The following is a 56036-nucleotide window of genomic DNA, read 5'->3' on the forward strand; positions in this document are numbered from 1 at the left end:
GCGCGGCTGCGGCCGCGGAATTCGGCGACGACCTCGGGCCCGCCGGGGGTCTCCCGGTGCACGGTGACGTCGTAGATGCCGTTGCGGCCGTAGCGGGTGCGCTCGGTGGCCGTCGCGACCAGGTGGTCGCCGAGCCGGCCGGCCGCGACGAACGAGATTTCGGCGCCCGCGGCGACGGTCACCGGGCCGTGGGTGTTGCACGCGCAGGCGAACGCGGTGTCGGCGAGCAGGAAGACGTACCCGCCGTGCGCGATGTCGTGGCCGTTGACCATCGCGGGGGTGATCGTCATGGTGGCGACGGCCCGGCCTTCGCTCGCTTCGACGAGTTCGATGCCCAAGGCGCGTGACGCCTCGTCGGCGGCGAACATGGTGTGCGCGGCGTTGGTCATGCGCTCTCCGTCCTCACTGACCGAATGGACGGTCACCTCACGGTGTCGCTCAGTAAAGGCAGTGGCCGGGACCGTGTCAAGCGTCGCCCCTTCCGATCTTCGGGTCCGGCGGCTACCATGCAATTACTGAACGTCCGGTAGGTAATTCGGTGGAGGTCGGGACCTGATGGCACTGCTGCGCAGCTACGTCTCCGGGAGCTGGCACACGGCGGCGGACGAGGGCGTCCCGCTGCACGACGCGGCCACGGGCGAGGAGGTCGCCCGGATCTCGTCGAAGGGCGTCGACTTCGCGGGCGCGCTGGAGTACGGCCGCCGCGTCGGCGGCCCGGCGCTGCGCGAGCTGACGTTCCACCAGCGCGCGGCCCTGCTGAAGGCGCTGGCCTCGCACCTGCGCGAGCACCGCGAAGAGCTGTACGCGCTCTCCGCGCGCACCGGGGCCACGCTCGGTGACTCGAAGTTCGACATCGACGGCGGCATCGGCGTCCTGTTCAGCTACGCCTCGAAGGGCAAGCGGGAGCTGCCCAACGACACCGTCTACGTCGAGGGCAACGTCGAGCCGCTGTCGCGCGGCGGCACGTTCGTCGCCCAGCACATCGCGACCCCGCTGCGGGGCGTCGCCGTCCAGATCAACGCGTTCAACTTCCCGGTGTGGGGGCCGCTGGAGAAGTTCGCGCCCGCCTTCCTCGCCGGCGTCCCGAGCCTGGTCAAGCCGGCCAGCTCGACGGCCTACCTGACCGCGCGGCTGGTCGAGCTGATCATCGAGTCCGGCATCCTGCCCGAGGGCTCGCTGCAGTTCGTCGCCGGCAGCGTCGGCGACCTGCTCGACCACGTCACCGCGCAGGACCTGGTGTCCTTCACCGGCTCGGCGTCGACGGCGCAAAAGCTGCGCGCGCACCCGGCGATCATCCGAAACGCCGTCCGGTTCAACGCCGAGGCCGACTCGCTGAACTGCTCGATCCTCGGCCCGGACGCCGTGCGCGGGACCACCGAGTTCGACCTGTTCGTCAAGCAGCTGACCACCGAGATGACGGTCAAGGCGGGCCAGAAGTGCACCGCCATCCGCCGCGCGTTCGTCCCGGCGTCGCTGCTCGACGACGTCGCCGCGGCCGCTTCCGAGCGGCTCGCGAAGGTGACCGTCGGCAACCCCACCGCCGAGGGCGTCCGGATGGGCGCACTGGCCAGCCTCGAGCAGCGCGAGGAGGTCCGGCGGTCGCTGAAGGCGCTGCTGGACGCCGGCAGCGTCGTCTTCGGGGACCCGGAAAAGGTCGAGGTCGTCGACGCCGACGCCGAGCGCGGCGCGTTCATCTCGCCGGTGCTGCTCAAGGCCGACCCCGAGCGCACCGAGCCGCACGAGGTCGAGGCGTTCGGCCCGGTCTCGACGCTGATGCCGTACACGTCCACCGAGCAGGTCGTCGACTTCGCCGCACGCGGCGGCGGGAGCCTGGCCGGGTCGATCGTCAGCGCGGACAAGGAGTTCGTCCGCGAGGTCGTGCTGGGCGCGGCGCCGTTCCACGGCCGCCTGCTCGTCCTGGATGCCGAGGACGCGAAGGAGTCCACCGGCCACGGTTCGCCGATGCCGCAGCTGGTCCACGGCGGCCCCGGGCGCGCCGGTGGCGGCGAGGAGATGGGCGGCGTCCGCGGCGTCCTGCACCACATGCAGCGCACGGCGGTCCAGGGTTCCCCGGCGGTGCTCACGTCGGTGACGGGTCGCTGGGTGACCGGCTCGCCGCGTGCGGAAGGTGACGTCCACCCGTTCCGGAAGTCCCTGGCCGAGCTGAAGATCGGCGACTCCGTCGTCGCCGGGCCGCGCACGGTCAGCCAGGAGGACGTCGACCACTTCGCCGAGTTCACCGGCGACACGTTCTACGCCCACACCGACCCCGAGGCGGCGGCCGCGAACCCGCTGTTCGGCGGGATCGTCGCGCACGGCTACCTGGTCGTCTCGTTCGCCGCGGGCCTGTTCGTCTCGCCCGAGCCGGGCCCGGTGCTGGCCAACTACGGCCTGGAGAACCTGCGCTTCCTGACACCGGTCAAGGTCGGCGACTCGCTGACCGTGACGTTGACCGCCAAGCAGATCACCCCGCGGATCGACCAGGAGTACGGCGAGGTCCGCTGGGACGCCGACGTCACCAACGCCGAGGGCGAGTCCGTCGCCAAGTACGACGTCCTGACCCTGGTTTCGAAGGAGCAGCCGTGACCGCTGTGGCCTCGCTCGAAGAACACTTCGAGCACACTATCGAGCGTGATCAGCGCATCGAGCCGCGCGATTGGGTGCCCGAGGGCTACCGCAAGACGATGATCCGGCAGATCGCGCAGCACGCGCACTCGGAGATCATCGGCATGCAGCCCGAGGGCAACTGGATCACGCGCGCGCCGTCGCTGCGGCGCAAGGCGATCCTGCTGGCCAAGGTCCAGGACGAGGCCGGCCACGGGCTCTACCTGTACTCGGCGGCGGCCACGCTGGGCGCGGACCGCGCGGACCTGACCGACAAGCTCATCACCGGCAAGCAGAAGTACTCGTCGATCTTCAACTACCCGACGCTGACCTTCGCCGACGTCGGCGTGATCGGCTGGCTGGTGGACGGCGCGGCGATCTGCAACCAGGTGCCGCTGTGCCGGTCGTCGTACGGGCCGTACGCGCGGGCGATGATCCGGATCTGCAAGGAGGAGTCCTTCCACCAGCGGCAGGGCTACGAGCTGCTGATGACGATGATGCGCGGGACTCCGCAGCAGCGTGAGATGGTCCAGGAGGCCGTGAACCGCTGGTGGTGGCCGTCGCTGATGATGTTCGGCCCGCCGGACGCCGATTCGCCGAACACCGCGCAGTCGATGGCGTGGAAGATCAAGCGCCACACCAACGACGAGTTGCGGCAGCGGTTCGTGGACATGTCGTTGCCGCAGGCCGAAGCGCTGGGGGTCACCTTCCCGGACCCCGACTTGAAGTGGAACGCCGAGCGCGGGCACTACGACTTCGGCGCGGTGGACTGGGACGAGTTCAAGAACGTGTTGAAGGGCAACGGCCCGTGCAACGCCTCGCGCGTCGAGCACCGGCGTCGCGCGCACGAAGACGGCGCCTGGGTCCGCGAAGCCGCGGTGGCGCACGCTGGAAAGAAGGAGCGCAAGTGAGCGACCTGACTGCCGAAGGCGGCCACGGCGCCGTCCCGCTGGAGGGCGTCCCGGCCGCGCCCGGTCCGGTCAAGCACGACTGGCCGCTGTACGAGGTGTTCGTGCGCGGGAAGCGCGGGCTGAACCACGTGCACGTCGGCTCGCTGCACGCGGCCGACGACCAGATGGCGCTGCACCACGCGCGTGACCTCTACACCCGCCGCAACGAGGGCGTGTCGATCTGGGTCGTGCGGGCGTCGGACATCACGGCGTCGTCGCCGGACGAGAAGGACCCGTTCTTCGCGCCGAGCGGCGACAAGGTCTACCGCCACCCGACGTTCTACGACATCCCCGAGGAGGTGCCGCACATATGAGCTTCGACAACGTCTACGAGTCGCTGACCGAGGAGAACGACGCCCGCTGGGCGTTCGGCACCGGCTTCGAGGACCCACTGTCCGGAGTGGACACTTCGGTGCCGTCCGGTGTGGACGGTGCCGCGTTGGCGGCCTACTGCCTGATGCTGGGCGACGACGCGCTGATCTTCTCCCACCGGCTGCAGGAGTGGTGCACGAACGCGCCCGAGCTGGAGGACGAGGTCGCGCTCGCGAACATCGCCCTCGACCTGCTCGGCCAGGCGCGGCTGCTGCTCGCGCGGGCCGGCAAGGCCGACGGCTCGTCACGCACCGAGGACTCGCTCGCCTTCCTCCGCGCGGAAAACGAGTTCCGCAACGTCCGGCTCGCGGAGCTGGGCGGCGGGCACTTCGGGCACCTGATCGCGCGGCTGTTCGTGTTCTCGACGTGGCGGCTGGCGCTGCTGCAGCGGCTGGTGTCGTCGGTCGACCCGGTGCTGGCGGCCATCGCGGACAAGGGCGTCAAGGAGGTGACCTACCACCGCGACTACGCGGCGCAGTGGCTGGTCCGCCTCGGCGACGGGACGCCGCTGTCGCGTTCGCGGATGCAGGAGGGGCTGGACGCGGTCTGGCCGTACGTCGGGGAGCTGTTCCGCACGCACCCGCTCGAGCTGGTGGACGCGGCTTCGCTGCGGCCGGAGTTCGACGCGGTGCTGGACCAGGCGCTGGCCGCGGCAACGCTTGTCTTGCCCACCGCCGGTGAGCTGGCGGGCGTCTCGGGCCGGACGGGCCGCGACGGCGTCCACACCGAGCAGATGGGGTTCCTGCTGGCGGAGCTGCAGAGCGTCGCCCGCGCGATGCCGGACGCGAAATGGTGACGGCGGAGGCGGTCGCGGCGACGGTCACCGACCCCGAGCTGCCGATGCTGACCCTGGCCGACCTGGGCGTGCTGCGTTCGGTGTCCGAAGAGGACGGTCGCGTCGTCGTGGCGATCACGCCGACGTACACGGGCTGCCCGGCGATGGACACCATGCGCGACGACCTGGAGCACGCGCTGGTCTCGGCGGGCTACGCCGACGTCGAGATCCGGACGCAGCTGACGCCGGCGTGGACGTCGGACTGGATTTCGGCCGCGGGGCGGCACAAGCTCGCCGAGGCGGGCATCGCGCCCCCGGGCGCGGCGCCGCGGCGGTCGGGGCCGATCCCGCTGACGTTGTCGGCGCCGGTTTCGCGGGTTTCTTGTCCGTTGTGCGGCTCTTTCGATACGGAGGAGCAGTCCCGCTTCGGCGCGACGGCGTGCAAGGCGCTGCGGCGTTGCCGTTCGTGCTCCGAGCCGTTCGAACACGTCAAGGAGATCTGAGGTGGCGTTCCATCCCCTGAAGGTCGCGGGCGTCGCGCGGTTGTGCGACGACGCGGTCGCGGTGACGTTCGACGTGCCTTCGTCGTTGGCATCGGAGTTCGCCTTCAAACCGGGCCAGTCGCTGACGTTGCGGCGGTCGATCGAGGGCCGCGACGAGCGCCGGTCGTACTCGATCTGCGCCCCGGCGGGAGCGGCGCCCCGGGTCGGCGTCCGCCTGGTCCCGGACGGCTTGTTCTCGTCGTGGCTGGTCAACGAGGTCCGTCCCGGCGACACGATCGAGGTGGCGACGCCGACGGGATCGTTCACCCCGGACTTGGCTTCGGGTGGTCACCACGTGCTGATCGCGGCGGGCTCGGGCATCACGCCGGTGCTGTCGATCGTGGCGTCGTTGCTGCGTTTTTCCGAGGCCACAGTTACGGTTTTGTACGGCAACCGCCGCACGGACACGGTGATGTTCGCGGACGAGCTGGCGGACCTGAAGGACCGCGCGCCCGAGCGCTTGGAGCTGATCCACGTGCTGTCGCGCGAGCCGCGCGAGGCGGAGCTGTTCACGGGGCGCTTGGACGTGCCGAAGCTGCGTTCGTTGTTCTCGTCGTTGGTGCCGGTGTCCTCGGTGGACCATTGGTGGCTGTGCGGCCCGTTCGAGATGGTTTCCGGCGCCCAGGAGCTGTTGACGTCGCTGGAGGTACCGCGGTCGCGGATCCACCAGGAGCTGTTCTACGTGGACACGCCCCCGGCCCCGGTGGAGCACATCGATCCGGGCGTGGCGGGGGAGTCGTCCGAGGTACGCGTGGTCCTGGACGGCCGTTCGTCGACGATGACGTTGCCGCGGTCATCGTCGGTGCTGGACGGGGCCCAGAAGTTCCGGCCGGATTTGCCGTTCGCGTGCAAGGGCGGGGTGTGCGGAACCTGCCGGGCGCGGGTGACGGAGGGCAAGGTGGACTTGCGGAGGAACTTCGCGCTGGAGGAGTCGGAGGTGGAGGCGGGGTTCGTGCTGACGTGCCAGTCGTACCCGGTCTCGGAGGAAATCACCGTCGACTTCGACGCCTGAGGCGGTCAGCGCCGACCCGACACCGGTCGACGGCGAAGCCGATGACTCCGGCAACGGCCGCGCCGGCGAGCCGACGGAGAGCGCCGCGGCGGCCGGCGCAACGCCGTACCCGGGCGCAGCAGGTCGAGATGAACGGCCGGCCGTCGCCCACGCGGTCCAGCCTGCGCGCGAAGAGCGAGCCGACAAGGTGCGGCAGGGTGAGGCAGACGGCGAACAGGCCGGCGCCGGCTTCGCGTCAGAGGATGCGGCGGCGGCGTCGGCGGCGGGGCGTGGGCGGCTCGGTGACCTCGTCCTCCGGTGGGGTCTCGGCCGGCACCCGAGCCGCCGGGTCGGTCAACCCCAGCATCTCCGCCGCCAGTTGCTGGGAGCTCGCGAACATCCCCGTCGGTGCCTCACTCGCCCGTCGCAGCGCTGCCGGGCGGAGGCGGTTGTAGCCCCGGACCGTCACCGGGCGGCGCATGCGGAGCTCGTACGCCTTCTCCTCCGCCAGCTCCGACGCCAGCTCCCGGTCCACCAGGATCGTCCCCGGGCGGGCCACCGACGTCAGGCGGGCCGCCAAGTTGACCACCGAGCCGTACACGTCGCCGAAGCGCGACAGGATCCGGCCCGAGGCCATTCCCGCCCGGACCGCCGGGAGGCTGTCGTCCGCCGAGGTCCGCTCGGTCAGCGTCAACGCGATCTCCGCCGCGTCGACCGGTGAGTCCGCGACGAACAGGACCTCGTCGCCGATCATCTTCACCACGCGGCCGTGGTGCTCGGCGATCACCTCCGTCGCCAGGGTCTCGAACGCGTCCAGGACCCGGCTCAGCTCTTCCTCGTCGATCTGGCGCGTCAGGCGCGTGTAGCCCACCATGTCGACGAACCCGACCACCTCGGTGCGCGTCTCCACGTTGTCACCCGCGGCCGCGAACGCCCGGCCCGCGTACGCCGCCAGGTGGCGGCGCCAGACGAAGTTCTGGACCCGCTCCAGCTCCGGGAGCAGCCGATCGACCAAGCGCGCGACCTGACGCTCGTTGCGGCCCAGCTCCGGCTGCTCCTCGATCAGCTGCCACAGCATGTCGACCTGCCACTCGGCCAGCCGCGACAGGTGCTGGCCGAGCGCGCGCGTCACCGACACCTCGATGCTCGGGTCGATCAGGCCCGACTGGACCAGCTGGTCCGCCGTGCGCATCGCCTCGACGTCGGCGTCGGTGAAGACCACCTCGTCGTCGCGGACCGTCGCGAACCCCAGCGCGCGCCAGAGCCGGCGTGACCGTTCGTCGGGCACGCCGGCCTTTTCGGCCACTTCGAGCCGGGTGTACTTCCGCCTGCCGCCGAGCAGGACGCGTTCGAGCCGCTGCTGGAGCTCCTCGCTCGGGTCGGTCACCGGCTCAGGTCGTGTGGACGATCAGCACGTCCACGCCGGACTTGCGCGCCACCTCCGACGGCACCGAGCCCAGGATCCGGCCGGCGATCGTGTTCAGCCCGCGGTTGCCGACCACCAGCAGGTCGGCCTCGCGCTCGTGCACGACCTTGCGCAGCGAGTCGACCGGGTCACCCTTGACGGCGATCGTGTCGATCTTCTGCGCGCCCGCCTTGGTCGCCCGGTCCCGCGCCGACTGCAGCGTGTCCTCGGCCGGCGCCGAGCCGACGACCTGGTACGCCTCGTCACCGAGGACGTCCTGGGCCTTGTCGACGTCGGTCTTGCTGGCCGGGTAGTACGCACACGCGATGACGAGCGTGGCGCCCGCGTCGCCGGCCACCGCCGCCGCGCGGTCCACCGCCGCGAACGAGGACTCCGAGCCGTCCGTGCCCACCACCACGGTCCGATATGCCGCACCCATGCGCAAAACCTCCACGTGATCCCGCGTGAGCAGGGACGATAACCGGTCGGCACCGACCGCGCAGGCTCGTCCGCGCCCGTGTCGGGTGGAAGGTTACTCGCCAGTCGCTTTCTGCGCTCCGCTCGCCCGCGGAGCCGGCTTCGGCGCGGGCTTGGGAGCCGGTTTGGGGGCCACCTTGGGCTTCGGGACGTCGGACGCCTTGATCCGGATCGTCTCCTCGACGTCGCCCACCGGCGCCGTCTTCCCGGTGTCGGCCGGCTTCAGGTCGTCGGCCTTCAGGTCGGCCGTGACGTCCGCGGGGACCTTGACGTCGTCGCCGAGGACGGTGTGCGCCTCGGCCAGCACCGCCCGCGCCGCGCGGACCTGCTCGGCCAGCCCGCCGCGCACCTTGCGCAGGGCGTCGACGCGCTCGTTGGCCTGGGTGATCCGCCGGTTCGACTCCTCGGTCGCCGTCGTGACGCGGCGCCGCGCCTCGTCGGCGGCCTCCGCGAGCCGGGCGTTGGCCTCGGTGATCGAGTCCTGACGGCGCTTGTTCGCCTCCGCGACGGACTCGCGCTGACGGCGTTCGATGTCCGCCTTCGCGGCCTTCTCCTCTTCGAGGACCTTCGTGCGGATGTCGGCGGCGTCCTGCGTCGCCTCCTGGACGCGGCGGGCGGCCTCGGCCTTGCTCGCGGCCTCCTGCTCGGCCAGCACGCGCATCGCCTCGGTGCGCCGCGAGGCCATCGCGATCTCGAAGTCCTCTTCGACCTTCGTGCGGCGGTCCGACGACTCGGTGTCGAGCCGCTTGCGCTCCGCCTCGGCCTCGTCGGTGATCTTCTTGGCTTCCGCGCGGGCGTCCTCGAGCACCTTGCGGTGCTCCGCCTCCATCTCCTTGCGGCGCAGGTCGAGCTCGGTGAGCAGCTGCTCGTAGCGGGCGCGCATGGCGCTCGCGTCCGTCTCGGCCTTGGCCCGGATGTGGCCGGCCTCGGCCTCGGCGCGGGCCCGCGTGTCGGCGGACTCGTCCTGCGCGAGGCGCAGCATGCGCTGGAGTCGTTCGGAGAGGCCTTCGACGCTCGTCGGCGGCTGGGCGAGCCGGTCTACCTGCCCACGCAGGTCCGCGATCTCGCCGCGCGCGATCTCCAGCTGCCGGGCCAGGTCGCCGGCCTGCGCGATGGCCGCGTCCCGGTCGGCGGTGAGCATCTTGAGGTCGCCGTCCAGCCGCTCGAGGTGCTCGTCGACCTGCGCTCGGCTGTACCCGCGCTTCGCCACGTCGAAGCCGGCTCCCAGCGGCACAAGCTCCCGTTCATCGCCAAGGCTCATGCGCCTACCGTAGTCGCAGCCGGGTCACGGAAGGGTGAGCACCCGTGCGGTGCGCCGAACGTGCCGCGTGGTGCGGCGAGAGGATCTTGCCGCACGCAGGCGACCCGCGACCCGGGGATCGCCTGCGTACGGCCGGTGTCAGGCGCCGCGGAACGCGTTGATCCCCTCGATGTGCTTCGCGCGCTTCTCCTCGTCGCGGACGCCGAGGCCCTCCTGCGGGGCGAGCGCGAGCACACCGACCTTGCCCTGGTGGGCGTTGCGGTGCACGTCGAGGGCGGCCTGCCCGGTGTCTTCCAGCGAGTACGTCTTCGACAGCGTCGGGTGGATCAGGCCCTTCGCGATCAGCCGGTTGGCCTCCCACGACTCGCGGTAGTTCGCGAAGTGCGAGCCGATGATCCGCTTGAGGTTCATCCACAGGTAGCGGTTGTCGTACTGGTGCATGTACCCCGAGGTCGACGCGCACGTGACGATCGTGCCGCCCTTGCGCGCGGCGTAGACGGACGCGCCGAACGTCTCGCGGCCCGGGTGCTCGAAGACGATGTCCGGGTCGTCGCCGCCGGTCAGCTCGCGGATCTTCGCGCCGAAGCGCTGCCACTCCTTCGGGTCCTGCTCGGTGTCGCTCTTCCAGAACTTGTAGTCCTCGGCGCTGCGGTCGATGATTAGCTCGGCGCCGAGCTTGCGGCAGATCGCCGCCTTCTCCGGGCTGGAAACGACGCAGACCGGGATCGCGCCGCCGTTGAGTGCGTACTGCGTCGCGTAGGAGCCGAGGCCGCCGGACGCGCCCCAGATCAGGACGACGTCACCCTGCTTCATGTCCGCGCCGTTGCGCGAGACGAGCTGGCGGTAGGCGGTGGAGTTGACCAGGCCGGGGGAGGCGGCTTCCTCCCAGGTCAGGTGGTCCGGCTTCGGCATCAGCTGGTTGGCCTTGACCAGCGCGACCTCGGCGAGGCCGCCGAAGTTCGTCTCGAAGCCCCAGATCCGCTGCTCGGTGTCGAGCATCGTGTCGTTGTGCCCGTCCGGGCCTTCGAGCTCGACGTTCAGGCAGTGCGCGACGACCTCGTCGCCCGGCTTCCAGTTGTGCACGCCGACGCCGGTCCGGAGCACGACGCCGGACAGGTCCGAGCCGACCACGTGGTAGGGCAGGTCGTGCCGCTTGGCCAGCGGCGAGAGCTTCCCGTACTTCTTGAGGAACTTGAACGTGGGGATCGGCTCGAAGATCGACGTCCACACGGTGTTGTAGTTGATGGCGCTCGCCATCACGGCGACCAGCGCCTCGCCCGGGCCCAGCTCGGGGACCGGGACGTCGTCGACGTGCAGCGACTTGCGCGGGTCCTTGTCCCGGCTCTCGAGGCCCTCGAACATGTCGACCTCGTCGGCGTGCACGGTCACCCCGCGGTAGCTCTCGGGCACGGGCAAGGACCCGACCGCGGCGGACTCGCCGTTCAGGATGGCCTGCTGGATCTCGCCGAGCTGCGTCATCGGTTCCTCCGCGGAGATGGGGGTCAACGGCGTTGGCGGCAGAAATTACTCGCCGGTAACACGCGGACACAACTGTACGAGACGGAGGGCACGATTACACGTCGAACTGTGACCGATCAGTCTTGACCGGCCGGCCAGTCAAGCGGATCATCGGCCGTGGGAACACCCACCCGGCCAGCAGTTTCACCGACGGAGGTGAGCACGAATGAGTGAAGTCTCTACGCGCGCCTGGGCCCGGCCGCACGATTGGGCCGAGGTCGTCATCGGGGTGGTCGCCGCTCTTTCACCCCTTTGGCTGAGCACGGACACGACCGCGATGTGGACGATGGTCGTCCTGGGTGCCTTGATCGCACTCGACGGCCTGGTCTCGCTGGCGATGCCGGGCATGGTCTACGGCGAAGGCATCCAGATCGCGCTCGGCGTGCTGCTGTTCATCGCGCCGTGGGTGATGAGCTACACCGAGTTCAACGGCGCTTCCTGGACGTCCTGGATCGCCGGGGTGCTGACGGTCATCGCCGGCGCGGCAGCCATGCCGGTCGCGAACGCCGCGCACCGCACCGCCGGCCAGCACTGACGCCGCAGGAGGCACGCATGACCGAGGACTCGGCGAAGGAACGCATCCTCCGCGCCGCCGAGGCGCTCTTCGCCGAGTCCGGCTTCGACGCCACCCCGACCTCCCGCATCGCGGAGCGGGCCGGGGTGCCGAAGGGGCTGGTGCACTACTACTTCCGGCACAAGGCGGACCTGCTCACCGCGCTCGTCGAGCGGCTGCCCGACGAGCGCATCGAGCCGGCCGTGGTCGTCGTCCCCGGCGACCTGGCGGGCAGCCTGCGCCGGCTCGTCCACGAGCTCGACCACCGCTTCAGCCGGTCGCTCGGGCTCTCGCACCTGCTGTGGCGCGAGGCCGACACCCACCGCGTCGTCCGCGACGCCCTCCACGAGCGCTTCCAGGTGCTCGTGCGGCAGGTCCGCGCGGTGATCCTGGCGGCCACGGGCGGCGTCCTGCCCACGGCGGACGTCGAGCGGGCGTCGGGCCTGCTGGCGCGCGCGGTCAGCCACCGCCACGCGACGGCCCGCCACTCGGACGACGACTTGCCCGCCGAGTTCGACGGCGAGCTGACGTTCATCGCCGACGCCCTCGTCGCGAAGACGGCGTCGGCTTAGCCGCGCGCCTTATCACCGGCGTGCGGTTCGCGCGGGCCGGAGTTGTTGCGCCCGAACGGGTTCGCGTCAGTGCGCGGCGCCGTCCTTCGCCGGCTCCACCAGCTCCACCAGGACGCCGCCCGCGTCCTTCGGGTGGACGAAGTTCACCCGGCTGTTGGAGGTGCCGCGCTTCGCCGCGTCGTACAGCAGGCGCAGGCCCTGCTCGCGCAAGGCGGCCGCCGCCGCGTCCACATCGGACACGCGGTACGCCAGCTGCTGCAGGCCCGGGCCGCTCTTGGCCAGGAACTTGCCGATCGCCGAGTCGTCGCGCAGCGGGGCCAGCAGCTGGATCTGCGTCTCCGTGCCCGCCGTGCCGGGCGCGCGCAGCATCGCCTCGCGCACCCCCTGTTCCTCGTTCACCTCCTCGTGCGCCACTTCCAGGCCGAAGTGCGTGCGGTGGAACTCGATGGCCGCGTCCAGGTCCGGGACCGCGATGCCGACGTGGTCGATGGCCGTCACGAACGGCCGCAGGGCGTCATTCATGGAGGCAGGATAGGGCGCTCCCGACCGGCGTCGACCCCGATTCTTCGCGTGCCCCGCCTCACACTGGCTCCATCAAGAAGGCCGCCCTCCGGGTATGGTCGGAAAAACTGCCCATGCGCCGAAGCTTGGAGGACGCCGTGTCCGGTTCCGTGATCCTGGGTGCCGCCCGTACACCGATCGGGCGTCTGCTCGGATCCCTCAAGGACTTCACGGGGGCACAGCTGGGCGGGGTCGCGATCAAGGCGGCCCTCGAACGCGCCGGGGTCTCCCCGGACGCGGTGCAGTACACGATCATGGGCCAGGTGCTGACCGCCGGCGCCGGCCAGATCCCCGCGCGCCAGGCCGCGGTCGCCGCGGGCATCCCGATGAGCGTGCCGGCCCTGACGATCAACAAGGTCTGCCTTTCCGGCCTCGACGCCATCGCGCTCGCCGACCAGCTCATCCGGGCCGGCGAGTTCGACCTCGTCGTCGCCGGCGGCCAGGAGTCGATGACCCAGGCGCCGCACCTGCTGCCGAAGTCCCGCTCCGGCTTCAAGTACGGCGACACCACGCTCGTCGACCACATGGCCTACGACGGCCTCTTCTGCGCCTTCGACCAGGTCGCCATGGGCGCCTCGACGGAGAAGTACAACTCCCGCTACGGGGTCACCCGCGAGCAGCAGGACGCGTTCTCCGCGCGTTCGCACCAGCGCGCGGCCGAGGCGATCAAGAACGGCTACTTCGCCGACGAGATCGCGCCGGTCTCCATCCCGCAACGCAAGGGCGACCCGGTCGTCTTCGACACCGACGAGGGTGTGCGCGCCGACACCACCGCCGAAGGCCTCGCGAAGCTGCGCCCCGCCTTCGCCTCGGACGGCACCATCACCGCCGGCTCGGCGTCGCAGATCTCCGACGGCGCCGCCGCGGTCGTGGTGGCCAGCAAGGCGAAGGCCGAGGAGCTCGGCCTGACGCCGATCGCCGAGATCGGTGCGCACGGCGTCGTCGCCGGGCCGGACGCGAGCCTGCACGAGCAGCCGTCGAACGCCATCCTCGCCGCGCTGGCGAAGGCGAACCTCGGCGCCGACGCGCTCGACCTCGTCGAGATCAACGAAGCCTTCGCCGCCGTCGGGCTGGTGTCGACCGAGAAGCTCGGCCTCGACCCGGAGAAGGTCAACGTCAACGGCGGGGCCATCGCCCTCGGCCACCCGATCGGCGCCTCCGGTGCCCGGCTCGCCGTGCACCTGATCCACGAGCTGCGCCGCCGCGGCGGCGGGCTCGGCGCGGCCGCGCTGTGCGGTGGCGGCGGCCAGGGCGACGCCCTGCTGCTGCGGGTGCCGTCCGCGTAAGTGGCCGGTGCACTCGACCTCGACGACCTGGTCGGCCGCGCGCGGGACGGGCAGCCCCGTGCCGTCGCGCGGCTGCTGTCGCTCGTCGAGGACGCCCACCCCCGCGTCGCCGAGATCGCGCGGGCGCTGACCCCGCACACCGGACGGGCCCGGGTCGTCGGGCTCACCGGTCCGCCGGGCGTCGGCAAGTCGACCTCGACGTCGGCCCTGCTCACCGCGTTGCGAGCGGAGGGCAAGCGGGTCGGCGTGCTCGCGATCGACCCGTCTTCGCCGTTTTCGGGCGGCGCGCTGCTCGGCGACCGGATCCGGATGACCGAGCACGCCACCGACCCCGGCGTGTTCATCCGCTCGATGGCCACGCGCGGGCACCTCGGCGGGCTGTCGTGGGCGACCCCGCAGGCGGTGCGCGTGCTCGACGCCGCCGGCTTCGACGTGGTGCTGATCGAGACGGTCGGCGTCGGACAGTCCGAAGTGGACGTCGTGAAGCTGGCCGACACCACGGTGGTGCTGCTCGCGCCGGGGATGGGCGACGGGATCCAGGCCGCGAAGGCCGGGGTGCTGGAGATCGCCGACGTCTTCGTCGTGAACAAGGCCGACCGCGAGGGCGCCGACGCGACGGTGCACGACCTCAAGCAGATGATTTCGCTGGCGCGCCGCGAGATCCGGGGCGCGAGCTGGCGCCAGCCGATCGTGCGGACGGTCGCGGCGAAGGGCGAGGGTGTCGACGAGGTGGTGGCGGCGCTGACCGCGCACCACGACTGGCTGGTGGCGCACGACGAGCTGGCCCGCCGCCGGATCGCGCGGGCGCGCGACGAGGTCGAGGCCATCGCGGTCCGGCGGCTGCGGGCCGAGCTGGCCGACCTGCGCGGTGGCGGGCGGCTGGCCGGGGTGGCCGAGCGGGTGGTGGCGCGGGAGCTCGACCCGTTCGCGGCCGCGGATGAGCTGATCGCCGACCTGCGGGGCTGAGGTTTCGCTGCGCGGGGGCTGGTGGGTGGGGCGGGTCGGTGCTTCGGCGTGTGGGGGCTGGTGGGTGGGGCGGATCTGCGCCTCGGCATGTGGGAGCTGATCGGTCGGGTGGATCGGCGGCTCGGCGTGTGGGGGCTGATCGGTGGGGCGGGTCGGTACTTCGGCGTGTGGGGCCTGATCGGTGGAGCGGATCGGTGCCTCGGCGTGCGGGAGCCGATGGGTGGTGGGGATCTGCAGTGTCGGCGCCCCGCTGTGTGGGAGCTTGTGTGTGGGGTGGCTTTGCGGTGTCGGCGCCTCGGCGTGGGGGAGACGGGCGGGGCGGATCTGCGGTGTCGGCGCTCCGCCGCGCGGGAGCTGTTGGGTGGGGCGGGCCCGGGCCTGCGGCGCTGATGCCTCGCCGTCTGGAGACTGTCGGCCGTGGATTCGCGGGGCGGGCGGGAAGAGCCTGCGCCGGCGGGCAGGCTGCGGAGGCTGTCGGCGCTTCCGGGTGGCCAGCGCTATCCCGATCAACAGCGAAAACGCAGTCGCCGCAACGGTTCTTCGGCGGTGTGCCATGACTTCCCCCTTCTCGGTGCGGCGGGTTTGCCGCGTGATCGACATCGTGCGCCGGGGGTCCGACAATTTCCGGGGTGTCGCCCTCCCGATTCACCCGATGGGCTGACAGGGGCGACTTTCGCCGGTTATTCCTGTCGGTGCCGGGCCCTAGACTGCGGGGCGCTCCGGAACCGGGCGATCACTGGGAGGGCGTGCAGGATGAAGAAGACACTCGTCACCGCGCTGGCGGCCGGCGCGTTGTTCGTGGCGGGCAATGGTGTCGCCGCCGCGGCCGATGCGCCGCCGCCGAAGACGACGCACGGGCCGTGCCAGTACACCGAGACGCCGGACGAGCCGGCCGCGCGGCCGGTGCCGTTGCCACCCGACCCGCGGCACACGCCGAGCCGCGGGAAGGTGGACGTCGCGGTCCCGACCAGCCAGGGCGCGCTGCCGCTGACGCTCGACCGCGCGAAGGCGCCGTGCACGGTGCAGAGCTTCCTGCACCTGGCGCGGCACCGGTTCTACGACCACACGGTGTGCCACCGGCTGACCGCCTACCCGACGCTGAAGGTCCTGCAGTGCGGCGACCCGACCGCGACCGGCGAGGGCGGGCCGGGGTACAAGTACAAGGACGAGCTGCCGGTGGACCTGCCGCCGGCGCCGACCGACCCGACCGGCGCGCGCCGGGTCTACGCGCGCGGGTTGCTGGCGATGGCCAACGCGGGCCCGGACACGAACGGTTCGCAGTTCTTCGTGGTGTACGGCGATTCCGCGCTGCGGCCGAACTACACGGTGTTCGGCACGGTCGGGGCCGAGGGGCTGCGGACGCTCGACAAGGTCGCGGCTGGGGGGATCCAGCCGACGGCCGACGATCCCGCGCCGGTCGATGGGACGCCGGTGCTGCGGACGGAACTGCTTCGGGTCCGGCCCGGCTGCTGGTTCTGACGGTGACCGCGGGCCGCTCCGGTGGGGTGGCCCGCGGATGGCCGGGCGGCGGCTCGGTGAGGAGGTGGCCGGGCTGCAGGAATGCCACGTGCGGTCACGGCGGTGGTGTGGTGGCCTGCGGCGGAAGTGGGGGTGCCGGCCGGGCGGTGGCGCGCGGGGCGGGACGGGGTCAAGCGGTGATCTCCCACAACGCCTCCACCAGCGTCTGGGTCGCACCGGCGAACGCGTGCTTCGGTGTTGCCGCGTAGCCGACCAGTAAGCCTCCCTGGCGCTCCTCGCCCATCCAATACCCGTGCAGACCCTCGATGCCGATCGCTCGGCGGCGGCACGCCGCCAGGGCCGTTGCCTCCGACGGGCCGTCCGGCGGCAGCATCAACAGCAAGTGCAAGCCCGCCGCTATGCCCTGGGGGCGGACCGTGTCCGGCAGCGCCGCCAATAGCCGGGTGCGGCGGGAGCGGTACTCCGCCCTGCTGCGGCGGATGTGCTGGTCGTACGCTCCCGAGTCGATCAGCTCGGCCAGCGCCAGCTGGTTCAGCAGCGCCGGCCGGGAACCGCTGTCGGCCATCGCGGCTCGGACCGGTTCGACCAACGACCTGGGCAGCACCAGCCACGCCAGCCGCAGCGCTGGTGCCAGGGTCTTGCTCGCCGTTCCCGCGTACACCACCCGCTCCGGCGCCAATGCCTGAAGCGCCCCGACCTGCTGGCGGTCGAAGCGGAACTCGCCGTCGTAGTCGTCCTCCAGCACTACCGCGCCGGAGCGGGTCAGGGCCGCTCGGCGGTGCGGGGCCAGCGTCACCCCGGTGGGGTACTGGTGCGCCGCCGTCACCACCACCGCCGGACTGTCCAAAGCGGACACATCCAAGCCGTCCTCGTCGACCGGCACGCCGACCACCCGAGGGCCCTGCGCCGCCGCGATCGAGCGGTACATGCCCAGCGACGGGTTCTCGAACGCCATTTCGCCGACACCCAACGAGAACAACGCCCGGGACAGCACCGCGATCGCGTGCGAATACCCGTGGCACACCACGATCCGCGCCGGGTCCGCGACCACGCCACGGGCGCGGGCGAGGTACCCCGCCAGGGTGTCGCGCAGCTCGGGCGCGCCCAGTTCCGACTCGTAGCCGAACGCCGACGCCGGCGTCCGCAGCAACGCCCGCCGGGTCGCGGTGATCCACGCCTGGCGCGGGAACGCCGTCAGGTCCGGACGCCCCGGACGCAGGTCCCAGCGCGGCGCCGGGTCGCGCGGTGCCTGCCTCGGCGCGGACTGGGGGAGCGAGCCCGCCGTCGCCACGCGGGTCGGCGCGCCCTGGGCCGTGCGCAGGTACCCCTCCGCGGCCAGGTCGGCGTACACCCGGGTGACCGTGCCGCGCGCGATGCCCAGGTCGGACGCCAGCGCGCGGGTCGACGGGACCGTCGCGTCCGGCTGCCAGCGGCCCGCGCGGATCGCCGCCCGGATCGCGTCGGCGAGGCCGCTCCGGCCGGTCGACGGCTCCCAGCCGAGGTGGACGTCGAGGCCGGAACTGGACCACGAATCTGCCATGTCACTGGACCATACCCGTGGACCAGTTCGGACTAGCGTGGACACCATGACGAAGCGAATCGGACTCGGGCAGTCGCCCGAGCTCTACCAGGCGATGGCCAACCTGCAGGCCGAGGTCAACAAGGCCGGGGCGAACGCCGGCCTCGACCCGAAGCTCCTCGAACTGGTCAAGACCCGCGCGTCCCAGATCAACGGCTGCGCGTACTGCCTCGACATGCACTCCCGCGACGCTCTCGAGCTGGGGGAGTCGCCGCGGCGTCTGTTCGTGCTCGACGGCTGGCGCGAGACGGACCTCTTCACCGAGCAGGAGCAGGCCGCCCTCGCCCTCACCGAGGCGATGACCAAGCTGTCCGCGACCCAGACCGTTCCCGACGACGTCTACGAAGAGGCGGCGCGGGTGTTCACCGAGGACCAGTACCGCGCGGTCGCGTGGGAGGTCATCGCGATCAACAGCTGGAACCGGATGACCATCACCAGCCACACGCCGCTCCCGAAGCGCGACGCGTGAGCGCCGCCGCGCTCAAGGCGCTGCACGTCCCGGGCAGGCCCCTGGTCCTGCCGAACGCGTGGGACGCCGACACGGCCAAGCTCGTCGAGGCCGCCGGGTTCCCGGCCGTCGCGACCAGCTCGGTCGCCGTGGCCGCCGCGCTCGGGTTCGCCGACGGCGAGCAGGCGCCCGCGGACGAAATGTTCGCCGCGGCGAGACGCATCGCGAACGCCGTGAGCGTGCCGGTGACCGTCGACGCCGAATCGGGCTACGGCCTGTCCGGCGCCGAGCTGGCCGGACGCCTGTCCGACGCCGGCGCCGTCGGCTGCAACTTCGAGGACACCGACCACGCGACCGGCGGGGTCCGGCCGGTCGCCGAGCAGGCCGAGCGGATCGCCGCCCTGCGCGACGCGGCCGGCGACGGCCTGGTGATCAACGCTCGCGTCGACTCCTTCCGCGGCGTCGACCCGAAGGACCACCTCGTCGACGGCATCGCCCGGGCACGGGCGTACCTCGAGGCGGGCGCGGACTGCGTCTACCCGATCCACCTGCGCACACCCGAGGTGCTCGCCGTGTTCGTGGAGGGCGTCGGCGGCGCCGTCAACGCGCCGGCCTGGCCGGGCAGCCCGGGTCTCGGCGGCCTCGCCGAACTGGGCGTGGCGAGGATTTCACTGGGTGGTGGGCTCTGGCAGTACGTCCGCAAGCAGCTCGAAGCGACGCTCGCGGGTGTCGCCGAAGGAAAACTGCCGTACTGAGAAATGGCCGAAGGCCGCCGCGAGGATGACTCACGACGGCCTTCGGTGTCTCGGGGTGTCAGTGGGCGACGGCCTTCTCGGCGCCCGCGCCGGTCAGGGAGCGGACCTCCATCTCGGCGTACTTCTTCTCGTCGTGCTCCTTCGACAGGACCGTGCCCAGCCAGCCCAGGATGAACGCGGCCGGGATCGAGACGATGCCGGGGTTGCTCAGCGGGAACCAGGCGAAGTCCGCGGTCTTGATCATCGACGTGCTCTTGCCGGACACCGCCGGCGAGAACACGATCAGCACGATCGTGATGGCCAGGCCGCCGTAGATCGACCACAGCGCGCCCTGGGTGTTGAACCGCTTCCAGAACAGCGAGTAGAGGATCGTCGGCAGGTTGGCCGACGCCGCCACCGCGAAGGCCAGCGCCACCAGGAACGCGACGTTCTGCCCGTTGGCCAGGATGCCGCCGCCGATGGCGAGGGCGCCGATGACCACCGCGGTGATCCGGGCGACCTTGACCTCGGAGTCCGGCGACGTCTTGCCGCGCTTGACGACGTTCGCGTAGACGTCGTGGGCGAAGGACGCCGACGCCGTGATCGTCAGGCCGGCGACCACCGCGAGGATCGTCGCGAAGGCGACCGCGGAGATCAGGCCCAGCAGCACCGGCCCGCCCAGTTCGAGCGCGAGCAGCGGCGCCGCGGAGTTGACCCCACCCGGTGCCTTCTTGATCGTGTCCGGCCCGACCAGCGCGCCCGCGCCGTAGCCGAGCACCAGCGTGAACAGGTAGAACACGCCGATCAGCACGATCGCCCAGACCACCGAGCGACGCGCGTCGCGGGCCGTCGGCACCGTGTAGAAGCGCATCAGGACGTGCGGGAGGCCGGCGGTGCCCAGCACCAGCGCGATGCCGAGGGAGAAGAAGTCCAGTTTGGACGTTCCGGTGGCGCCGTACTGCTTGCCCGGGCCGAGCAGCGTCTCCCCGGCCTTGCCCGCCTTGTCGACGGCGGCCTGCAGCAGGCTGGAGAAGTTGAAGTTGTACTTGCCGAGCACCCACAGGGTGATCACGAGCGCGCCGACGATCAGCAGCGCGGCCTTGATGATCTGCACCCAGGTGGTGCCCTTCATGCCGCCGATCAGGACGTAGGCGATCATGATCACGCCGACGACCGCGATGACCAGGGCCTGCGCCCCGCTGCCTTCGACGCCGAGCAGCAGCGCGACGAGACCGCCGGCGCCGGCCATCTGGGCGAGCAGGTAGAAGAACGACACGGCCAGCGTCGACGTCGCGGCCGCGGCCCGCACCGGGCGCTGCTTCATGCGGAACGCCAGCACGTCGCCCATCGTGAACTTGCCGGTGTTGCGCAGCAGTTCCGCGACCAGCAGCAGCGCGACGAGCCACGCCACGAGGAAGCCGATGGAGTAGAGGAAGCCGTCGTAGCCGTTGATGGCGATCGCGCCCGCGATGCCGAGGAACGACGCCGCCGACAGGTAGTCACCCGAGATCGCGATGCCGTTCTGGGGACCGGTGAACGCGCGCCCGGCGGCGTAGTAGTCCGACGCCGTCTTGGTGTTGCGGCTGGCGCGGAACACGATCACCAGCGTGATGACCACGAAGGCGGCGAAGATGATGATGTTGAGGACCGGGTTGCTGCCTTCCACACCCGCGGCGATGTCGAAGTTCACGGCTGCTCCTTCTCGATGTCCTCGCGGATCTTCTCCGCGACCGGGTCGAGCTTCCGGTTCGCGTACCGCACGTAGAGGCCGGTGATCACGAACGTCGAGACGAACTGCAGCAGGCCGAAGATCAGGCCGATGTTGATGTTGCCGAAGACCTTCGTGCTCATGAAGCCGTGCGCGTAGTCCGCGAGCAGCACGTAGAGCAGGTACCAGAGGAGGAAGACCGCCGTCATCGGGAAGACGAACCGGCGCAGCCGGCTGCGCAGCTCGCGGAACTCGGTGCTTTCGTGCGCGCGTTCCCAGATGGTCTCGGACGTGTCCGGGGGGCCGCCGCCGGTCTCCGTCGTGCTCATCGCTGCTCCCTGCGACGTTGCGGAAAGTGACCTGCGACACCGTAGGGACGTGTGAGTCCCGCGTGAAGATTCAGCGGCTCAACAGCCGGGCCAGACGACGAACGGTTGACGAACGGTCGCGGGGTTCCGTCGAACGGGGTTCGTCCAGGTGCAGGCGGAGCATGGCGGCCGTCGACCAGGCGGGCGGCCTGCCGCGCAGCGAGACCAACGCCATTGCGCCGAATGCCAGCGGTACCGACCAGGGTGCCGGTTGCTGCACCAAGATCGCCACCCAGCCGTGCAGATCCGGGCCGGCGAGGGCGAACAGGATCGAGCCGGACGACGCGATCAGCCCGGTCAGCACCCCGGCGATCCCGCCGGCCGCCGTCAGCCGCGGCCACCAGATACCGAGCACCAAAAGTGGGCAGAACGTCGACGCGGCCACGGTGAAGCCCCACGTGACGAGCACCCCGGCGTCGAGCTCGGCCGAGCGCAGCGCCAGCAGGACCATGATCGCGGCGACGCCGAACACCGCGATCCGCAGCCGGCGCAGCCCGCCGGGCACGAGGTCGTGCGCGATCGCGCCGGACATCACCAGCAGCAGCCCGAGCGACGTCGCCAGGAACGCCGCGAACGCGCCCGCCGTCAGCAGCGCCGTGAAGAGCCCGCCGGCCCAGCCACTGTCCACTTGGTACGGCAGCGCGACGACCACCGTGTCCGTCGCGCCCGACAGGTAGAGGCCGGGCACGAGAACCCGGCCGAGGACGCCGTAGACGCCGGGGAAGAGGTAGAAGATCCCCAGCAGCGCCACGGTGATCGCGGCGGTGCGGCGCGCGGCGCGGCCGTCCGGGCTGGTGTGGAAGCGCATGAGCACGTGCGGCAGGCCCATCGTGCCGAGCATGGTCGCGATGAGCACGGACCACGTGCCGAGCAGCGGGTAGCCCTGGTCGCCGAGGTCGAGCAGCGGCCGCTGCCAGTCGTGCCCGCCCAGCGGGGCGCCGCCGCGGACGGCCGGGACCGCGGTGCCTTCGCCGAACACGACGGCGTCCTGGCTGTGCGCGGTGAACTCGCCCGGCGGCAGGGTCCGCGGGACGCCGTTGACGCGCACGGCGGTCGGCTCGCGGATCTCCATGGTGACGTCGACTTCGAACCGCACCGGCGTTTCGCGGGCGAAGTGCGTGAACTCGACCGGGTGGAGGGCGTCGGCCCGGTTGACCGCGCCCGCCTGCAGCACCAGCCAGATCGCGGGGATGAGGAACAACAGCAGCTTCAGCACGAACTGGAACGCCTGCACGTACGTCGCCGCGCGCATCCCGCCGAGCGCGAGGGTGACGCTGACCGCGGCGCCGGCCAGCACGACGCCGACCCAGTACGGCGTGCCGCCGACCGCGGTGAGCACCAGGCCCGCGGTGCGGAACTGCGGGACGACGTAGATCGTGCCGATCACCAGCACGACCACCGCGGCCAGGCGGCGCAGGGCGGGGGAGTTGAGGCGGGCTTCGGCGAAGTCGGGGACGGTCAGCGCGCCCGACCTTCGCATCGGTGCGGCGACCAGGACGAGCATCGCGATGTAGCCGGCCGTGAAGCCGACCGGGTACCAGAGGGCACCGATGCCGTCCTTGACGACGAGCCCGGCGACGCCGAGGAACGAAGCCGCGGACAGGTATTCGCCGGAGACGGCGGCCGAGTTGACCAGCGGCGAGATCCGACGGGACGCGACGAGGAAGTCCGACGTCGTGCGCATGGCGGCGACCCCGCGGACGCCGATGAGCAGCGTCACGAGGACTACGGGGGCGACGGCGAGCGCGACGCCCACTAGTCGTCCTCGAGGCGTTCGGCGCGACGCAGCTGCCAGCGGGCCAGCACGGCCATCGCGGGGTAGGGGAGGACCGCGATCATCAGCCAGGACAGCGGGATTCCCAGCAGCCGCACGGAGTCCAGGCCCGGGAAGATCGCGAAGACCCCCGGCAGGCCGAGGAGGAGGGCGAACATCAGGACCAGCGCGGGGATGCCGCGACGGCGCTGGGCGCGGTAGAGCGTGGTGGCGCGCTGGGTGTCGCTCGCGGGGAGCCGGGGCTGGCGCCAGCGGTGCCGCGACCGGCGGCGCGCGTGGGCCAGACGGGTCTGCGGGCTCGTGACGGCGACCCGGCGGATCTTGCTCATCGCGGGCCCGGCCCGAGCTGGCCGCGTTGCGCCGCTTCCAGCAGTCGGTCGCGCAGGTCCCGCGCGTGCCGGCGGCTGACCGGGACGTCGCCCGCCTCCGTGTGCGCCAACAGGCCGCCCGCGCTGTCGCTGCGCAGCTCCAGCACCGCGCCCACCGCCAGCAGGAAGCCCCGGTGCACGCGGCTGAACCCCGTGCCCTCCCAGTACTCCTCGAGCCGCGAAATCGGCATCCGCACCAGGTGGACGCCGCCGCGCGTGTGCAACCGGACGTAGTCGCCGTGGGCCTCGACGAACAGCACGTCGTCGCGGCGGACGTACCGCGTCCGGCCGCCCGACTCCACCGGCAGCGCCGCCATCGCGTCCGGCGTCGGCCGGGACGCGGGGGTCGCCATCCGCAGCACCTTCGCCAGCGCCGCCGACAGCCGTTCGGCGCGCACCGGTTTGAGCAGGTAGTCGACCGCGCCGATGCCGTACGCCGTCACCGCGTGGCCGTCGTGCGCGGTGACGAACACGATCACCGGCGGCTCGCTCAGCTTCGCCAGCAGCGACGCCAGTTCGAGCCCGTCGAGGCCTGGCATGGAGATGTCGAGGAACACCGCGTCGAAGCGGTCCGCCTGAAGCAGCTTCAACGCCTTCAGCGCGTCACTCGCGCCGACGACTTCGCCGACTTCGGGCGCTTCGCGCAGCATGGTGCACAACTCGTCCAGGGCGGGCGCGAGGTCGTCGACGGCCAGGACCCGAAGCGAAGTCACGGCAGCACCCCCGGCTGGAACCGCGGCACCCGCACGACCACGCGCGTCCCGGCGCCGACCTCGGTCTCGACGGTCAGGCCGTACCAGGCGCCGTAGACGTCCCGCAGCCGTCTGTCCACATTGGCCAGTCCGAGCCCGGCCGGGTCGTCCTCGCCGGTGCGCCCGGCCAGGATGTCCGCCGCGCGCTTCGGGTCCATGCCGACCCCGTCGTCTTCGACGAAGATCACGCAGTCGTTCCCTTCCGCCTGGCCGTGCACCTGGACCAGGCCCGTGCCCGAGCGCGGCTCGATGCCGTGCCGGATCGCGTTCTCCACCAACGGCTCCAGCACGAGGTACGGCACCGCGACGGCGAGGATCTCCGGCGCGACCCGCACCTGGACGCGCAGGCGTTCGCCGAGCACCGCCCGCTGCAGCGCGAGGTACGTCTCGATCGCGCGGAACTCCTCGGCGACCACCGTGTACTCACCGTGGCGAGCGAGGCTGTAGCGCGTGTAGTCGGCGAAGTCGAGCATGAGGTCGCGGGCGCGGTCGGGGTCCGAGCGCACCAGCGACGCGATGACGGTCAGTGCGTTGTAGACGAAGTGCGGGGACATCTCGGCCCGCAGCGCCCGCAGTTCGGCCTGCGCCGCCTGTTCGGCGGACGCCTCGAGCCGCCCGCGTTCCAGAGCCTGCACGACGAGGTCCGCGGCCTGGGCCGCGACCGCGTCCCGGACGTCGCCGACGACGAGCAGCGCTCCGGCCAGTTCGTCGCGGACGTGCAGCGGCAGCACCATGACGTCGGGCGCGGAGCCGGGTTCCTCGGTGTGGAGCACGCCGTCGAGCACCGACGCGACGACGGCGTCCGGCCCGGGCCGCCCCGACCACAGCAGCGAGCCGGAGAGGTCGGTGAGCCCGAGCCCGGGGAAGCCGAACAGGCGCCGCAGGCTGTGCGCGGCGCGGCGCGCGCGGGTGCCCGACAGGCCGTCGCGCAGGTCGTCGGTGATCCGGCGGGCGGCGGCGAGCACCGGCAGCGGGTCGGCGCGGGATGCCGCGCGCAGGTGCACGGTCAACGGGCCTCCCCTCGGCGACGGTGTCCAGGGCAGTAGATCCTACGGCTACGCGGGGCCCTCCCGGTCGGCCAGCACCTGGGCGTGGCGGCGGAAGCGGCGCCAGGTCCGGTAGTCGTCCAGCGCCGTGACGTCGCCGAGCAGGCTCGTGTTCGCCGGGTACGGCCGGTCGGGCAGCGCGATCCAGCCGGTCGTCCGGGTCTCCTTCACCGCGACCGGCACCGGCCGGAACGTCGTCGGGTCGAGGCCGTCGCTGTGCCGGACGACCTCCTCGAAGAACCACGCCGACGTGATCAGCCCCAGCACGCCGGGCGACGTCTTGAGCGCCTTCTTCAGCGGCGCCGCGTCCAGGAGCCGGAACGCGTGGTTGATCGCCGGCGCGGTCACGCCGTGGTCGTCGTAGGCGACTTCGCCCGCGTGCAGCGCCATCCGGAGCCGGATCCGGGCGCCGGCGTGGTGGGTCAGGTTGTGCCGGTGCAGCGCCACGGCGAGCGCGTTGGGCAAGAACTCGACGAAGAGCCCCTTCGGGATCTGCGGCGGGGCGAGGACGAAGACGCCGTCGCCGCAGTCGTCGCTCCGGCAGGCCGCCCAGGGGACGCCCGCGTCGTCGAACGCCCGGCCGAGCGCGCGGTAGAGCCCTTCGCGCATCGCCAGGCGGTCCGGTGTGGTCCTGCGCTGGTCGCCGTAGCCCTCGACGTCCACGGCGAAGATCGTCCGGTGTATGGCCGGCCGCTCGTAGTTCATCGCACCCTCCCTGCGATCATGCATGTGTAAATGCATGTGCAGATGAGTGTGACGGGCGACACCCGCGCGGGGGAACGGTTCGTGCGGTGAGCGGTGGCCCCGCCGCGGTGACCGGTGGTGACCGATCACCGGCGGTGAAACACCTGGTCAGAACCCCTGCGGGCGGTGCGCACACCACCCGCAGGGATCTGACGGACGGGTCAGCAGGACTGCTTGTAGAAGTACTGCGAGTTGGCGTCCATGTCCGCCTTGGTGATCGAGTGCAGCTGCGCGGTGAGGTTCCGCGTCACCGGCTTGCCCTCGACGGCCGCGACGGCCTGCTGGACGCCCTGGGTGCCGATCGAGGCCGGGTCCTGGGCGATGAGCGCCTGGTACTGGCCGTTCTTCAGGCCCTCGACCTCCGACGGGCTGGCGTCGAAGCCGATCAGGTTGACCGCGCCGACCTTGCCCGCGTTGCGCAGGCCGGTCGCCGCGCCCTCGCCGGTGTTCAGGTTGGTCGCGAAGACGCCGATGAGGTCCGGCGTCGACGACAGGGCCGCCGTCACCTTGGCCGCGGCCTGCTCCGGCTCGTTCTGGGTGAACTGGACGCCGACCGACTTCAGGTTCGGGGTGTTCTTCAGCTCGTCCTCGAAGCCCTTCGCGCGCGCGGCGGTCGTCGACGTGCCCGCGATCGTGTCGAGGACCAGTACCGAGCCGCTCTTGCCGTTCGCGAGCTTCGCCATCGTCTGGGCGGCGAGCTTGCCGCCGGCGGCGTTGTCCGACGAGATCGACGACGCGGCCACGCTGGTGTCCTTGAGCGCGGTGTCGACCTCGACGATCTTCGAGCCGCGGGCCTTCACCTGCTGGATCGGCGCCAGCATCGCGGTGTCGTCGGTGGGGGCGATGAGCAGCGCCGCCGGCGGGTTCGAGCCGAGGGCGTTGACGAGCTGGGTCTGCAGGGGCGCGTCGAACTTCTGCGGCGCCTGCGTGGTCAGTTCGTAGCCGAGCTTCTTCGCCTCGGCCTCCGCACCGCACTGCAGCGAGATGTAGAACGGCTCGGCCTGCACACCCGGGATCAGCGCCAGCTTCTTGCCGCCGACCGGCTTGGCCGAGTCGCCGGACCCGGTCTGCCCGACCGTGCCGGAGCCGCAGGCGGTGAGCAGGGCGGCGGCGGAGACCACGGCACCCATGGCGGTGAGGGTCTTGGTCAGTTTCATAAGCACCTCTTTGTACTCGAATCTTATTCTGGTTAGGGCGGCGCTACGGACTGCAGCTCGCCCGCCTGCGGTGACCTTCGCGCCGCCCGACGGCTGAATAAGGTTCGCAGGGGGACTCAGCGGGAGTTGCGGCGACGACGGCGCTGCTGGTCGAACCAGACCGCGGCGATCAGGACCCAGCTGACGATGAACAGCTGCCAGAAGTCCTGGACGTGGATGATGGTGAAACCCTTGCGCAGCACCGCGGGGATGAACACCCCGATCACCGTGCCCAGGATCGTGCCGACGCCGCCGAAGAGGCTGGTGCCGCCCATCACGACCGCGGTGATGGCGTTGAGGTTGTCGGTGGTGTGCCCGGAGATGGTCGTCGAGTTGTAGTAGGCCAGCGAAAGGAACCCGGCGAGCCCGGCCAGGAAGCCGGTGAGCGTGTACACCTTCAGCAGGTGGGCGGTGACGCCGATGCCGACCCGTCGCGCGCCCTCGGCGTTCGAGCCCACGGCGAAGGTGTACCGGCCGAACTTCGTCGTCCGCAGCAGCCAAGCCCCGATCACGGTGATCACGATCGCCACGATCACCAGGTTCGGCACCACGCCGAAGGACGTGCCGTAGCCGAGGGTCTGGGTGAGCACGGCCGGCACCGTGCGCAGGTCCGAACCGCCGTTGAACAGGTAGGCGGTGGCCAGCGCGGCCCCCATCGTGCCGAGCGTGACGATCAGCGGCGGGAGCTTCGCCAGCGCGACGAGGGCGCCGTTGATCAGGCCCCAGATCGTGCCGGTGACCACGGCGACGACGAGGCCGACGACGATCACGCCCCAGCCCGCCTTGGACGCGTCGCCGCCGGAGAGCGCCTCCATCGTCTTGCCGCCGGCCATGCCCGAGAGGATCAGCACCGAGCCGACCGAGAGGTCGATGCCCGCGGTGATGATCACGAACGTCATGCCGACCGACAGGATGAGCAGCACCGAGGACTCGATGAACAGGGTCTGGAAGGTGAACAGCGTCGGGAAGGTGTCCGGCGCGATCACGCTGAACATCGCGATCAGGAGCAGCAGGACCAGGCCGATCCAGAACGTGTTGGCCTCCACCAGGCGCTTGCCCAGCGGCCGCTTGCCGAAGCCCGCTTCGGGCGACTCCTGGATGTCCTTCACCGGTGCGCTCACGCGGCCTCCTCCTGCACGAGGGCGCCGGTCATCGCGGCGACGAGGTCCTCGAGCTTCGTGTCCGGCCCGCTGAACCGGGCCACGCGCTTGCCGAGCCGCAGCACCTCGACGCGGTCGGCGACCGACAGCACCTCGGGCATGTTGTGGCTGATCAGCACGACGGCGATGCCCTTGTCGCGCACCTTCTTGATGACGTCGAGCACGCGTTCCCGCTGCACGACGCCGAGCGCGGCCGTCGGCTCGTCCATGAACACGACCTTCGACGCCCACACGACCGAACGGGCGACCGCGACGCTCTGCCGCTGCCCGCCGGACAGCGCGCCGATCGGGACGTCGGTGCTCTGCAGCGTCACGCCGAGGCGCTGGAACTCCTCGATCGCCTGCCGCCGCATCTCGGCCTTGTCGAGCATGCCGAGCTTGCCGAGGATGCCCTTGCGGTGGATCTCGCGGCCGAGGAAGAGGTTCGCCGCCGGGTCCAGCTCGGGGGCGACGGCGAGGTCCTGGTACACGGTCTCGATGCCCATCCGCCGCGCCGTCGTCGGCGAGTCGAAGCGCACCTCCTCGCCGTCGAGGAGGATCTTCCCCGACGTCGGCTGCTCCGCGCCGGAGAGGCACTTGACCAGGGTGGACTTGCCGGCGCCGTTGTCGCCGATCAGCGCCGTCACCTCGCCCGCGCGTGCCTGGAACGACGCGCCGCGCAGGGCTTCGACGGATCCGTAGTGCTTGGTCAGGTCGACCGCGTCCAGGAGGGTTTCGCTCATCCGCGCCTCTCTTCCGGTGCCGGCGGACGGCAGCGGATCACCGTCGCCGCGCCGGACAGCTCGGTCTGGCCGGCGTCGAACGGGACGACGTAGGTGTCGCCCTTCGCCAGCGCGTGCTCGCCGCCGTGCTCGGTGCGCAGGGTGCCTTCGCCGTCGAGGACGACCAGGACCGCGAACGACGGGTCGAGTGACAACGTTGTCATCTTGTCCGTGCGCAGCTGCTCGGCTCGGAAGAACCGCTCCGATCCGCCGGCCAGCAGGTCCACAGTGGACGCGTGCTCGCCCGCGGTGCGCTTGATGATGGTCTCGAGGCGCTCGTCGTCCCAGCCCGACGTGTCGAGGGCCTGGATCGCGGTGTCGAAGCCGATCCCGAGGTGGCCCTTCTCCGGCGACGCGAGGAAGTCGCGCCACTCGATGGTCAGCGAGAAGTCCGTCGGCTGCTGCAGTTCGACCACGAACACGCCCTCGCCGATCGCGTGCGGCAGGCCCGCCGGGATGTAGACGGTGTCGCCGGCGGTCACCGGGACGCTGTTCAGCGCGCCCAGCATCGACGGCACGTCCTGCTCCCGCGTCCACTCGGACACGGTGCCCTTCGACAGCGTCTCCTTGAAGCCGGGGTAGACGCGCGGGTCGTCGCCGTAGGTGCCGACCACGATCCACGCCTCGGTCTTGCCGAAGTGCGAGTCGAAGTGCCGCTGGGCGAACGCGTCGTCCGGGTGGAAGTGCACGGGCAGCCGCTGGCCCGCGTCGAGCAGCTTGACGAGCAGCCCGGTCGACGTCCCGAGCGCCTCGACGTGCTTGGCGCCGAGCCAGCCGTTCGGGTTCGCGATGACGGCGTCACGCAGCCAGCCGCCGTCCGGGAGCCGGGTCAGGCCGTTGGTGTCCTGGCCGAACATGGTGGTCGCCGAGGCGACCCAGTCCTCCGGGCCGAACTTCTTGTCCGGCGAGGCTCCGCGCAGCGCCGCGATGGCGTCGCCCCCGCGGTAGAACTGCGGCGGCTGGTTGGCCGGGAGCCGGATGGGTTCGAGGGTCACGGGGCGACCTCACCGGAACCGCGGGCGACGAGATGCACGGGCAGGACTACCTTTCTGGGCGGGGACTGATCTCCTTGGACGCGCGCGAAGAGCAGCTCGGCCGCGGCGTGGCCGAGCGCGCTCACGTCGTGCGCGACGACGGTGACCGGCGGGTCGAGCAGGTCCGCCAGCTCGAAGTCGTCGAAGCCGACCATCGCCGGGCGGTACTCGGCGTGGGCCAGCGCGCGCAGCAGGTGCACGGCGACCCGGTTGTTGCCCGCGATCACGGCGGTGGCCGCGTCCGGTCCGTGCAGCAGCCGCTTCACGGCGTCGCCGATGCCCTCCTGCGTCGGCGTCCGCATGGAGACCAGCGACTCGTCGTAGGAGATGCCGTTGCGGACGCAGCCTTCGCGGAACCCGCGCAGGCGCTCGGCCGCGGTGAAGATGTCCGGGCTGTCGCCCAGGAACGCGATCCGCCGGTGGCCGTGCTTCGCCAGGTGCGTGACGGCCTCGATCGTGCCGCCGAGGTTGTCGACCAGCACGGTGTCGGCCACGATGTCGCCGGCCGGCCGGTCGATGAACACCACCGGCGTGCCCGCGCGCATCTCCGGCACCAGGTAGCCGTGCTGCAGGCCGGCCGGGACGACGAGGATGCCGTCCACCCGCCGCGCGCAGAACTCGAGGACGAGTTCGCGCTCGCGGTCGGAGTTCTCCTCCGACGAGCCGGTGAGCACCTGGCGGCCGAACGACGTCGCGATACGCTCGACCGCGCGGTTCAGCTCGGAGTAGAAGGGGTTGCCGACGTCCTCGACGATCAGCCCGATGGTGCCGGTGGTCGACCCGCGGCGCAGGTTGCGCGCGCCCAGGTTGCGCCGGAACCCCAGCTGCTCGATGGCCGCCATGACCCGCTCGGCGGTGTCCGGGTGCACCGCCGGTTCGTCGTTGACCACGCGCGAGACGGTCTTGATCGACACGCCCGCCAGCCGGGCCACGTCGCTCATCGTGGCTCGCCTGCTCGCGGTGCGCGTGGCGCCGTCCCGGTCCCGGCCGGGGGGAGACAACGTTGTCATAGTGACCGGGATTGAACGCCACCCGCCGGTGGGTTGTCAACGCTTCACGCGCGAATTGTGCCGATTCGGCTACTGACGTCGTAGGTCAGACGGCTGATCATGCTGTCCCGAAGTGGACAGGTCTTGACGAGACCCCTTGACGATCCGGTGAGCCGCTGCCCAAGGTGGCCCGGTTCTACCGACTGCGCGACAAGGTTGTCATGACACCGTTTCCGGTCGCGCTGATGAGGTGAGAGGCGATGGCGATGGCGCGAGCGCGCTTCAGAGCCGGTTTTACCTTCCTGGCATTGGCGGTGACGGCAGCGGTGGCTCCCGCTGTCCCCGCCGCGGCGGCCCCGGCGACGGACTTCGCCAAGTGGGTCAACCCCTTCGTCGGCACCCGTCCCGGCGGCGCCGACCACGGCACCGGGGGCGGTGCCGGCAACACGTTCCCGGGCGCGGTCGCGCCGTTCGGCATGGTCCAGTGGAGCCCGGACACGGTGAAGTCCCAGCCGGGCGGGTACTTCTACGACGACAACGCCCTGACCGGGTTCAGCCTGACGCACCTTTCGGGCGCGGGCTGCTCGACCTACGAGGACATCCCGTTCATCCCTTATGTCGGTGAAGTGACGACTTCCCCGGCGACCGATCCAGGCCACTACACGTCGAAGTTCTCGCACGCCAACGAACACGCGACCGCGGGCGCCTACGACGTCACCCTCGACAGCGGCGCGAAGGTCGAGCTGAGCGCGACCCAGCGCACCGGCTCCGCGCGGCTGACCTACCCGGCCGGCGCGTCCTCGACGCTGCTGGTCAACACCTCGGGCTCGGTCAACGGCACCGACGACGCGTCGATCACCATCGGCAAGGACACCATCAGCGGCTGGGCCACCAGTGGCCGCTTCTGCGGGGCGCGCAACAGCTACCGCGTCTACTTCTCGGCCAAGTTCGACACGCCGTTCGCCTCGATCGGCACGTGGAAGAACGGCGCCGTGACGCCGAACAAGGCCGCGGAAACCGGTGGTGCCAAGGCGAAGGTCGCGCAGCCCAACGGCGTCGACGCCTCGATCGCGCGCACCACCACCGCCAAGCAGCAGAACACGACGGTCAGCGGACCCGGCAGCGGCGGGTACGTCACCTTCGCCAACCTCAACGGCGCCCAGGTGAACGTCCAGGTCGGACTGTCCTTTGTGTCCGTCGACGGCGCGAAGGCCAACCTGAAAGCGGAGAACACCGGAAAGTCCTTCGACACCATCGCGGCGGGCGCGCGCAAGGCGTGGAACACCCAGCTCGGCAAGATCGCCGTCACCGGTGGTTCCGACGCCGATATGACGACGTTCTACACCTCGCTGTACCACTCGCTGATCCAGCCGAACGTCTTCTCCGATGTGGACGGTCAGTACCCCGGCTTCGACGGCCGGATCCACACGGCCGACAAGGGCCACGCGATGTACACCAACTTCTCCGGTTGGGACATCTACCGCTCGGAGGCTCCGCTCCTGGCGACGATCGACCCGAAGGAGACTTCGGACATCGTCCGGTCGATGATGGCCTACGCCGAGCAGGGCGGTTCGTGGGACCGCTGGACGGTGGCCAACGACTACACCGGCGTCATGAACGGCGACCCGTACCACATCATCGTCTCCAGCGCGTACGCGTTCGGCGCGCGTGACTTCGACGCCCAGAAGGCGTTGCTGCTCATGATCAAGGGCGCGACCCAGCCGACGCAGGGCTACACCGAGCGGCCGGGTCTCGAGGACTACCAGAAGCTCGGTTACGTGCCGGGCGCGGGCGCGGACACGCTCGAGTACACCAGCGCCGACTTCTCCATCGCCCAGTTCGCGAAGCGGCTCGGCGACAGCGCGACGTACACGACGTTCATGAAGCGCGCGCAGAACTGGCAGAACCTCTACAACCCGGGTACCGGGCACCTGCAGCCGCGCAACGCGGACGGCTCGTTCGCCGGCACCTACGACCCCGCCAGCTCGCAGGGCTGGGTCGAGGGCAACGGCGCGCAGTACGAGTGGATGGTGCCCTACGACCTCGGCGGCGTCGTGACGGCGTTCGGCGGGAACACCGCGACCCAGTCCCGGCTGGACACCTTCTTCACCCAGCTGAACGCGGGCACGCAGGAGCCGTACGCCTTCATGGGCAACGAGCCGAACTCCAACGCGCCGTACGTGTACTCCTACGCGGGCGCGCCGGCCAAGACCCAGGCGATCGTGCACCGCTCGATGAACGAGCTGTACAACCCGCGGCCCGAAGGCCTGATCGGCAACGACGACCTCGGCCAGATGTCGGCCTGGTACGTCTGGTCCGCGCTCGGCGTCTACCCGGAGATCCCGGGCCGCGCCGAAACGCTGCTCGTCACCCCGCGCTTCGAGCACGCCGTGCTCACCACCGGCGCGGGCAAGAAGATCACCATCAACGCGCCGGGCACCGGCGACTACGTGGGCAGCCTGAAGGTCAACGGCGGCGCGGCGGCGAAGGCGTGGCTGCCGGAGGCGCTGATCTCCAGTGGCGGGACGCTCGACTACACCCGCTCCGCCACGGCGACCTCGTGGGGCAGCGCGACGGCCGACGCCCCGCCGTCGTTCCGCGAGCAGGAGAAGCCGAGCCTGTCCTTTGTGGACCCGGCCCGTGCGGTGACGCCCGCGGGGTCGACGTCCAAGGCGTCCGTGGGGGTCCAGGACCTTTCGGGTGTCGCCCGGACCTGGACCTACAGCGCGGGCAGCGTCGACGGGATCACGCTGACCCCGGCGACGGGCACCATCGCGGTGCCCGCCGCGGGCAAGGCGAGCGCGGAGCTGACGGTTTCGGTCCCGGCGGCCCTGGCCGACGGCGCGCGGCGCATCCCGGTGACGTTCTCCGCACCGGGAGTCGCGTCCTCGCAGGCCGTCCTGACGGTGCTGGTGGCGCAGCCGAACAGCTGGCTCGCCACGGTGAACAACGCCGGCATCTCCCCGGATTCGAACTCGGGCGCGGCGAACTTCGACGGCGGCGGCTGGAGCTACTCGGCCGACGCCCTCGCCGCGGCCGGTGCCACCCCGGGCGGCACGGTCACCAGCGACGGCATCAAGTTCACCTGGCCGGCGTTCCCGGCGGGCGACCCGGACAACGTGATCGCTTCGGGCCAGACGGTCAACGTCTCCGGCTCGGGTCGGCTGGCGTTGCTCGGCTCGGCGTCCAACGGCAACGCGTCCGGCACGCTGACGCTGACCTACACCGACGGCACGACGTCCACGGCCACCATCGGGTTCTCCGACTGGACCCTCGGTGGCGGCGGCGCCCAGCCGGCGTTCGGCAACCGGATCGTCCTGTCGACGCCGTACCGCAACGCCTCGGGCGGCGACCCGCAGCAGATCCGCACGATGGTGTTCGGCACCAACCCGATCACGTTGGCCGCGGGCAAGACCCTCGCCAGCGTCACACTGCCGGACAACGTGAGCGGCGGAGCGCTGCACGTGTTCGCCATCGGCGTCGGCGCCTGACCCGACAAGACGACGGCCCCCTCCCGCACGGGAGGGGGCCGTTCCCATGTCCGCGCGCGGGCCGGATCCGGCCAGCGCGATCCCCCGTTCGGCCGCTTGCAGGCGATGATCGCTGCGTTAGGTTGGGCACACCCCAAGGGGACTGGGGAGGTGGGGGAAATCGTGCCGATCGCCCAGGAACCGTTGGTGTTCCCGGATGTCGAACAGGCGGTCGCGGCGTTCTTGCGCTCGCGGCCGGAGCTGTCCGGCGTGCCGGTGGGCTCGGCGGTCCCGCCGGGCTTCGACGGAACGCAGCGCGCCGTCGTGCTCACCCGGCTCGGCGGCGTCTACCTCGACGATGACCGGCTCGACAACGCGGAGGTGCGGCTGGACTCCTACGGTCCGGACAAGACCGCCGCGCACGCGGTCGCGCTGGCCGTGCGGGGTGTGCTGCCGCTGCTGAACGCGTCCGGCGGAACCGTGTTCCCCGACGTGACCGAACTCCAAGGGCCGTGCTTCGTGCTCGACCGGAGGCATTCCGACGCGAACCGGTACGTCATGCGGTACCGGTTCGTCGCGCAAGTCGTATCCAGACCGGCCTGAAAAGGGCCGGCGGCGCAGTGGGAGGGCTGCTCATGCCAGGACTGAACGCCAGCGAGATCCGGGTGGCGGGAACCGGGGCCATCTACGTGGCGCCCGCGCACACCGCCGCACCGGCCGACTTCACCAAGCCGTGGGCGTCGCCGTGGATCGACCTCGGCTACACCACCGCCGACGGCGTCAAGTTCGTCAAGAAGGACAAGCTCGACCCGGTGGACACCTGGCAGTCGGTGGCCGCGATCCGGTACGTCTTCAGCGACCGCGACTTCTCCGCGAAGTTCTCGCTGCTGCAGATCAACAGCGACACCCTGCAGTTCTTCTTCAGCGCACCCGCGGGGACGAACGGCGTCTACAACATCGCCGCCGCGCCCCGGGTCGACGAACGCGCGCTCGGCATCGAGTTCAGCGACGGCCCGAACGTCAAGCACCGCTTCTACATCCCGCGCGGGGTCGTCACCGAGACCGACGAAACCGCGATCACCCGGACGTCGGCGATCAAGCTCGGCGTCACCTTCACCGCGATGACACCGATCAACAGCACGTCCGAGCCGCTCGCGCAGTGGTCGATCAACCAGGCCGCCGCCGGGGTCGCCGCCGAAGCCGAAGCCGAAGAACAGCCCGCGTGACCGGGCGAGGGGGAACGCACGAAATGGCGAAGTACAACGTCAACGCCGCGCGGGCGCAGCGCCTGGAAGCACTGGGGGAGCGCTGGGAGTTCGAGCTGGACGGCGACACGTTCAGCCTGCCCACCGAACTGCCCCGCGAAGCGGTGACCCGGCTCTCCGGCCTCGACGCGTCCGATTTGGACGGTCTGCTCGAGGTGCTGCTCGGCGCCGAGCAGTTCGAGAAGCTCGGCCGGCACGCGCTGAGCGTGCAGGACATCCAGGCCCTGCTGGAGGCCTACGGCCGGGACACCGGTATGGCGCTGGGGGAATCCTCGGCCTCGACGCGCTCCTGAGCGAGCACGGCGAGGCCGTCGAAGCCGACCTGCTCCGGTTCTACCGGGTGGACCTGCTCGACTACTACCGCGGCAAGCTGACGCCGAGGCGGCTGCGGGTGCTGATCCGGCACCTGCCCCGCGACTCGGCGCTGGTGCGCGCCCTGCACGGCGAGGCGGCGGAGTGGGGCCTCACCGAGCACCTGCTCGCGGGCGCGGTCGACGAGCTCGCGGTGGGCAACTGGCTGTTCGTCGCGGCCAACTCCGCCGAGGGCGCCGACCAGCCGGACCGGCCGCGGCCGGTCCCGCGCCCGGGTGTGGAGCCCGAACCCGACCCGGCGGCGAGCACCGACGAGATCGCCGCGTTCTTCGGCACCCCAGGGAGGTGAGCCCGTGACGCAGCCGACGTCGGCCATCACCAACGCGGCGCAAGCGCAGGTGACGGCGCTGATCAACGGCATCCGCGAGTCGATCACGAACGCCGTCTCCGACGCGGCGACGAAGCTCACCGAGGGGTTCACCGAGCACGTCAACAAGGAACTCGGCGAGATGACGGCCAAGTTCAAGGAGACGCACCCGGCCGTGACCGCGGCGGTCACCGACGTGGTGGGCTTCGCCGACGCGATCAACACCGCGTCGACCGCCGTGCAGAACACCGTCGGGCAGGTCAAGGACGCCGCGGCCGCGATGCGGGAGCTGCCGGGCGCCATCAAGGACCTGCGCACCGGACTGCGGGAAAGCGCCGTCGAAGTGCAGCGGCTCGGCAACGACCTGAAGAACATGGTCAAGAACGCCCCGGGCGCGATCCGCGACCTCGGGACGTCGCTGCGGGGCTCGCTCAGCCAGGGGCTCGGCGCCGCCCGCCAAGCCGCGACGAGCGCGGGCGAGGCGATCGGCCGGTTCGCCGCCCAGGCCCGGAGCACGGCACTGGCCGCCGCGTCCGCCGTGCGGAACCTGGCGCAGCTCGCCGTCGCCTACGCGAAAACGGCGGTCCAGGCGGTGATCGCGACCGCGCGGACGGTCGCGATGGCCGTCGCGCAACGCGTCGTCGCCGTCGCGACCCGGCTCTGGTCGATCGCGCAGGGACTGCTCAACGTCGTCATGCGGCTCAACCCCATCGGTCTCATCATCACCGCGATCACCCTGCTCGTGGCGGCGGTCGTGCTGGCCTACAACCGCAGCACCACGTTCCGGAACATCGTCAACGCCGTCTTCACGGCCGTGAAGAACGTCGTGCTCGGGGCGGTGAGCACGATCCGCGGCGTCGTCGCGGTCGCGTGGCCCTACATCGCCAAGGTGATCCAGGTCGCGGTCACGGTGATCCGCACCTACGTCACCACTTACTTCACCATCGTCCGGACCGTGGTGACGGCGGTGTTCAACGCGGTGAAGGCGGTGGTCACCGGCGCGATCCGCACGGTCGTCGCGACGATCCGCGGCGTCGGCGAGGTGGTCGGCATCGTGCGGAACGCCTTCGACCGGGCCAAATCCGCCGTGAGCACCGCGATCTCCGGGGTCGTCTCGTTCGTGCGCGGGCTGCCCGGGCGGGTCGTCGGCGCGCTCGGCAACATCGGGAAGACGCTCTACGGTGCCGGGAAGTCGCTGATCGAAGGGTTCATCGGCGGCATCCGCGACATGGCGGGCAACATCGTCTCGGCGATCAAGAACTTCATCGTCGACAAGATCCCGGGCCCGATCAAGAGCGTGCTCAAGATCTTCTCGCCGTCGCAGGTGATGGCCGACATCGGCCGCAACATCGGGGCCGGCCTGACGGTCGGCATCGAGGCGAGCGGCGACCAGGTCTCCGGGGCGATGACGCGGCTCGTCCCGCTGCCGGGCTCGGCCACGATCCGGCCGGCGGTGGCGAACCTGACGAAGGCGGTCGCGGCGTCCGCCGTGGGGCCGGTGGCCCGCTCCGCGCCGGGTGGCTCGGTGACGGTCAACGTGCACCCGCGGGCGGGGCAGTCCGAATACGAGATCGGCCGCATCGCGGCCCGGGAGGTGGCATGGGCGGCGAAACGCTGAGTGCCGTGTCGCTCGCGCTGCCGGTGTACGAACTGGACGGCTGGGCCGGCAACACCGTGGACGCCGACGGCGTCGAGTGGTGGGTCACCAAGGAGGACGGCTGGTCGTCCGGGCCCGGCGTGCGGCTCGAGCTGGCCGACCGGCCGCAGCGCGACGGCGCCTTCGACGCGCCTTCGTTCCGCTCGGCGCGGGTGATCACCCTGGAGGGCACCGCCGTCGCGCCCGACGAGGACAGCCGCGAACGGGCGAAGGACCGGATCGCCGCCGTGCTGGCCGACGGTTCGGCGCCGGCGGAGCTCGTCGTGCGGGAACGCACCGTGACGCGCCGCGCGCTGGTCCGGCTGTCCGCCGGGACGAAGGTCTCCGACACCACGCCGGTGAGTTTCGACTGGTCCCTGCAGGTCACCGCGCCCGATCCGCTGCGCTACGGCGGCGAGGTCCACGAGCTGTCCTGCGGGCTGCCGAAACCCGGGCAGGGCACCAGCTTCCCGCTGCGGTTCCCGTTGGTGTTCGGGCAGGCCGACGGCGGCGCGCTGGCGCTGGTGAACGCCGGAACGGCCACGACGCGTCCGGTGTGGACGATCACCGGGCCGTGCACGCAGCCGGTGATCCGCAACGACTCGACCGGCGAACGGCTCGCGTTCTCGCTGAGCCTCGCCGAAGGCGACGTGCTGACCGTCGACACGGCCGCGCGGACGGTGTTCCTCGGCACGGCGTCCCGCCGGTCGGTGCTGCAGCCGCGGTCGAGCTGGTTCGGGCTCCCGCCGGGCAGCACGACGATCGGGTTCGAGGCTTTCGACGACACCGAAGCGGGCACGCTGACCGCCCGCTGGCGGGACGCGTGGATCTGAAGAGCGAGAAGGGGGAGCTGCGATGGCGGAACGGCACGCGGGGTGGGTCGACGGCGTCGACTCGGCCGAAGCGCGGTTGATCACCGGGGCACTGGTGCAGGCGGACGCGACCGGCGACGTCCTGGACCCGCTGCGAGCGCGCCCGGGGATCCGGGACGCGCCGGGTACGCCCGGGACGGTCGTGATCGCGTCGAACAAGCTGCGGGTCAACCCGTTCCAGGCCGTCCTCACCGACCGGGCCCGGCCGGGTGACGGTCCCTACATCGTCACGCTGGACGCGGTGAAGGAGCTGCCCTTCGGCGCGGCGCACGCGTCGCTGTCCCGGCTGGACCTGGTGGTCGCGGAGATCGTCGGCGGGGCGTTCGCGGTGAACGTCTACGCGGGGGAGAACGCGGCCAGCCCGGTGCGGCCGACGCCGAACGGGTCGCCGGTGCTCGTGCTGGCCGAGGTCCAGGTGCCCCCGGCGGGCACCGCGCCCACGGTTGTCGACCGGCGCCAGTTCACGTCCGCCCTCAGCGGGATCCTGCCGGTGCGCGGGGACACCGATCTGCCGCCCGTCGCGACCACGCACAGCAGCCAGTTCGTCTACCGGCTCGACACCGGGGTGCTGCTGTGCAAGCGCGGCGGCGCGTGGGTGCCCTACCGGCCGCCGCGCGGGGACACCTGGCGCACGGCGACGTTGCAGAACAGCTGGGTCAACTACGGCGGCGGGTTCACCACCGCCGCCTACACCCTGATGGACGACGGCTGGGTGCGCCTGCGCGGCCTGGTCCGCAACGGCGTCTTCGACAAGCCGATCTTGACGCTGCCGGTCGGCTACCGGCCGGTCGCGCACTGGCTGCTCGGCGTCTCCACCAACCCGGACGCGCACGGCCGCGTGGACATCCTGCCGACCGGCGAGGTGATGGCGACGACGGGCAACGCGGGCTGGCTCTCCCTCGACGGCCTCACGTTCTCGACCTACTAGGCGCGGCACATGGGCACGTCGTACACCTACCTGATCGCGGACCTGCGCACCGGCGCGGTCCTGGACGAGCTCCCGCTGTCCGGCGTGCAGTTCGACAAGAAGCTGAACGACACCGGCACGCTGCGCGGGCAGCTGCGCGTCGACGACCCGGAGATCCGCATCCGGGAGCCGCGGCTGCTCGCCGAGCCGGGCCGCACCGCGGTCTACGTCGACCGCGACGGCGACCTGGTGTGGGGCGGCATCGTCTGGACCAGCCGCTACAGCGCGGCCGGCGGGGTCCTGGAGCTGACCGCCGCCGACTTCGCGTCCTACTTCGACCACCGGCTGGTCCTCGACCCCGCGGACCTGACCCGGCCGGTGTCGTTCACGGCCACCGACCAGCTCGCGATCGTGCGGGGGCTGCTGGACCTCGCGCAGTCGGCGGACGGCGGCGACCTCGGGGTGGAGGTGACCGGCTCGGCGAGCTCAGGCGTCCTGCGCACGGTGAGCTACGCCTCGGCCGACCTGAAGTCGGTCGGGGAGGTCGTGCGGGACCTCGCCAACACCGACACCGGGTTCGACTTCGCCTTCGACGTCCGCTACGACGAGAGCGGCCAGCCGGAACGCCTGCTGCGGCTGGGGTACCCGCGCCTGGGGCTGCCGGGCGGGGAGCGCGCGTTCGTCTGGGAGTACGGCGCGAACCTGGTCGACTTCGTCTGGCCGAGCGACGCCGCGAGCATGGCGACCCGGGTGCTCGGGATGGGGAACGCCGACGCCGGGGGCGTCCCGGTGGTCCGGTCGGACCCGAGCGCGACGGCGGGCGGCTGGCCGTTGCTGGAAGCCGCGGCCGCCCCGGTGGACACCACCGACGCCGCGATGCTCGCCGCGCACGTCGCCGGCGAGCTGGCCGCGCGGCGGCGGCCCGTCGTGCTGCCCGAGCTGACCGTGCGCGCCGACCTCGACCCGGTCGTCGGGTCGTATTCGGTCGGCGACGACGCCCGGATCGTCGTGGCCGACCCGTTCTTCGCCGGGGACCAGCTCGACGTCACCGTCCGGCTGCTCGGGCTGTCGGTCACGCCCGGCGACGACGCCGGGCAGGAGGAGGTCGTGTTGACCGTCGAACCGTTCCTGGAGCCCTCGTGAGCCGCGTCAACCACCCGGACACGCTCGTCACGCTGCTGCGGGAGGTCCAGCGGCGGCTGCGCGTGCTCGAAGGCACCCGCCACACCGCGACGTTCGCGGCGGCGGCTGCTGCCGCCGAGCCCGGTCCGGCGCTGGCCTTCCAACCGGCGCGCCCGCAGGACTGGCCCGGGACGACCGCGGCCGGCTGGACGCCGCTGGTCCGGCTGCTCACCCGGCCCGGCGCGTTCGTCGTCGTGCTCGAGGCCGTGGCCGACAGCGAAGGCGAGGTGCGGGTGGTCGTGGACGGCGAAGCGGCCGAAACCTTCGCGGTCACCGGCGAGGTCGGCCGCCACGAAGTCGCGGTCGCCCCGAGCGCCGAGCTGGTGGTCGAAGCGCGGCGGACCGGCGCGACGGGAACGGTGCGGGTGACGGCGTTCGCCCTCGCCGGCTGAGCGCTGTCCGGAACGAGACAGGTATTCACCGCCCTCTTGACCGGTTCGTCGGGCGTTGCCGAAGGTGTCCGAGGGGATGACATCGTTGGCAGGAGGAAGCTCAGTGAAGAGCAAGGTCCTGGCGGGCGCGTTGGCGCTCGCCGTGGTGGCGACGGGGGTGAGTCCCGTCGTCGCGGAAGCGTCCGGAGGTGACTCCCTCGACGCCGTCAACACGTTCATCGGCACGCAGGACGAAGGCAACACCTTCCCCGGCGCCTCGGCGCCGTTCGGGATGACGCAGGTCAGCCCGATCACCTCGCACTACGCCGGCTACCGCTACACCGACACCGCGATCCGCGGGTTCGGGCACTTCTTCCTGTCCGGCGCGGGCTGCTGGGAGCAGGGCGGCCTCGTCTCGACGCTGCCGACGACCGGCGAAGTCGGCCCCGGCAAGGCGTTCGACACGAGCGCGCCGGAAACGTTCGACCAGAAGCGGTACGCGGCGCCGTTCACCCACGACGGCGAGGTCGGCAAGCCCGGCTACTACAAGGTCCACCTGACCGGCTACGGCGGCGTCGACGTCGAGACGACCGCGGCGACCCGCGCCGGCGTCGAGCGGTACACCTTCGCGAAACCCGGCGACGCCAACGTCTTCGTCAACGTCGGGCAGGCCAACGACAAGGAACCGGTCACCGGCAGCAGCATCCGGGTCGTCGACGACCGGACCGTCGAAGGAACCGTGGAGTCGCAAGCCTTCTGCGGCGGCAAGGCCTACACGACGTACTTCACGACGAAGTTCGACAAGCCGTTCAAGGCGTTCGGGACGTGGTCGCCGACCGGCGGCACCCCTGGGGGACGCGAGTCAAGCGGCGCCGCCGGTCTGCGTGGTGCCTGGCTGACGTTCGGCGGGCAGAGCCAGGTCACCGCGACCACCGCGATCTCCCAGGTGGACGCGCAGGGCGCGCGGGTCAACCTGGCGTCGGAGAAGATCCGGTCGTTCGACGCCGCCAAGGACGCGGTGCAGCGCACCTGGCGCCACGAGCTGTCCACTGTGGACATCAAGGGCGGCACGACGGACGACCGCACGGTGTTCTACACCTCGCTCTACCACGCGCTGCTGCAGCCGCTGACGGCGAACGACGCCGACGGCCGCTACTACGGCTTCGACAAGAAGGTCCACCGCGCGGTCGGCTGGACGTACTACGACTTCTTCTCGCTGTGGGACACCTACCGCTCCCAGAACCAGCTCCTGGCGCTGCTGCGGCCCAGCCGCGCGAAGGACATCGCCAAGAGCATCCTCGCCATCCACGACCAGGGCGGCTGGCTGCCGCGGTGGGCGTACGCGAGCCAGGAGACGAACACGATGACCGGTGACCCGGTCACGCCGTTCCTGGTGGACCTCTGGCGGTTCGGCGCGCTGTCGGGCGAGGAGGCGCACGCCTACCAGGCCCTCCTGCAGAACTCGCGGGAGATCCCGCCCGCGTCGTCGCCGTTCCAGGGTCGCTCGGGCAACGCGAGCTACCAGCGGGACGGGTTCGTCCAGTACGACCCGAACTTCCCGAAGAAGGGCCAGGACACCGACCCGAACCACGGCGCGTCGGCCACCCTGGAGTACGCGCTCGGTGACTGTTCGCTGTCGGTCATGGCCGCCGCGCTCGGCAAGAAGGACGACGCGGCCGCGCTGAAGGCGAAGGGTCGGACCTACCGGACGCTCTGGGACGAAACGCAGACCGACCGCGGCTTCACCGGCTTCTTCCGGCCGAAGGTCCTCGGCGGCGACTGGTTCAGCCCCGCCGACAAGCCGTACAGCCCGCAGAGCCAGGACGGCTTCCACGAGGGCACGGCCTGGCAGTACCAGTGGCTCGTCCAGCAGGACGTGCCCGGCCTGGAGCAGCGGATGGGCGGTCCGGCGGCCACCGGCCAGCGCCTCGACGACTTCTTCGCCTACGACGAGCTGGTGAAGAACCCGGCGACGGCGGTCCGCGAGAACTGGGTGGTCGGCCCGTACGACTACTACGACCAGTTCCGCTACAACCCGAACAACGAGCCCGACCTGCACTCGCCGTGGGTGTACGCGCTCACCGGGCAGCCGGCGAAGACGTCGACGGTCGTGCGGGCGGCGCACACGCTGTTCACCAACGCGCCCAACGGCGTCACCGGGAACGACGACCTCGGCACCATGTCGGCGTGGTACGTCTTCAGCGCGTTGGGGCTCTACCCCGCCGTCCCGGGGACCGGGAACTTCGTGCTGAACGCGCCGCGGTTCGAGAAGTCCGTGCTGCACCTGGAGAACGGGCGCGACATCACGGTCAAGGCGCCCGGCGCGGACGGCTCGAAGCTGCAGTACGTCTCGGGCCTCGAGGTGGACTCGCGCGCCAGTGACCGCGTGTACGTCAACGTGGACCAGTTGAAGCGCGGCACGACGCTCGACTTCCGCCTGACCGCCGACGCCGCCGCGGCGACGTGGGGGACGTCACCCGCGTCCGCCCCGGTTTCGCCCTGCGCGGAGTAGACAAAGGACGCTCCCGGCCGTGGTCCAGACCACAATGGACCACGGCCGTGAGCAGGGTCACGGGCCCCGGTGTTCCCGTGAGGGCCGTCACGCCTCACACTGGTACCAACACGTCCGACAGCGCCGTTGACGTACAAGGCAGGCAAGTCCGCCTTGGACGGTGTGCCGGGCGTTTTGTTGTGTCAGTACCAACGTGGTGAGACCCCACAGGAGGAAGCAGTGTCCAGCAAGGCCGCTCTAGTTTTCCGCGTGGCCGCAGTCGCCGAAGCCCTTTCCTGGGCGGCGCTGCTTGTCGGGATGTTCCTCAAGTACGTCGTCCACTCCTCCGGTGAGGGCGGCGTGCCCGTCATCGGCATGGTGCACGGCGTGATCTTCGTCCTCTACGTGGTCGTCTCCCTGTCCGTGGCGAAGCCGCTCGGCTGGCGCCCGAAGACGCTGGTCCTGGCCCTGCTCGCGAGCATCCCGCCGCTGTTCACGTGGCTGTTCGAGAAGTGGGCGCTGCGCAACGGCAAGCTCGACGGCCCGCAGCGGCTGTCCCACGGCGGTGTCGGCCTGTTCCAGGTCGAGGAGCCCGTCGCCGCCTGATCCCGGCATGTGAGAAAGGCCCGCACCTCGGTGCGGGCCTTTCTGCTTGTCCGGTTATTCGGTGAAGTCCCCGGCGGCGCGGCGGACCTTCGTCAGCAGGTCGGTGAGCTGCTCGGTCTGCCGGTCGGTCAGCCCGTTGAGGCCGAAGTCGATCTCCGTCACCGCCGCCGTCGCCGTCTCGCGGCGCTTGCGGCCTTCGTCGGTGATCTCGACGAGCGTCGTGCGCCGGTCCGTCGGGTGCGGGACGCGCTTGACGAGCCCGTCGCGCTCCAGCCGGTCGACTATGTTGGTGACACTGGTGGGGTGCAGCTGGAGCCGCTCGCCCATCACCCGCATCGGCAGGCTGGCGCTGCGGGCGAAGGTGAGCAGCACCAGTGCTTCGTACCGGGCGAAGGTCAGGCCGTGCGGCTTGAGCGCGCCGTCCACCGCGGACTGGATGATCTGCTGGACGCGCATCACGCCGGTGACCGCGGCCATGGTGCCGGACGGCCCGATCCGGGCTTCCCAGAGCTGTGCCGCGCGGGCGATCGGGTCGAACGGCAGCGGACGGTTCATGACACGCGAAGTTACCAGCGGGTACCGGCGGGTGTCGCACGACCGGCGGAAAGAACACCGAAGAAGGGACTTCCGAGCATGATCGTCGCGTTCAGCGTGAGCCCGTCCGGGGGAGAGCCCGACGGCGGGGTGAGCGAGGCCGTCGCCCGCGCCGTCAAGGTCGTCCGCGACTCCGGGCTGCCCAACTCGACCAACGCGATGTTCACGAACATCGAAGGCGAGTGGGACGAAGTCATGGACGTCGTGAAGCGCGCGGTCGAGGCCGCGGGGGAAGGGTCGGCGCGCGTCGGCCTGGTCCTGAAAGCGGACATCCGGCCCGGCTTCGAAGGCCAGCTCGAGGCCAAGGTGGACCGCGTCGAAGCCCACCTGCGCGAGAGCTGACTACGGCAGTGGCGGGGTGAAGGCGACCGTCCAGCGGCCGTCTTCGCTCGTCACCGTCAGCGGGTAGCTGAAGGGCCGGCCGTCGCCGAGCGCGCCCGTGATCGTCGCGCGGGCCGGGGCTGCCGCGTCCGGGCCCAGCTCCACGTGCACGTCGTGGACGCCGTGGTCGGCCAGCACCGTGACGTAGTCCTTGGCGAAGTCGTCACCCCCCGAGCCCGGGTAGTCGAGCAGCTCGCCGAACGCGTCCGGGTCGTGGCTGCCGAGCGCGGTCGCGAGCCGGTCGCGCAGTTCGGCGGGCGAGGCCGCGCCGGGGTCCGGCTCGTGGACGATGAGCAGCGCCACGGCGCCGATCCAGACGACGGCGGCCGTGATCGACAGGCCCACCTTCACGTCACGCCGGATGTGCATCCGGCCGAGCCTGCCCCAAGCGGCGCCGTCCTGCCAAGCGGACCGGCCCGGGGCACCCGGTGAAACTCCTCCGGCGCGCGTGCCAGGATGGAGGGCGTGACACAGCCACGCGGATCTGCAGCGAAGTCAGCGGCCCTGTCCGCCGCCCTCTCCGGCGCGGTCGACCTGTCCGCGCTCAAGGCCCGCGCCGAATCGGCGCAGAGGCAGCCGGCCCCGTCGGCCGGCCCGCCCGGTGCGGACGGCCCGCCGAAGCCGGCGTCGGGCGGCGCCGTGATCGATGTCACCGAGGCCACCTTCCAGGCCGAGGTCGTGGAGCGGTCCCTGCGCCAGCTGGTGGTCGTCGACCTGTGGGCCGAGTGGTGCGGCCCGTGCAAGCAGCTGTCCCCGGTGCTCGAGCGGATGGCCGGCGAGTCCGGCGGCGCGTGGGTCGTCGCGAAGGTCGACGTCGACGCGAACCCGCGCATCGCGCAGCTGTTCGGCGCGCAGTCCATCCCGACGATCGTCGCCATCGCCGGCGGTCAGCCGGTCGACGCGTTCTCCGGCGCGCTGCCCGAGCCGGAGATCCGCAAGTGGATCAACGCCCTGCTCGACGCCCTGCGCGACAAGCTCCCGGCGATCGCCGAGGCCGAGGCCAACGGCGGCGGCCCGATCGAGGAGCCCGAGGACCCGCGCTTCACCGAGGCGGAGGAAGCCTTCGAACGCGGTGACTTCGCCGGGGCGCAGGCCGCGTACGAGCGCATCCTCGACGTCGAACCGGCCAACGAGCTGGCGAAGAACGCGCTGGCCCAGGTCAAGTTCACCGCCCGCGCGGAGAACGCGGACCCGGACGCCCGCGCGAAGGCCGACGCCGACCCGTCCGACCTGGCGGCCCAGCTCGACGCGGCCGACCTGGAGATCGCCTCGAACGACGTCGAGGCGGGCTTCAAGCGCCTGATCGACACGGTCCGCCGCACGGCGGGGGAGGACCGCAACAAGGTCCGCGAGCACCTGGTGGCGCTGTTCGACCTCTTCGACCCGGCCGACGACCGCGTCATGAAGGCCCGCCGCGACCTGGCGAGCGCCCTCTTCTAGAACGCATGAGAAAGGCCCCCACCGCGGTGGGGGCCTTTCTCATGCTCAGGCGTGGCTGCGCGCGAAGATGACGGCTCCCGGGACGTCCTCGTCGGGACCGATGACCAGTTCGGCCTCGATCGTGAACCCCGCGGCACGCAGCCAGCCCGCGATCCGGTCCGGCGGCCGGTGGTGACTGTCCACGTTGACCGGGCGACCCGTGTAGCCCTCGGACGTGTGCCGTGTCCCGTCACCGACGTGAAAGCCGACCAGCAGCGAGCCACCCGGCCGCAAGACCCGGTGGAACTGCTCGAACACGCCGGGCACGGCGTCGTCGGGCACGTGGATGACGGACCAGAACGCGAGCACGCCGGCGACCGAACCGTCCGCCAGGTCGAGGTCGGTCATCGATCCGACCTCGAAGCGCAAGCCGGGGTGGTCGCGCCGCGCGATGGCGATCATCTCGGGCGAGAGGTCGATGCCGAACGCGTCCACGCCGAGCTCTTGGAGGTGGCCGGTGACGTAGCCCGGCCCGCAGCCGACATCGGCGACCGGCCCGCCTCCGGCGCCGTGCACGGACTCGGCGAACAACGCCAGGCTCGCGCGCAGGTAAGGCCGCTCACCGAGCAGTCCACGCACCTTCTCGACATACCCTGGGGCGTCGGTGTCGTACGAGGATCGGGTGTCGGACAGCCAGGTGTCGGGCACGGGCGACATCACCGCACTCAGCCGTACTGCTTCGAGCAGACCGAAGACCCTTCGAGGTACCCGCGCCGCAGGGACTCGACGCGGTCGAAACCGCTGTCCGGGCGCTTCCCGTTGACGTCCGCCGAGATCAGGCTCTCCGGCTGCAGCAGGTCCGCGATGGCCTCGTCGAGGTCGCCCGCCGACAGCCGCAGGTCGCCGGGCCGGTTCGTGAACGCCGCCCAGGCCCCGACCAGGCACGCCGTCCGCAGGCCCGCGTTCGCGTTGTCGATCGACGCGCCGACGCCCTTCTGGATGCCCAGCGCGTACCGCGAAGCGACCTCCGAGAACGCGGCGAAGTCGCCCATGCCGCCCGGGTCCTCGCCCTTCATCTCGGCCTCGCGGTCGATCGGCTGGGCCAGCTGCGAGAGCTTCGCCAGGTCGATGGCCACGGTGTTGTCGTTCGGGCAGTACGACGCCGGCGGCGTGGTCTGGCAGCTGCCGCCGTCGGCGATCTCCGGCGCGGCCACCCCGGCGCCCTTGAAGGCCTCGTCGAGGCTCTTCTTCAGCAGCTGGACGGCCTGGTCGTTGAACTTCGCGTCGCCCTTGCCGGTGTCGCCCTTGTCGAACGGGCGCTCGGTGAGCCGGGCCTTGACGTTCTCGGTGTTCATCGCCGCGCACTCCTTCGGGCCCTTCTCGAACCCGGTCTGGAACGCGAAGGTGCGGTCGAACGCCGTGCCGTGCGCGCCGCGGTCGGCGCCGCTGGTGCCCGCCTGGTCGCGGATCAGGAACATCGCCGCCATGACCTGGTTCAGGCCCTCCGACGTCGACACCCGGTAGTACTTGCTCTTGTTCTCGGCGACCCACCGGAAGTACCCGCCGGCGAAGCAGTCGGCCTGCTGCTCCTTCACCACGGTCGGGGTGCTGTTGGTCATGTTGGCCTTGTCGCCGAGCCGGTACTGGACGGCGTGGCCGAACTCGTGCGCCAGCACGACGACCACGGACATCGGCCCGAACCGCTGGCGCAGCATCGGCAGCAGGACGCCGCGGTCCCACGCCACCGAGTCGTCGACCGAGCAGTAGAACGCGTTCACGAGCTTCTTGACGCTGCCGCAGCCGGTCTTCTCGGTGTCGGTCTGCGAGTCGTAGGACAGCAGCGACTTCACCGGCTCGAACTGCTGGCCGAAGTCGGCGGGCAGCCGCTCGCCCCAGTACGTCTGGACGTCGTCGATCGCGGCGGTGGCGAGCTTGTCGTCCTCGCCGCCGTCGGCGTTCTTGACGTCGATGCCGGGCGTGGGCGCGTCGGGCTTCAGGCCGCTCTCGAAGTGCGTCACCGGCAGGCCGGCGACGGACCCTGCGCCGGTGTCCTTGCTCGGGTCCCCGCTCGCGCCGCCCTTGTCGTTGCACCCGCTCACGGCCACCGCCGCGACGGCCAGCAACGCGACCAGCGCGCGCCGTCCTCCCCCTCGGATCATTCGTTCACTCGCTCTCGTGCCCCGGTACCCGACGGGCAGGACCCTACCCAGCGCTTACGGGGCGTGTGCGCGTTATCCCCGAACTACTCCCTGCGCATCGTCGCCCTCGGCCCGATATCGTCGCTTCCCATGCGTGCAGTCCGCCGGTTCACCGTTCGCGCCAGCCTCCCGGAGTCCCTGTCCGGCCTCGGCGCGCTGGCCACCAACCTGCGCTGGACCTGGCACCCGCCGACGCGTGACCTCTTCGCGTCGATGGACGCCGAGCTGTTCAACGCCGTGCGCGACCCGCTGCGGATGCTCACCGCGCTGCCGCCCGCCCGCCTCGACGAGCTCGCCGTCGACGACGACTTCCTCGCCCGGGCGCGCGAAGCGGCCGAAGACCTGGAGAAGTACCTGTCCGAGCCGCGCTGGTACCAGCAGCGCGACGACGCGGACCTGCCGCCGGCGGTGGCCTACTTCTCGATGGAGTTCGGCGTCACCGAGGCGCTCCCGAACTACTCCGGCGGCCTCGGCGTGCTGGCCGGCGATCACCTCAAGGCCGCGTCCGACCTCGGTGTGCCGATGGTCGGCGTCGGCCTGCTCTACCGCAACGGCTACTTCCGGCAGTCGCTGTCGCTCGACGGCTGGCAGGTCGAGCACTACCCGGTGATCGACCCGAACGCGTTCCCCCTCGAACTGCTGACCGCGGGCGGGCGGCCGGTGCTGATCGGCGTTGCGATGCCGGGCGGGCGCGAGCTGTGCGCGCAGATCTGGCAGGCCCGCGTCGGGCGGGTGCCGCTGCTGCTGCTCGACACCGACACCGAGGCCAACGACGAAGACCTGCGCGGCGTCACCGACCGGCTCTACGGCGGCGACGCCGACCACCGGCTGCGCCAGGAGATCCTGGCCGGCATCGGCGGGTTCCGCGCGGTCCGGAAGTACTGCGAGCTGACCGGCCACCCGCAGCCGATGGTGTTCCACACGAACGAGGGGCACGCGGGCTTCCTGGGCCTCGAACGCGCCCGCGAGATCGTCCAGGCCGACGGGCTCGCGTTCGACGAGGCCATGCCCGCCGTCCGCGCCGGGACGCTGTTCACCACGCACACGCCGGTCAGCGCGGGCATCGACCGCTTCCCGGTGGACCTGGTGCAGCGCTACTTCAACGACGGCAGGCTGGTGCCGGACGTCGACCCGAGACGCGTGCTCGCGCTCGGCGCCGAGGACAACCCCGGCCTCTTCAACATGGCGCACATGGGCCTGCGGCTGGCGCAGCGCGCGAACGGCGTCTCGCAGCTGCACGGCCGCGTCACGCGCAAGATGTTCTCGCGGCTGTGGCCCGGGTTCGACCACGACGAGGTGCCGATCTCGTCGGTGACCAACGGCGTCCACGGCCCGACGTGGGTGGCGCGCGAGCTGAGCACGCTGCTCGGCCGAGAGTGGGGGCTCGACGTCGGCGAGGGACCGCTGCGCGACGGCGTCTCCGACGCCCAGCTGTGGGGCCTGCGGCGCGACTTGCGCGAGAAGCTGGTGCACGAGGTGCGCCGCCGGGTGCGCGCGGCGTGGCTGCAGCGGGGCGCGTCGCCGCTGGAGCTGGGCTGGGTGGACTCGGTGTTCGACCCGGACGTGCTGACGGTCGGGTTCGCCCGCCGCGTCCCGACGTACAAGCGGCTGACGCTGATGCTGCGCGACCCCGAGCGGCTGCGCACGCTGCTGCTGCACGAGGACCGGCCCATCCAGGTCGTCGTCGCGGGCAAGTCGCACCCGGCCGACGAGAACGGCAAGCAGCTGATCCAGCAGATCGTCCGGTTCGTCGACGGCGCGGACGTCCGGCACCGGATCGTCTTCCTGCCGGACTACGACATGTCGATGGCGCGCTACCTGTACCGCGGCTGCGACGTCTGGCTGAACAACCCGGTGCGGCCGCTGGAGGCGTGCGGGACGTCGGGGATGAAGTCGGCGCTCAACGGCGGCTTGAACCTCTCCATCCGCGACGGCTGGTGGGACGAGTGCTACGACGGCAGCAACGGCTGGGCCATCCCGACCGCGGACGGCGTCACCGACCCGCTGCGCCGCGACGACCTTGAGGCCGCGGCGCTGTACGAGCTGCTCGGCCAGCAGATCGCGCCGCTGTTCTACGACCGGTCGGCCGACGGCGTCCCGACCGGCTGGCTGTCGATGGTGTGGCACACCCTGGAGACGCTCGGGCCGCGCGTCCAGGCGTCCCGGATGGTCCGCGAGTACGTCGACAACGGCTACCTGCCCGCGTCGCGCATGGTGGCGGCGGCGACGGGCGACGGCTACCGCGGCGCGCTGTCGCTGGCGGACTACCGCACCAAGCTCGAGGTGTCCTGGCCGCGGCTGCGCATCTTCGACTCGGAGCTGCTGATCGAGGCGGCCGAGCCCCTGGTGGTGGGCACCGAGGTGACGATCCGCGCGCGCATCGACCTGGCCGGGCTCGATCCGTCCGAAGTGGACATCCAGGCGGTGGTCGGCCGGGTCGGCGACGACGACGAGCTGCGCGACGCGGTGACGGTCCCGATGACGGCGGACGGCATCGGCGCCTTCGCGGCCCGGCTGAAGCTGCCGCGACCGGGATCGATCGGCTACACCGTGCGGGTGCTGCCGAAGCACGGGCTGCTGGCGGCCCCGGCCGAACTGGCGCGCGTGGTCCTGGCCTGACCTGGAGTTGCTCCACCTCGAAATCGCTGCGCAGCAAGGCGAGAGCGGCGTTAGGTTGGACGCATGCGCTTCGGAATGTTCGTCCCGCAGGGCTGGCGGCTGGACCTGGCCGGCATCGACCCCGCGGACCACTGGAAGACCATGCTCGGCCTCGCGAAACACGCGGAGGCCGGCCCCTTCGAATCGATCTGGGTCTACGACCACTTCCACACCGTGCCGGTCCCGACCGAGGAGGCCACGCACGAGGCCTGGTCGCTGATGTCGGCGTTCGCCGCCGCGACCGACACCGTGCGGCTCGGCCAGATGTGCACCTGCATGGGGTACCGGAACCCGGCTTACCTCGCGAAGGTCGCGGCCACGGCCGACACCATCTCCGGCGGCCGCGTCGAGATGGGCATCGGCGCCGGCTGGTACGAGCACGAGTGGCGGGCCTACGGCTACGGCTTCCCCAGCGCCGGTGAACGCCTGGGCCAGCTCGATGAGGGCGTGCAGATCATGCGCGACCTCTGGACGACCGGGACGTCCACACTGGACGGAAAGCACTACCAGACGGACGGCGCGATCCTGCGTCCGCTGCCGCCGCAGGAAGGCGGGATCCCGCTGTGGATCGCCGGCGGCGGCGAGAAGAAGACGCTCAAGATCGCCGCGAAGTACGCGAAGTACACGAACTTCGCCGGCGACCCCGAGACGTTCACCCGCAAGTCGGAGATCCTCGCGCAGCACTGCAAGGACGTCGGCACCGACTACGACGCGATCGTCCGCTCGGTCAACCACAACGTGGTCATCGGGGAGACGGAGAAGGACGTCCAGGACAAGCTGGCCTGGCTCAAGTCCCACCTCGACAAGTACGCGCCGGCCGACGCCGCGGAGCGGTGGCACGGCGTCTTCGTGAACAGCCCGACGACCGGCACGCCCGAGCAGGTCACCGAAAAGCTCGCCGAGCTGGGTGAGCTGGGCATGTCGTACGCGATCTTCAACTTCCCCGAAGCCGCGTACGACCGGTCCGGCATCGACCTGTTCACCGAGAAGGTCGCGCCCGCGCTCGCCTAGGGCACCGCGGGGCTGCCGCCGGTCTGCACGGGCAGGCCGGCGGCAGCCCACGCGCGGAACCCGCCTTCGAGGTCGGTCGCGTTCGGCAGGCCCAGTCGCTGCAGGTCCGCCGCGGCCAGGCTCGACGAGTAGCCCTCGTTGCACAGCACCACGACGGTCGAATCGGCCGTCACGCCCGGCAGCCGCCACTCGCTGTCCGGGGCCAGCCGCCACTCCAGGTGGATCCGCTCGACGACCACCGAGCCCGGGATCTCGCCCTCGGCCTGGCGGTTCGAGAACGGCCGGATGTCGACGAGCAGCGCGCCCGCCTCCTGCAGCTCGCGAGCCTTTTCCGGCCCCACGCGGTCCAACCCGGACCGCGCGTCGGCCAGCAGCGTGTCGATGGCGCTCATCCGTGGACGATAGCGGGCAGCGGCGGGATTTCGGCCGGGACGTCGGCGAGCGTCGTGTACTCGCGCGTCGGGACCAGCGGCGGCGAATACGCGTGGACGCTCGCCGCGGGCGCGTCACCGATGCCGGTCACCTGGTGGGCGCGCCCGGCGCCGAAGCCGATGCCTTCGCCGGCGACGTGCGTGCGGCGCCGGATCGGGCCGCCGGGGTAGCGGTACTCCTCGCCGAGCTCGCCCTGCAGGACGGTGAACGAGCCGGACGCGCCGCCGTGGTCGTGCGGCTTCGTCTGCTGGCCGGGCAGCCACGACAGCAGCCACAGCTCGACGCCGTCGGTCAGGGCCAGCCGGGCCCACCAGCGGCCGTCCTCGTCGAAGCGCAGGATGTCCTTGACGCTCGAGGTCAGCTCGGTGGTGACGGTGGCCGTGAGGTCCGCCAGCTCGCGCGGTGTCCACAGCAGCCGCGACGGGTGCAGCAGCTCGGGCAGCAGCGGGTCGGTCAGCTGCGGGTGGATCTCGACGGCGGGACGGACGAGGGAAGTGGTCAACGCGGGTGCTCCTCGGACGCGAAGGTGATCAGGACGCGAGGCAGCGCGGCACCGCAGGGAAGATCAGCGAAGCCGCGCCCGCGTACACCCGGCCGAAGCGACGAGGAGCAGGTCGATCGCGCGACGGCGCCAGAACGAGCCCCGGGTCACCGGGGTCACGGGCGCGTCGGTCGACATGCCGCGATCCTGCCACACCGGCGTGGTGCCCGGCACTTCCGGCGTGCGGTGTTCCACGTCGTGGAACGCGCTCCGACCTGCCGGTTCGCCGTCTCACCCGGGCGGGTGCGCACGCGCGCGCGACGGAAGACAGAATGGGCCTCGTGAGCGAGCCGATCCAGCCCAGCGAACTTGACGACCTCGTGGTCCGGATGGCCGGTGTCGGCGTCCGCCGGGGGACCAACGACCTCCTCGCCGGCCTCGACTGGACCGTGGAACTGGACGAGCGCTGGGTGGTGCTCGGCCCGAACGGCGCGGGAAAGACCACCCTGCTGCGCCTCGCCGCGGCCGAGCTGCACCCGACGACCGGCGAGGTCGACCTGCTCGGCGAGCGGATCGGCCGGGTCAACATCTTCGACCTCCGCCCGCGCATCGGCTTCACCTCGGCGGCCATCGCCCAGCGCGTCCCCGGCGACGAGCTCGTCAAGGACGTCGTGGTCAGCGCCGGCTACGCCGTGCTCGGCCGCTGGCGTGAGGAATACGACACCCTCGACACCGCCCGCGCGACCGAACTGCTCGAAGCGATGGGCATCGGAAACCTGGCGGAGCGCACCTTCGGCACGCTGTCCGAGGGCGAGCGCAAGCGCGCGCTGATCGCCCGGTCGCTGATGACCGACCCGGAGATGCTGCTGCTCGACGAGCCGGCCGCGGGTCTCGACCTGGGTGGCCGCGAGGACCTGGTCGCCCGGCTGTCCGACCTGGCGATGGACCCGGACGCGCCGGCCCTCGTGCTGGTCACCCACCACGTCGAGGAGATCCCGCCGGGGTTCACCCACGCGCTGCTCCTGCGCGACGGTCACGCGGTGGTGTCCGGCCTGGTCGACGACGTCATCACCAGCGAAAACCTGTCGAAGACGTTCGACCAGGACCTCGTGCTGGAGCGCTCCGGGGATCGCTTCTTCGCCCGCCGTCGCTAAGCTGACGCTTACCGGCCGGTAGCCTGCTGGCACCTGTTCAACGAGGAGGAGTGACGTGGGAGAGTTCGTAACCCTCGAGGTCAAGGACGGGGTCGGCACCATCCGGCTCGACCGCCCGCCGGTCAACGCCCTGAACGCCCAGGTCACCGCCGAGCTCGCCGAGCTGGCGAAGGAGGCCACCGAGCGCGACGACGTCCGCGCGGTGATCCTCTACGGCGGCGAGAAGACCTTCGCGGGCGGTGCGGACATCAAGGAGATGGCCACCCGCACGTACCCAGAGATCGCGAAGTTCGGCGCCACCCTCACCGGCACCCTCGCGGCCATCGCGAACATCCCGAAGCCGGTCGTCGCGGCCATCACCGGCTACGCCCTCGGCGGCGGCCTCGAACTGGCCCTGACCGCGGACTGGCGGGTCGCCGGCGACAACGTCAAGGTCGGCCAGCCGGAGATCCAGCTCGGCGTCATCCCCGGCGCGGGCGGCACCCAGCGCCTGGCCCGGTTGATCGGGCCGAGCAAGACCAAGGACATCGTCTACACCGGACGGTTCGTCAAGGCCGAAGAGGCGCTGCAGCTGGGGATCGTGGACCAGGTCGTCGCTCCGGACGACGTCTACGCGGCGGCGCACAAGTGGGCGGCCCAGTTCGCGAACGGCCCCGCCGTGGCGCTGCGCGCGGCCAAGGCGGCCATCGACGGCGGCCTCGACACCGACCTCGCGAACGGGCTCAAGCTCGAATCGCACCTGTTCGCCGCCCTCTGGGCGACCGAAGACCAGCGGAACGGCATGAAGTCGTTCATCGAAAACGGGCCCGGCAAGGCCACTTTCGAAGGGAAATGACGCCTTGACCGACGTGAACGACCCGGCCCCGAACCCGCACGCCACCGCGGAAGAGGTCCAGGCGGCCTACGCCGACCCGAAGCTCGCGAACGTGCTGTACCACGACTGGGAAGCCGGCACCTACGACGAGAAGTGGTCGATCTCGTACGACGAGCGCTGCATCTCCTACGCGACCGACGTGTTCAACGCCGTCGCGGGCGAGGACGGCCAGCCCTACCAGCACGCGATGGAGCTGGGCAGCGGCACCGGCTTCTTCCTGCTGAACCTCATGCAGGGCGGCGTCGCCAAGAAGGGCTCGGTCACCGACCTCTCGCCCGGCATGGTCCAGGTCGCGCTGCGCAACGCCGAGAAGCTCGGCCTCGACGTCGACGGCCGCGTCGCCGACGCCGAGCGCATCCCGTACGAGGACAACACGTTCGAC

At 71.3% G+C, this 56036-nt stretch carries 57 protein-coding genes (2 of these 57 running past the window's edge); 32 read left to right on the plus strand and 25 right to left on the minus strand.

What is annotated here, in order from left to right; genetic code table 11:
* A protein-coding gene (gene paaI, locus ACIRSS_RS35500) for a hydroxyphenylacetyl-CoA thioesterase PaaI (RefSeq protein ID WP_400902902.1) crosses the window boundary here: on the minus strand, nucleotides 1-389 show its 5' portion. It extends 28 nt beyond the left edge of the window; only the first 389 of its 417 coding nucleotides appear in the window; the start codon lies at nucleotides 387-389; its stop codon lies beyond the left edge, outside the window.
* Nucleotides 390-555: 166 nt separating this feature from the next.
* On the opposite strand from paaI, the gene paaZ reads away from it, so the two are divergent.
* The 6 genes from paaZ to paaE are packed head-to-tail and all read left to right on the plus strand — an operon-like array spanning nucleotide 556 to nucleotide 6255.
* Nucleotides 556-2586 carry a phenylacetic acid degradation bifunctional protein PaaZ gene (gene paaZ / locus ACIRSS_RS35505; RefSeq protein ID WP_400902904.1) on the plus strand — a complete coding sequence of 677 codons (2031 nt, stop codon included), beginning with the start codon at nucleotides 556-558 and terminating at the stop codon, nucleotides 2584-2586.
* Entirely contained in the window at nucleotides 2583-3515 is a 933-nt protein-coding gene (gene paaA / locus ACIRSS_RS35510) for a 1,2-phenylacetyl-CoA epoxidase subunit PaaA (RefSeq protein ID WP_400902907.1), read from the plus strand. The genes paaZ and paaA overlap by 4 nt, the downstream gene beginning before the upstream one ends.
* 38 nt (nucleotides 3516-3553) lie before the next feature.
* Nucleotides 3554-3868 (plus strand): 1,2-phenylacetyl-CoA epoxidase subunit PaaB, encoded by a 315-nt coding sequence (paaB, locus tag ACIRSS_RS35515; protein ID WP_286003483.1) that lies wholly within the window; start codon nucleotides 3554-3556, stop codon nucleotides 3866-3868.
* Complete coding sequence (gene paaC, locus ACIRSS_RS35520) at nucleotides 3865-4722, plus strand: 1,2-phenylacetyl-CoA epoxidase subunit PaaC (protein ID WP_400902910.1); 858 nt, start codon at nucleotides 3865-3867, stop codon at nucleotides 4720-4722. Before paaB ends, paaC begins: the two co-directional genes overlap by 4 nt.
* Nucleotides 4716-5204, plus strand: coding sequence for a 1,2-phenylacetyl-CoA epoxidase subunit PaaD (gene paaD / locus ACIRSS_RS35525; protein ID WP_400902913.1), 489 nt, complete (start codon nucleotides 4716-4718; stop codon nucleotides 5202-5204). Before paaC ends, paaD begins: the two co-directional genes overlap by 7 nt.
* A gap of 1 nt (nucleotide 5205) precedes the next feature.
* The gene (gene paaE / locus ACIRSS_RS35530) at nucleotides 5206-6255 is read left to right on the plus strand and encodes a 1,2-phenylacetyl-CoA epoxidase subunit PaaE (protein ID WP_400902916.1); all 1050 of its coding nucleotides are present in this window, start codon (nucleotides 5206-5208) and stop codon (nucleotides 6253-6255) included.
* 235 nt (nucleotides 6256-6490) lie between these two features.
* On the opposite strand, the gene ACIRSS_RS35535 is transcribed toward paaE, so the two are convergent.
* From ACIRSS_RS35535 to ccrA, 4 genes are all read right to left on the minus strand, one after another.
* Entirely contained in the window at nucleotides 6491-7621 is a 1131-nt protein-coding gene (locus ACIRSS_RS35535) for an adenylate/guanylate cyclase domain-containing protein (protein ID WP_400902918.1), read from the minus strand.
* Nucleotides 7622-7625: 4 nt separating this feature from the next.
* Entirely contained in the window at nucleotides 7626-8078 is a 453-nt protein-coding gene (locus tag ACIRSS_RS35540) for a universal stress protein (RefSeq protein ID WP_400902921.1), read from the minus strand.
* Between the two features lie 93 nt (nucleotides 8079-8171).
* The gene (locus ACIRSS_RS35545) at nucleotides 8172-9350 is read right to left on the minus strand and encodes a chromosome segregation protein (RefSeq protein ID WP_400904010.1); all 1179 of its coding nucleotides are present in this window, start codon (nucleotides 9348-9350) and stop codon (nucleotides 8172-8174) included.
* A 165-nt stretch (nucleotides 9351-9515) separates the two neighbouring features.
* Nucleotides 9516-10856 (minus strand): crotonyl-CoA carboxylase/reductase, encoded by a 1341-nt coding sequence (gene ccrA / locus ACIRSS_RS35550; protein WP_400902924.1) that lies wholly within the window; start codon nucleotides 10854-10856, stop codon nucleotides 9516-9518.
* A 205-nt stretch (nucleotides 10857-11061) separates the two neighbouring features.
* On the opposite strand from ccrA, the gene ACIRSS_RS35555 reads away from it, so the two are divergent.
* Together ACIRSS_RS35555 and ACIRSS_RS35560 are read left to right on the plus strand one after the other, a co-directional pair.
* Nucleotides 11062-11430: an SPW repeat protein gene (locus ACIRSS_RS35555; RefSeq protein ID WP_400902927.1), complete on the plus strand. Its 369-nt coding sequence runs from the start codon at nucleotides 11062-11064 to the stop codon at nucleotides 11428-11430.
* Between the two features lie 17 nt (nucleotides 11431-11447).
* A complete protein-coding gene (locus tag ACIRSS_RS35560) occupies nucleotides 11448-12020 on the plus strand; it encodes a TetR/AcrR family transcriptional regulator (RefSeq protein ID WP_400902930.1) in 573 nt (190 codons plus the stop codon).
* 66 nt (nucleotides 12021-12086) lie between these two features.
* Here the strand turns inward: ACIRSS_RS35560 and mce are convergent, their stop codons facing one another.
* Nucleotides 12087-12542, minus strand: coding sequence for a methylmalonyl-CoA epimerase (mce, locus tag ACIRSS_RS35565; RefSeq protein ID WP_400902933.1), 456 nt, complete (start codon nucleotides 12540-12542; stop codon nucleotides 12087-12089).
* Nucleotides 12543-12679: 137 nt separating this feature from the next.
* Between mce and ACIRSS_RS35570 the strand changes: the two genes are divergently transcribed.
* The 3 genes from ACIRSS_RS35570 to ACIRSS_RS35580 all read left to right on the plus strand — a co-directional run bounded on the left by ACIRSS_RS35570 (nucleotide 12680) and on the right by ACIRSS_RS35580 (nucleotide 16312).
* A complete protein-coding gene (locus ACIRSS_RS35570) occupies nucleotides 12680-13867 on the plus strand; it encodes an acetyl-CoA C-acetyltransferase (RefSeq protein ID WP_400902935.1) in 1188 nt (395 codons plus the stop codon).
* A complete protein-coding gene (meaB, locus tag ACIRSS_RS35575) occupies nucleotides 13868-14833 on the plus strand; it encodes a methylmalonyl Co-A mutase-associated GTPase MeaB (protein WP_400902937.1) in 966 nt (321 codons plus the stop codon).
* A gap of 753 nt (nucleotides 14834-15586) precedes the next feature.
* On the plus strand, nucleotides 15587-16312 hold the full coding sequence (locus ACIRSS_RS35580) for a peptidylprolyl isomerase (protein WP_400902940.1): 726 nt from the start codon (nucleotides 15587-15589) through the stop codon (nucleotides 16310-16312).
* 169 nt (nucleotides 16313-16481) lie between these two features.
* Here ACIRSS_RS35580 and ACIRSS_RS35585 read toward each other — a convergent pair whose 3' ends face one another.
* Entirely contained in the window at nucleotides 16482-17852 is a 1371-nt protein-coding gene (locus tag ACIRSS_RS35585; protein WP_400902943.1) for a PLP-dependent aminotransferase family protein, read from the minus strand.
* 46 nt (nucleotides 17853-17898) lie between these two features.
* Between ACIRSS_RS35585 and ACIRSS_RS35590 the strand changes: the two genes are divergently transcribed.
* Complete coding sequence (locus ACIRSS_RS35590) at nucleotides 17899-18360, plus strand: carboxymuconolactone decarboxylase family protein (protein ID WP_400902946.1); 462 nt, start codon at nucleotides 17899-17901, stop codon at nucleotides 18358-18360.
* Nucleotides 18357-19094 (plus strand): isocitrate lyase/phosphoenolpyruvate mutase family protein, encoded by a 738-nt coding sequence (locus ACIRSS_RS35595; RefSeq protein WP_400902948.1) that lies wholly within the window; start codon nucleotides 18357-18359, stop codon nucleotides 19092-19094. The genes ACIRSS_RS35590 and ACIRSS_RS35595 overlap by 4 nt, the downstream gene beginning before the upstream one ends.
* Before the next feature lie 58 nt (nucleotides 19095-19152).
* Here ACIRSS_RS35595 and ACIRSS_RS35600 read toward each other — a convergent pair whose 3' ends face one another.
* The 12 genes from ACIRSS_RS35600 to ACIRSS_RS35655 form a co-directional block, all read right to left on the minus strand.
* Nucleotides 19153-20763: a cation acetate symporter gene (locus ACIRSS_RS35600; protein WP_400902951.1), complete on the minus strand. Its 1611-nt coding sequence runs from the start codon at nucleotides 20761-20763 to the stop codon at nucleotides 19153-19155.
* On the minus strand, nucleotides 20760-21110 hold the full coding sequence (locus tag ACIRSS_RS35605; RefSeq protein WP_400902953.1) for a DUF485 domain-containing protein: 351 nt from the start codon (nucleotides 21108-21110) through the stop codon (nucleotides 20760-20762). Before ACIRSS_RS35605 ends, ACIRSS_RS35600 begins: the two co-directional genes overlap by 4 nt.
* Before the next feature lie 70 nt (nucleotides 21111-21180).
* Nucleotides 21181-22905: a cation acetate symporter gene (locus ACIRSS_RS35610; protein ID WP_400902955.1), complete on the minus strand. Its 1725-nt coding sequence runs from the start codon at nucleotides 22903-22905 to the stop codon at nucleotides 21181-21183.
* Nucleotides 22905-23252 (minus strand): hypothetical protein, encoded by a 348-nt coding sequence (locus tag ACIRSS_RS35615; protein WP_400902958.1) that lies wholly within the window; start codon nucleotides 23250-23252, stop codon nucleotides 22905-22907. The genes ACIRSS_RS35610 and ACIRSS_RS35615 overlap by 1 nt, the downstream gene beginning before the upstream one ends.
* Complete coding sequence (locus ACIRSS_RS35620; RefSeq protein WP_400902961.1) at nucleotides 23249-24004, minus strand: LytR/AlgR family response regulator transcription factor; 756 nt, start codon at nucleotides 24002-24004, stop codon at nucleotides 23249-23251. Before ACIRSS_RS35620 ends, ACIRSS_RS35615 begins: the two co-directional genes overlap by 4 nt.
* Nucleotides 24001-25047, minus strand: a complete 1047-nt coding sequence (locus ACIRSS_RS35625) for a sensor histidine kinase (protein ID WP_400904012.1) — start codon at nucleotides 25045-25047, stop codon at nucleotides 24001-24003. The genes ACIRSS_RS35620 and ACIRSS_RS35625 overlap by 4 nt, the downstream gene beginning before the upstream one ends.
* A gap of 51 nt (nucleotides 25048-25098) precedes the next feature.
* On the minus strand, nucleotides 25099-25794 hold the full coding sequence (locus ACIRSS_RS35630; protein ID WP_400902964.1) for a hypothetical protein: 696 nt from the start codon (nucleotides 25792-25794) through the stop codon (nucleotides 25099-25101).
* 200 nt (nucleotides 25795-25994) lie between these two features.
* Nucleotides 25995-26990: an ABC transporter substrate-binding protein gene (locus ACIRSS_RS35635; protein ID WP_400902967.1), complete on the minus strand. Its 996-nt coding sequence runs from the start codon at nucleotides 26988-26990 to the stop codon at nucleotides 25995-25997.
* A 116-nt stretch (nucleotides 26991-27106) separates the two neighbouring features.
* On the minus strand, nucleotides 27107-28150 hold the full coding sequence (locus ACIRSS_RS35640; RefSeq protein WP_400902970.1) for an ABC transporter permease: 1044 nt from the start codon (nucleotides 28148-28150) through the stop codon (nucleotides 27107-27109).
* On the minus strand, nucleotides 28147-28911 hold the full coding sequence (locus tag ACIRSS_RS35645) for an ATP-binding cassette domain-containing protein (protein ID WP_400902973.1): 765 nt from the start codon (nucleotides 28909-28911) through the stop codon (nucleotides 28147-28149). The genes ACIRSS_RS35640 and ACIRSS_RS35645 overlap by 4 nt, the downstream gene beginning before the upstream one ends.
* Nucleotides 28908-29945, minus strand: coding sequence for a class I mannose-6-phosphate isomerase (locus tag ACIRSS_RS35650; protein WP_400902976.1), 1038 nt, complete (start codon nucleotides 29943-29945; stop codon nucleotides 28908-28910). The genes ACIRSS_RS35645 and ACIRSS_RS35650 overlap by 4 nt, the downstream gene beginning before the upstream one ends.
* A complete protein-coding gene (locus ACIRSS_RS35655; protein ID WP_086673103.1) occupies nucleotides 29942-30925 on the minus strand; it encodes a LacI family DNA-binding transcriptional regulator in 984 nt (327 codons plus the stop codon). Before ACIRSS_RS35655 ends, ACIRSS_RS35650 begins: the two co-directional genes overlap by 4 nt.
* Before the next feature lie 314 nt (nucleotides 30926-31239).
* Here ACIRSS_RS35655 and ACIRSS_RS35660 point away from each other — a divergent pair, with 314 nt between their 5' ends.
* From ACIRSS_RS35660 to ACIRSS_RS35715, 12 genes are all read left to right on the plus strand, one after another.
* Nucleotides 31240-34464, plus strand: coding sequence for a GH92 family glycosyl hydrolase (locus ACIRSS_RS35660; RefSeq protein ID WP_400904014.1), 3225 nt, complete (start codon nucleotides 31240-31242; stop codon nucleotides 34462-34464).
* 162 nt (nucleotides 34465-34626) lie between these two features.
* Nucleotides 34627-35046, plus strand: coding sequence for a hypothetical protein (locus ACIRSS_RS35665; RefSeq protein WP_400902979.1), 420 nt, complete (start codon nucleotides 34627-34629; stop codon nucleotides 35044-35046).
* 32 nt (nucleotides 35047-35078) lie between these two features.
* Nucleotides 35079-35669, plus strand: a complete 591-nt coding sequence (locus tag ACIRSS_RS35670; RefSeq protein ID WP_400902981.1) for a phage tail protein — start codon at nucleotides 35079-35081, stop codon at nucleotides 35667-35669.
* 23 nt (nucleotides 35670-35692) lie between these two features.
* Nucleotides 35693-36001 carry a hypothetical protein gene (locus tag ACIRSS_RS35675; RefSeq protein ID WP_400902983.1) on the plus strand — a complete coding sequence of 103 codons (309 nt, stop codon included), beginning with the start codon at nucleotides 35693-35695 and terminating at the stop codon, nucleotides 35999-36001.
* 47 nt (nucleotides 36002-36048) lie between these two features.
* Nucleotides 36049-36369: a hypothetical protein gene (locus tag ACIRSS_RS35680; protein ID WP_400902985.1), complete on the plus strand. Its 321-nt coding sequence runs from the start codon at nucleotides 36049-36051 to the stop codon at nucleotides 36367-36369.
* 4 nt (nucleotides 36370-36373) lie between these two features.
* Nucleotides 36374-38005 carry a hypothetical protein gene (locus ACIRSS_RS35685; RefSeq protein ID WP_400902988.1) on the plus strand — a complete coding sequence of 544 codons (1632 nt, stop codon included), beginning with the start codon at nucleotides 36374-36376 and terminating at the stop codon, nucleotides 38003-38005.
* Nucleotides 37987-38856 (plus strand): phage distal tail protein, encoded by an 870-nt coding sequence (locus ACIRSS_RS35690; RefSeq protein ID WP_400902991.1) that lies wholly within the window; start codon nucleotides 37987-37989, stop codon nucleotides 38854-38856. Before ACIRSS_RS35685 ends, ACIRSS_RS35690 begins: the two co-directional genes overlap by 19 nt.
* Nucleotides 38857-38878: 22 nt before the next feature.
* Nucleotides 38879-39823, plus strand: a complete 945-nt coding sequence (locus ACIRSS_RS35695; RefSeq protein WP_400902994.1) for a hypothetical protein — start codon at nucleotides 38879-38881, stop codon at nucleotides 39821-39823.
* Between the two features lie 9 nt (nucleotides 39824-39832).
* Nucleotides 39833-40945: a hypothetical protein gene (locus tag ACIRSS_RS35700; RefSeq protein ID WP_400902997.1), complete on the plus strand. Its 1113-nt coding sequence runs from the start codon at nucleotides 39833-39835 to the stop codon at nucleotides 40943-40945.
* Entirely contained in the window at nucleotides 40942-41376 is a 435-nt protein-coding gene (locus ACIRSS_RS35705; protein ID WP_400903000.1) for a hypothetical protein, read from the plus strand. Before ACIRSS_RS35700 ends, ACIRSS_RS35705 begins: the two co-directional genes overlap by 4 nt.
* A gap of 76 nt (nucleotides 41377-41452) precedes the next feature.
* The gene (locus tag ACIRSS_RS35710; protein WP_400903003.1) at nucleotides 41453-43867 is read left to right on the plus strand and encodes a GH92 family glycosyl hydrolase; all 2415 of its coding nucleotides are present in this window, start codon (nucleotides 41453-41455) and stop codon (nucleotides 43865-43867) included.
* 219 nt (nucleotides 43868-44086) lie between these two features.
* On the plus strand, nucleotides 44087-44452 hold the full coding sequence (locus ACIRSS_RS35715) for a DUF3817 domain-containing protein (protein WP_400903006.1): 366 nt from the start codon (nucleotides 44087-44089) through the stop codon (nucleotides 44450-44452).
* Between the two features lie 54 nt (nucleotides 44453-44506).
* Here the strand turns inward: ACIRSS_RS35715 and ACIRSS_RS35720 are convergent, their stop codons facing one another.
* Nucleotides 44507-45007: a MarR family winged helix-turn-helix transcriptional regulator gene (locus ACIRSS_RS35720; protein WP_400903008.1), complete on the minus strand. Its 501-nt coding sequence runs from the start codon at nucleotides 45005-45007 to the stop codon at nucleotides 44507-44509.
* Nucleotides 45008-45085: 78 nt separating this feature from the next.
* Here ACIRSS_RS35720 and ACIRSS_RS35725 point away from each other — a divergent pair, with 78 nt between their 5' ends.
* Nucleotides 45086-45388 carry an MTH1187 family thiamine-binding protein gene (locus tag ACIRSS_RS35725; protein WP_400903011.1) on the plus strand — a complete coding sequence of 101 codons (303 nt, stop codon included), beginning with the start codon at nucleotides 45086-45088 and terminating at the stop codon, nucleotides 45386-45388.
* Here the strand turns inward: ACIRSS_RS35725 and ACIRSS_RS35730 are convergent, their stop codons facing one another.
* Nucleotides 45389-45796, minus strand: coding sequence for a hypothetical protein (locus ACIRSS_RS35730; protein ID WP_400903013.1), 408 nt, complete (start codon nucleotides 45794-45796; stop codon nucleotides 45389-45391).
* Nucleotides 45797-45892: 96 nt separating this feature from the next.
* On the opposite strand from ACIRSS_RS35730, the gene ACIRSS_RS35735 reads away from it, so the two are divergent.
* Nucleotides 45893-46867: a tetratricopeptide repeat protein gene (locus ACIRSS_RS35735; RefSeq protein ID WP_400903016.1), complete on the plus strand. Its 975-nt coding sequence runs from the start codon at nucleotides 45893-45895 to the stop codon at nucleotides 46865-46867.
* A gap of 45 nt (nucleotides 46868-46912) precedes the next feature.
* Here ACIRSS_RS35735 and ACIRSS_RS35740 read toward each other — a convergent pair whose 3' ends face one another.
* Together ACIRSS_RS35740 and ACIRSS_RS35745 are read right to left on the minus strand one after the other, a co-directional pair.
* On the minus strand, nucleotides 46913-47554 hold the full coding sequence (locus ACIRSS_RS35740; protein ID WP_400903018.1) for a class I SAM-dependent methyltransferase: 642 nt from the start codon (nucleotides 47552-47554) through the stop codon (nucleotides 46913-46915).
* A 17-nt stretch (nucleotides 47555-47571) separates the two neighbouring features.
* Nucleotides 47572-49005, minus strand: a complete 1434-nt coding sequence (locus ACIRSS_RS35745; RefSeq protein ID WP_400903021.1) for a neutral zinc metallopeptidase — start codon at nucleotides 49003-49005, stop codon at nucleotides 47572-47574.
* Between the two features lie 129 nt (nucleotides 49006-49134).
* Between ACIRSS_RS35745 and glgP the strand changes: the two genes are divergently transcribed.
* Both glgP and ACIRSS_RS35755 read left to right on the plus strand, forming a co-directional pair.
* The gene (glgP, locus tag ACIRSS_RS35750) at nucleotides 49135-51663 is read left to right on the plus strand and encodes an alpha-glucan family phosphorylase (RefSeq protein WP_400903028.1); all 2529 of its coding nucleotides are present in this window, start codon (nucleotides 49135-49137) and stop codon (nucleotides 51661-51663) included.
* Between the two features lie 63 nt (nucleotides 51664-51726).
* Nucleotides 51727-52713 carry an LLM class F420-dependent oxidoreductase gene (locus ACIRSS_RS35755; RefSeq protein ID WP_400903030.1) on the plus strand — a complete coding sequence of 329 codons (987 nt, stop codon included), beginning with the start codon at nucleotides 51727-51729 and terminating at the stop codon, nucleotides 52711-52713.
* Here ACIRSS_RS35755 and ACIRSS_RS35760 read toward each other — a convergent pair.
* Both ACIRSS_RS35760 and ACIRSS_RS35765 read right to left on the minus strand, forming a co-directional pair.
* Nucleotides 52710-53105, minus strand: coding sequence for a rhodanese-like domain-containing protein (locus ACIRSS_RS35760; RefSeq protein WP_400903033.1), 396 nt, complete (start codon nucleotides 53103-53105; stop codon nucleotides 52710-52712). The two genes, ACIRSS_RS35755 and ACIRSS_RS35760, sit on opposite strands and share 4 nt — an antisense overlap.
* Nucleotides 53102-53647, minus strand: coding sequence for a cysteine dioxygenase (locus tag ACIRSS_RS35765; protein WP_400903035.1), 546 nt, complete (start codon nucleotides 53645-53647; stop codon nucleotides 53102-53104). Before ACIRSS_RS35765 ends, ACIRSS_RS35760 begins: the two co-directional genes overlap by 4 nt.
* Before the next feature lie 311 nt (nucleotides 53648-53958).
* On the opposite strand from ACIRSS_RS35765, the gene ACIRSS_RS35770 reads away from it, so the two are divergent.
* The 3 genes in view from ACIRSS_RS35770 to ACIRSS_RS35780 are tightly spaced (at most 55 nt apart) and all read left to right on the plus strand, a layout consistent with a single transcriptional unit that may run on beyond the window.
* Entirely contained in the window at nucleotides 53959-54780 is an 822-nt protein-coding gene (locus ACIRSS_RS35770) for an ABC transporter ATP-binding protein (RefSeq protein ID WP_400903038.1), read from the plus strand.
* 55 nt (nucleotides 54781-54835) lie between these two features.
* The gene (locus ACIRSS_RS35775) at nucleotides 54836-55615 is read left to right on the plus strand and encodes an enoyl-CoA hydratase/isomerase family protein (RefSeq protein WP_370971319.1); all 780 of its coding nucleotides are present in this window, start codon (nucleotides 54836-54838) and stop codon (nucleotides 55613-55615) included.
* Nucleotides 55616-55619: 4 nt separating this feature from the next.
* A protein-coding gene (locus tag ACIRSS_RS35780) for a class I SAM-dependent methyltransferase (RefSeq protein WP_400903042.1) crosses the window boundary here: on the plus strand, nucleotides 55620-56036 show its 5' end (the start). The gene runs 549 nt beyond the window's last position; 417 of the gene's 966 nt are visible here — the first part of the coding sequence; it begins with the start codon at nucleotides 55620-55622; the stop codon falls past the right edge of the window.

The organism is Amycolatopsis sp. NPDC101161 (assembly GCF_044768185.1).
Classification (GTDB): Bacteria; Actinomycetota; Actinomycetes; order Mycobacteriales; family Pseudonocardiaceae; genus Amycolatopsis.

Bases quoted from the DNA above. Each gene is read 5' to 3' on its own strand.
- ACIRSS_RS35585 (WP_400902943.1), bottom strand. From the start codon at position 17,852: ATGGCAGATTCGTGGTCCAGTTCCGGCCTCGACGTCCACCTCGGCTGG.
- ACIRSS_RS35670 (WP_400902981.1), top strand. From the start codon at position 35,079: ATGCCAGGACTGAACGCCAGCGAGATCCGGGTGGCGGGAACCGGGGCC.
- paaZ (WP_400902904.1), top strand. From the start codon at position 556: ATGGCACTGCTGCGCAGCTACGTCTCCGGGAGCTGGCACACGGCGGCG.
- ccrA (WP_400902924.1), bottom strand. From the start codon at position 10,856: ATGACGCAGCTCGGCGAGATCCAGCAGGCCATCCTGAACGGCGAGTCC.
- glgP (WP_400903028.1), top strand. From the start codon at position 49,135: ATGCGTGCAGTCCGCCGGTTCACCGTTCGCGCCAGCCTCCCGGAGTCC.
- ACIRSS_RS35630 (WP_400902964.1), bottom strand. From the start codon at position 25,794: ATGAACTACGAGCGGCCGGCCATACACCGGACGATCTTCGCCGTGGAC.
- paaC (WP_400902910.1), top strand. From the start codon at position 3,865: ATGAGCTTCGACAACGTCTACGAGTCGCTGACCGAGGAGAACGACGCC.
- mce (WP_400902933.1), bottom strand. From the start codon at position 12,542: ATGAATGACGCCCTGCGGCCGTTCGTGACGGCCATCGACCACGTCGGC.
- ACIRSS_RS35755 (WP_400903030.1), top strand. From the start codon at position 51,727: ATGCGCTTCGGAATGTTCGTCCCGCAGGGCTGGCGGCTGGACCTGGCC.
- ACIRSS_RS35540 (WP_400902921.1), bottom strand. From the start codon at position 8,078: ATGGGTGCGGCATATCGGACCGTGGTGGTGGGCACGGACGGCTCGGAG.
- ACIRSS_RS35645 (WP_400902973.1), bottom strand. From the start codon at position 28,911: ATGAGCGAAACCCTCCTGGACGCGGTCGACCTGACCAAGCACTACGGA.
- ACIRSS_RS35710 (WP_400903003.1), top strand. From the start codon at position 41,453: ATGACATCGTTGGCAGGAGGAAGCTCAGTGAAGAGCAAGGTCCTGGCG.
- ACIRSS_RS35690 (WP_400902991.1), top strand. From the start codon at position 37,987: ATGGGCGGCGAAACGCTGAGTGCCGTGTCGCTCGCGCTGCCGGTGTAC.
- ACIRSS_RS35615 (WP_400902958.1), bottom strand. From the start codon at position 23,252: ATGAGCAAGATCCGCCGGGTCGCCGTCACGAGCCCGCAGACCCGTCTG.
- ACIRSS_RS35660 (WP_400904014.1), top strand. From the start codon at position 31,240: ATGGCGCGAGCGCGCTTCAGAGCCGGTTTTACCTTCCTGGCATTGGCG.
- ACIRSS_RS35560 (WP_400902930.1), top strand. From the start codon at position 11,448: ATGACCGAGGACTCGGCGAAGGAACGCATCCTCCGCGCCGCCGAGGCG.
- ACIRSS_RS35605 (WP_400902953.1), bottom strand. From the start codon at position 21,110: ATGAGCACGACGGAGACCGGCGGCGGCCCCCCGGACACGTCCGAGACC.
- ACIRSS_RS35580 (WP_400902940.1), top strand. From the start codon at position 15,587: ATGAAGAAGACACTCGTCACCGCGCTGGCGGCCGGCGCGTTGTTCGTG.
- ACIRSS_RS35590 (WP_400902946.1), top strand. From the start codon at position 17,899: ATGACGAAGCGAATCGGACTCGGGCAGTCGCCCGAGCTCTACCAGGCG.
- ACIRSS_RS35730 (WP_400903013.1), bottom strand. From the start codon at position 45,796: ATGCACATCCGGCGTGACGTGAAGGTGGGCCTGTCGATCACGGCCGCC.
- ACIRSS_RS35700 (WP_400902997.1), top strand. From the start codon at position 39,833: ATGGGCACGTCGTACACCTACCTGATCGCGGACCTGCGCACCGGCGCG.
- ACIRSS_RS35635 (WP_400902967.1), bottom strand. From the start codon at position 26,990: ATGAAACTGACCAAGACCCTCACCGCCATGGGTGCCGTGGTCTCCGCC.
- ACIRSS_RS35745 (WP_400903021.1), bottom strand. From the start codon at position 49,005: ATGATCCGAGGGGGAGGACGGCGCGCGCTGGTCGCGTTGCTGGCCGTC.
- ACIRSS_RS35770 (WP_400903038.1), top strand. From the start codon at position 53,959: ATGGGCCTCGTGAGCGAGCCGATCCAGCCCAGCGAACTTGACGACCTC.
- ACIRSS_RS35675 (WP_400902983.1), top strand. From the start codon at position 35,693: ATGGCGAAGTACAACGTCAACGCCGCGCGGGCGCAGCGCCTGGAAGCA.
- paaD (WP_400902913.1), top strand. From the start codon at position 4,716: ATGGTGACGGCGGAGGCGGTCGCGGCGACGGTCACCGACCCCGAGCTG.
- ACIRSS_RS35760 (WP_400903033.1), bottom strand. From the start codon at position 53,105: ATGAGCGCCATCGACACGCTGCTGGCCGACGCGCGGTCCGGGTTGGAC.
- ACIRSS_RS35695 (WP_400902994.1), top strand. From the start codon at position 38,879: ATGGCGGAACGGCACGCGGGGTGGGTCGACGGCGTCGACTCGGCCGAA.
- ACIRSS_RS35725 (WP_400903011.1), top strand. From the start codon at position 45,086: ATGATCGTCGCGTTCAGCGTGAGCCCGTCCGGGGGAGAGCCCGACGGC.
- ACIRSS_RS35555 (WP_400902927.1), top strand. From the start codon at position 11,062: ATGAGTGAAGTCTCTACGCGCGCCTGGGCCCGGCCGCACGATTGGGCC.
- ACIRSS_RS35720 (WP_400903008.1), bottom strand. From the start codon at position 45,007: ATGAACCGTCCGCTGCCGTTCGACCCGATCGCCCGCGCGGCACAGCTC.
- ACIRSS_RS35655 (WP_086673103.1), bottom strand. From the start codon at position 30,925: ATGAGCGACGTGGCCCGGCTGGCGGGCGTGTCGATCAAGACCGTCTCG.